This is a genomic window from Nocardioides sp. LML1-1-1.1, assembly GCF_040676175.1.
Classification (GTDB): Bacteria; Actinomycetota; Actinomycetes; order Propionibacteriales; family Nocardioidaceae; genus Nocardioides.
In genome coordinates this window covers 55,501-111,815 of sequence record NZ_JBEGHK010000007.1, presented here as the reverse complement: position 1 = coordinate 111,815, position 56,315 = coordinate 55,501, and the positions used below count along the sequence as shown (strand labels likewise).

Genomic DNA, 56,315 nt, shown 5'->3' with positions numbered 1-56,315 from the left:
CCGCACGGAGTCTTGACTCGTTCAAGAAAAGTGGCAGGATGGTCGTCATGCAGCGGCCCGACTTCTCCCAGCAGCTGCGGGAGGTCGCGCTCCGGGTCACCCGGCCACGCCTGGCCGTGCTGGCCGCCGTGCACGACCACCCGCACGCCGACACCGAGTCGGTGATCGCGGCGGCGCGCTCGCACCTGCCGGACGTGTCGCACCAGGCGGTCTACGACTCGTTGCACACCCTCACCGAGGCGGGCCTGGTGCGCAGCATCAAGCCGGCCGGCTCCGTCGCGCGCTACGAGACGCGCACGGGCGACAACCACCACCACGTCGTGTGCCGCTCCTGCGGCTCGATCGCCGACGTGGACTGCGCCGTCGGGCACGTGCCGTGCCTGACCGCCTCGAACTCCCACGGCTTCGTGATCGACGAGGCCGAGGTCATCTACTGGGGCCTGTGCCCCGGATGTTCCGTCCGCACCTGACCGACCACTTGAAAGGTTGAGCATGTCCGAGAACCAGTCTGGCTGCCCCGTCGCCCACGACGGCGTCACGCCGGAGGGCAGCGAGAGCGAGAACCCGGCGCTGTCGTCGCCGACGCCCAAGACCCACCGTCCCCGGACCAACCAGGACTGGTGGCCCAACCAGCTCGACCTCTCGGTGCTGCACGCGCACGCGCCGGCCGGCAACCCCCTGGGTGAGGCGTTCTCCTACAAGGAGGAGCTGGCGAAGCTCGACGTCGAGGCGCTCAAGCGCGACGTCACCGAGGTGCTGACCACCTCGCAGGACTGGTGGCCCGCCGACTTCGGTCACTACGGCGGCCTGATGATCCGCCTGAGCTGGCACGCCGCCGGCACCTACCGGATCTACGACGGCCGCGGCGGCGCGGGCGACGGCGCGCAGCGCTTCGCCCCGCTCAACAGCTGGCCCGACAACGGCAACCTCGACAAGGCGCGCCGTCTGCTGTGGCCGGTCAAGCAGAAGTACGGCCAGCAGATCTCCTGGGCCGACCTGCTGGTGCTCGCCGGCAACGTCGCGCTGGAGTCGATGGGCTTCAAGACCTTCGGCTTCGCCTTCGGCCGTGAGGACGTCTGGGAGCCCGAGGAGATCAACTGGGGCACCGAGGACATCTGGCTCGGCGACGAGCGCTACAGCGGCGATCGCGACCTCTCCAACCCGCTCGGCGCGGTCCAGATGGGCCTGATCTACGTCAACCCCGAGGGCCCCAACGGCAACCCCGACCCGCTGGCCTCGGCCCGCGACATCCGCGACACCTTCGCCCGGATGGCGATGAACGACGAGGAGACCGTCGCCCTCATCGCCGGCGGCCACACCTTCGGCAAGACCCACGGCGCGGGCAACCCCGAGCTCGTCGGCCCCGAGCCCGAGGGAGCGCCGCTGGAGGCGCAGGGCCTGGGCTGGCTGTCCTCGCACGGCACGGGCAAGGGCGCCGACGCGATCACCTCCGGCCTCGAGGTGACCTGGACCGACCGGCCCACCGAGTGGAGCAACCGCTTCTTCGAGATCCTCTTCGGCTACGAGTGGGAGCTCACCGAGAGCCCGGCCGGCGCCAAGCAGTGGGTCGCCAAGGACGCCGAGGCGATCATCCCCGGCCCGGCCGCGGACTCCCCGAAGCGCAAGCCCACCATGCTGACCAGCGACCTCGCGCTGCGCTTCGACCCGGAGTACGAGAAGATCTCGCGCCGGTTCCTGGAGAACCCCGACGAGTTCGCGCTGGCCTTCGCCAAGGCCTGGTACAAGCTGCTCCACCGCGACATGGGCCCCATCGAGCGCTACCTCGGTCCCTGGGTGCCCGAGGCTCAGCTGTGGCAGGACCCGGTGCCCGCCGTCGACCACCCGCTGGTCGACGACGCCGACGTGGCCGACCTCAAGGCGAAGGTGCTGGACTCCGGTCTCACCGTGGCCGAGCTGGTCTCCACCGCGTGGGCCTCCGCGGCGTCGTTCCGCTCGACGGACAAGCGCGGCGGCGCCAACGGCGCGCGCATCCGCCTGGCCCCGCAGAAGGACTGGGAGGTCAACCAGCCCGAGCAGCTCGCCAAGGTCCTCGGCAAGCTCGAGGAGGTCAAGGCGGCCTTCGACGCGCAGGGCGAGAAGAAGATCTCGCTGGCCGACCTGATCGTGCTCGCCGGATCGGCGGGCGTCGAGAAGGCCGCGAAGGACGGCGGCTACGACATCACGGTGCCGTTCACGCCGGGCCGCACCGACGCCACCGAGGAGCAGACCGACGCCGCGTCGTTCGCCGTCCTCGAGCCCCGTGCCGACGGCTTCCGCAACTACGCCCGTCCGGGCGAGAAGCTGCCGCTGGAGACGCTGCTGCTCGACCGTGCGTACATGCTCGACCTGACGGCTCCCGAGCTGACGGTCCTGCTGGGCGGCCTGCGCACCCTCGGCACCAACGCCGGCGGCTCGACCGCCGGTGTGCTCACCGACCGGCCGGGTGTGCTGTCCACCGACTTCTTCACGAACCTCCTCGCCCCCGGCGCGGTCGTGAAGGCGTCGGAGACCGAGGAGCACGGCTACGAGATCCGCGACGCCGCCACCGGTGAGGTCCGCTGGACCGCCACCGCGGCCGACCTGATCTTCGGCTCGAACTCGCAGCTGCGGGCGCTCGCCGAGGTCTACGCCAGCGACGACGCGAAGGACAAGTTCGCCCGGGACTTCGTCGCCGCCTGGGTCAAGGTCATGGAGCTCGACCGCTTCGACCTGCGCTGATCCCGCACCACCACGAAGGCCGCCCGGCAACGGGCGGCCTTCGTGCCTTTTCCGGATGCGGCAGGATGTCGCCATGACCGAGGCAGGCATCACCTACGTGCACGCGCCGGAGCAGCACCGCTACGAGATCCGCGACGGCGAGACCCTCGCGGGCTTCACGCAGTACCGGCTCCCCGACGACGTCCACGTCGACTTCGTGCACACCGAGGTCGACGACGCGTACGGCGGCCACGGGCTCGCCGGGCACGTGGTGGAGCTCGCCCTCGCCGACGTACGGGCCCGGGGCAAGCGGATCATCCCGCACTGCCCCTACGTCGCGAAGTGGATCCAGAAGCACCCCGAGTACGACGACATCACCGACTGGCCGGCATGAGCCAGGGCCAGGCCGGGCGACGGCACGTCTTCCTCGACAAGGCCCAGCCGGCGGCGTACAAGGCAGCGGCGGCGCTCTCGGACCAGGTGGGCGCCGCAGCCGAGGCCGCGGGCCTGGACCGCCGCTTCGTCGAGCTGCTCAACCTGCGGGTCTCGCAGCTCAACGGCTGCGCCTACTGCCTCGACCTGCACCACCGCCGTGCGATCGAGGCGGGGGAGTCCGAGCGCCGGGTCGCGGTGCTGGACGCCTGGCAGGAGACGGCGCTCTTCGACGAGCGCGAGCGCGCGGCGCTGCAGCTGGTGGAGTCGATCACCCGCCTGCCCGACCCGCTCGACCGGGTCTACGCGGAGGACGAGGCCCGTGCCGTGCTCGGCGACGACGCCTACAGCGCCGTCGCCTGGGTCGCGATCACCATGAACGCCTTCAACCGGATCTCGATCACCAGCCATCACCCCGTGAGGTAGCGCGCCACGCCCACCAGGGCGCCCGCGGCGATCAGCCACGCGCTGTTGAGCCTGGTACGCCACAGCGCCAGCAGGGTGAGCCCGAACAGCGCCACGGTCAGGGGATCGACCAGGCCCGTCCGGCCGAGCTGGAGCGAGACGCCGGCCATCAGCGCCAGCGCGGTGGCGTTGACGCCGTCGAGCAGCGCGCTGGTCCAGGCGCGTGAGCGCAACCAGTCGGTGAGCCGGGTGAGGAGCCCGACGAAGACGAACGACGGCAGGAAGATCGCCACCGTCGCGAGGAAGGCGCCAGGCAGCCCGGCCACGACGTAGCCGAGGAAGGTCGCGGTCGTGAAGACCGGCCCCGGCGTCACCTGGCCGACGGAGACCGCGTCCAGCACCTGCTGGTGGCTCACCCAGCCGAGCCGGTCGACGAAGTCGCCCTCGAGGAAGGCCAGCAGCACGTAGCCGCTGCCGTAGAGGACGGCGCCGATCTTGAGCATGGTCAAGAAGAGCTCGGTCAGCCGGCCGTCCTGCTGGGTGCCCGCGACGAGCAGCGGCAGCGCGAGCGCCGCCGGGCCACGGCGGGCCAGGTCGCGCACCCCGCGCACCGCGGCGACCACCGCCGCGCCACCGAAGAGCACGACGAGCTCGTTCACCCCCAGCAGGTACGCCGCCAGGGCGGCCCCCGCGAGCAGCGCGAGCCACCACGACGACAGCACCGTGCGCCCCAGGCCCGCGAGCGCCCAGACGATGATCGCGAGGACGACCGGCACCACGCCGTACAGGACCCCCTCGACGGCGGGGGTCTCGCCCTGCTCGACGTACACCCAGGCGAGGAGGGTCACCAGGACGGCCGCCGGCACGATGAAGGCCACGCCGGCGACGAGCAGCCCGCGCCAGCCGGCCCGCTCGTGGCCGAGGTGGATCGCCAGCTCGGTGGAGTTGGGCCCCGGGATCAGGTTGGTGGCGCCCATCAGGTCGGCGAAGCGCTGGTCGCTCACCCAGCGCCGGCGCCGGACCAGCTCCTCGCGCATCAGCGCGGTGTGCGCGGCCGGGCCGCCGAAGGCGATCAGCCCGAGCCGCAGGAACACGCCTGCGACCTCGCTGACCACCGGATCAGGTGATGGTCATGCCGCCGTCGACCGCGAGGGTCTGCCCGGTGACGTACCCGGCGGCGTCGGAGGCCAGGAACACCAGCGTCGCCGCGAGCTCGCGCGGGTCGCCCTTGCGGCCGGCGGGGATCCGCGCCTGCTGCGACTCGAGGTAGCCCGGGGGGTAGGAGTCGGTCATCTCGGAGGCGAAGAAGCCCGGCGCGATCGCGTTGACCCGGATGCCCTTGCGGCCGGTCCACTGCTGGGCCAGGTCGCGGGTCAGGCCGATGACACCGGCCTTGGAGGCGGCGTACGCGGCCTGGGGGAGACCGGCGGTGGTGATGCCGAGGACCGAGGAGATGTTGATGATGCTCGACCCCGGCTGCATCACCCGGCCGCACGCCTGGGCCATCCAGTAGCTGCCGTTGAGGTTGATGTCGATGACCTGGCTGAACTGCTCCGGCGTCTCCCGGGTGGCGGGGACGGCGGTGCCGACGCCCGCGTTGTTGACCAGGACGTCGACCCGGCCGAGCTCGGCCATCGCCGCGTCGACGAGGGCCTGGCAGGACGCCGGGTCGGCCACGTCGGTCTGCACGGAGACCGCGCGGCGGCCCGCGGCCTCGACGAGCGCGGCGGTGTCGGCGAGGCGCTCGGCCCGGCGGGCGCCCAGCACGACGTCGGCGCCGGCCTCGGCGAGGGCCTTGGCGAAGTCGACGCCCAGCCCGGAGCTGGCGCCGGTGACGACGGCGACCTTGCCGTCGAGTCGGAACAGGTCGGTGACGGTCATGGGCCGAACGGTAGCGGCCCCGGGCGTCGGCACGGTGACACGGCCTTCTAAGGTATACCTAACTTTCGTCCCCGAGGAAGGACCGCCGTGGACCCGGTGATCGAACGACCGCTCGGCGCGCTGTGGGGGCGCTACCGCCGCTACCGCGGCCGCTTCGTGCTCGCGATCGTGATGTCGACCGTCAACAAGGTGGCCGACGTCGTCCCCGAGCTGCTGATCGGCGCGGCCGTCGACGTGGTCGTGCGGGGCTCGGGCTCGTTCGTCGCCGACCTGCTCGGAGTCGAGTCGCGGCACGCCCAGCTGGCCTGGCTGGCCGCCATCAACTTCGCGGTGTGGGTCGTCGAGTCCGCCTCGGAGTACGTCGCCGCGGTGCTCTGGCGCGGGCTGTCGCAGGGCATCGAGCACGACCTCCGGGTCGAGGCCTACGACCACGCCCAGCACCTGCACCTGGGCTGGCACGAGTCGCGCACCTCCGGCTCCACGCTGGCGACCCTCAACGACGACGTCAACCAGCTCGAGCGGATGCTCGACATCGGCCTGCCCGCGATCCTGCAGACCGCCCTCAACGTGTTGCTCGTCGGCATCGTGTTCGCCGTCGCCTCGTGGCAGCTGCTGCTCCTGGCGTTCCTGCCGATCCCGGTGATCATCGCCGGCTCGCTGGTCTTCCAGCGCCGCCTGGAGCCGCTCTACGCCAAGGTGCGCGAGTCCGTCGCCGACCTCTCCGGCGCGCTGAGCGCCAACCTCGCCGGCATCGCCACGATCAAGTCCTTCACCGCCGAGGACCGCGAGCGCGACCGGATCGAGCGGGTGTCGGCGGCCTACCGCGAGACCAACCTGCACGCGATCCGCTCCTCGGCCGCGTTCGTGCCGCTGGTGCGGATGGCCATCCTCGCCGGATTCACCTGCACCCTGCTGCTCGGTGGCTGGAAGACCCTCGACGGCGACCTCGAGCTCGGCCTCTACTCGGTGCTCGTCTTCATGACCCAGCGCCTGCTGTGGCCGATGACCGACGTCGCCGAGGTGCTCGACCTCTACCAGCGCGGGCGCGCATCGACCGCCCGCATCCTGGCCCTGCTCGCCGAGCCGGTCACCGTGCCCGCCGGGTCGGCCACGCTGGAGCGGCCCGTGCGCGGCCGGGTCGAGCTGCGCGGCGTCCGGGCCGGGTACGCCGACGGGCCGGACGTGCTGCACGACGTGGACCTCGTCGTACCGGCCGGGGAGACGCACGCCATCGTCGGCTCCACCGGTGCCGGCAAGTCGTCCCTGCTGCGCCTGGTGCTGCGCTTCGACGACCCGCGCGCGGGTGCGGTGCTGCTCGACGGCACCGACGTGCGCGAGCTCGACTGGGACTCGCTGCGCGGCTCGGTGGGCTACGTCGCCCAGGACATCTACCTGTTCTCCGGCTCGCTCGCCGAGAACATCGCCTACGGCCGCCCCGACGCCACCCGTGAGCAGGTCGTCGCCGCGGCGGAGGCCGCGGCGGTCGCCTCCTTCGTCGACGGCCTGCCCGACGGCTACGACACCTGGGTGGGGGAGCGCGGGGTGACCCTCTCCGGCGGGCAGCGGCAGCGGATCGCGCTGGCCCGTGCCCTGCTGCGCGAGCCCGCCCTGCTGGTGCTCGACGAGGCCACCAGCGCGGTCGACAACGAGACCGAGGCGGCCATCCAGCAGTCGCTGCGCCGGGCCGGTGAGAAGTGCACGACCCTCGTGGTCGCGCACCGCCTCTCGACCGTCCGCCACGCGCACCGGATCTGGGTCCTCGACGCCGGCCGGGTGATCGAGGCGGGCACCCACGACGAGCTGGTCGCGGCCGGTGGCGCGTACGCCGCGCTGTGGCGCGTCCAGACCGGTGAGGCCGTGGCCTGAGGCACCGCCCGGGACGGATATCCTGAGACGTGTGAGTGAAACGGTCGCGCCCTCCGAGGTCCACTACGACGTCCATGCCGTCGAGGAGAAGTGGCTGCCCGTCTGGGAGGAGCTCGACCTCTTCCGTGCCGACGACGAGGCGGTGCTCGCCGGGGAGCGGGAGAAGCGCTACGCGCTGACGATGTTCCCCTACCCGAGCGGTGACCTGCACATGGGCCACGCCGAGGTGTTCGCCCTGCACGACGTGCTGTCGCGCTACTGGCGCTTCCGGGGCTACGAGGTGCTCAACCCGATGGGCTGGGACTCCTTCGGCCTGCCCGCGGAGAACGCCGCCATCAAGAACGACGAGCACCCGGCGACGTACACCTACGCCAACATCGAGACCCAGCTGGCCTCGATGAAGCGCTACGGCACCAGCTTCGACTGGTCGCGCCGGCTGCACACCTCCGACCCGGCCTACTACAAGTGGACCCAGTGGCTGTTCCTGAAGTTCCGCGAGCAGGGCCTGGCCTACCGCAAGAACTCCCCGGTCAACTGGTGCCCCAACGACCAGACCGTGCTGGCCAACGAGCAGGTGCTGGCCGACGGCACCTGTGAGCGCTGCGGCGCCGAGGTCACCAAGCGCGAGCTGACCCAGTGGTACTTCCGCACCACGCAGTACGCCCAGGAGCTCTACGACGCCCTCGACGAGCTGCAGCCGACCTGGATCGACAAGGTCGTCAACGCCCAGCGCAACTGGATCGGCCGTTCCGAGGGCGCCCACGTCACCTTCGACATCGCCGGCCACGACCCGATCACCGTGTTCACCACGCGGCCCGACACCCTGGTCGGCGCGACGTTCATGGTGGTCGCCGCCGACGCCAAGCTGGCCCAGCAGCTGGTGGCGCCGGAGCGGGCACAGGCGCTGGAGGACTACCTCGCCGACGTGCGCAAGGCCTCCGACATCGACCGGCTCGCCACGGACCGGCCCAAGACCGGCGTCGACCTCGGCGTGACCGCGACCAACCCGCTGACCGGTGAGCAGATCCCGGTGTGGGCGGCCGACTACGTGCTGGCCGACTACGGCACCGGTGCGATCATGGCCGTGCCCGCGCACGACGACCGCGACCGGGAGTTCGCCGAGAAGTTCGGGCTCCCCATCGTGCCCGTCTACGACGACGAGCAGCCCTACGACAAGGCCGCCGAGGTCTCGAAGGCGATCGCCGCGCTGGAGGCGAACGGCCACGGCCAGGGCACCGTCAACTTCCGGCTGCGCGACTGGCTGCTCTCGCGCCAGCGCTACTGGGGCGCGCCGATCCCGATCATCCACTGCCCGGTCGACGGCGAGGTCCCGGTCCCCGAGGACCAGCTGCCCGTCGAGCTGCCTGAGCTGCGCGGCGCGGACCTCAAGCCCAAGGGCACCTCGCCGCTCGGCGCGGCCCGCGAGTGGGTCGAGGTCACCTGCCCCACCTGTGGCGGCCCGGCCGAGCGCGACACCGACACGATGGACACCTTCGTCGACTCGTCGTGGTACTTCTTCCGCTTCCTCTCGCCGAACGACGACACCCAGGCCTTCGACCCGGCCCTGGCCAAGGCGTGGGGGCCGATCGACTTCTACCTCGGCGGCGACGAGCACGCCGTCCTGCACCTGCTCTACGCGCGCTTCTTCACCAAGGTGCTGCGCGACCTGGGGCTGATCGACTGGGACGAGCCGTTCTCGTCGTACCTGTCCCAGGGCAAGGTGATCAACAACGGCGCCAAGATGAGCAAGTCGCTGGGCAACGGCGTGGCGCTCGGCCCGCAGCTGGCGGAGTTCGGCGTCGACGCGATCCGGCTGACGCTGGTCTTCGCGAGCCCGCCGGAGGACAACGTCGACTGGGCGGACGTCTCGCCGGCCGGCTCGGCGCGCTTCCTGCAGCGCGCCTGGCGGCTCTCCGGCGACGTGACCTCCGCGCCGGGAGTGTCCTTCGCCGACGGTGACCTCGCGCTGCGCAAGGTCACCCACAAGACCGTGCACGAGGCGACCCACCTGCTCGACTCCTACCGCTTCAACGTCGTCATCGCGCGCACGATGGAGCTCGTCAACGCCACCCGCAAGGCCATCGACTCCGGCTGCGGCCCCGCCGACCCGGCGGTGCGCGAGGCGGCCGAGACCGTGGCCATCCTGCTGTCCCTGGTGGCGCCGTTCACCGCCGAGGAGATGTGGGAGCGGCTCGGTCACGAGCCGTCGGTGGCGCACGCCTCCTGGCCCGCCGTGGAGCCGGAGCTGCTGGTCGAGGACGCGGTCACGGCCGTCGTGCAGATCCAGGGAAAGGTGCGCGGGCGCCTGGAGGTCTCGCCCGACATCACCGAGGCGGACCTGGAGGCGTTGGCGCTGGCCGACCCGGCCGTGCAGAAGGCGATCGACGGTCGCGCGGTCCGCAAGGTGATCGTCCGCGCTCCCAAGCTCGTCAACATCGTGGTGTGATCTCCCTCGTGGGGACCACCGCTCTCGTCACCGACTCCACGGCGCACCTCCAGCCGGGGGTCGTCGAGGCGTGCGGCGTCACCGTCGTCCCGCTGCAGGTCGTGATCGACGACGACGTCCACGACGAGGGGTCCGAGGCGGCCACGCCCGAACGGGTCGCCGCCGCGCTGCGCGAGAAGCGCGCGGTGAGCACCTCGCGGCCCGCGCCGGCGGTGTTCTCCGAGCTCTACGAGCGGCTGGCCGCCGAGGGCGCCGACTCGATCCTGTCGGTCCACCTCTCCGCCGAGGTGAGCGGCACCTTCGAGTCCGCACTGGTCGCCTCCCGCACCGCGCCGGTCCCGGTGACCTGCGTCGACACCCGGCAGGTGGGCGTCGCGACGGGGTACGCCGTCGAGTCGGCCTCGGCCGTCCTCGCGTCCGGCGGGAGCGTCGAGGAGGCGGCGGCGGCCGCCCGGGAGCGCTCGTCGTCGGCGACCTCGCTCTTCTACGTCAACACCCTGGAGTACCTGCGCCGCGGCGGCCGCGTCGGCGCCGCCGCCGCGGTCTTCGGCGGGGTGCTCGCGGTCAAGCCGCTGCTCGGCATCGTGGACGGCGTGATCGTGCCGCGGGCCAAGGTCCGCACCGCCGCCAAGGCGATCGCCCAGCTCGAGGCGATGGCCGTGGAGGCCGCGGGGGAGCAGCCCGTCGAGGTCTGCGTCGCCCACCTCGCCGCCGAGGACCGGGCGCTCGCGCTGGCCGAGCGGCTCGGGGAGCAGCTCGGCGAGCTCGTCGTGCCCGGCCGGGACGGCAGCCCGGTGCGCTGCCTCGAGCTCGGCGGTGTCCTCGGCGCCCACGTCGGTCCCGGGATGCTCGCGATCTGCGTCGCGCCCGTCCCACCCTCCCCCGCCGGCTCCTGAGCGTCCACTTCCTCTCCACAGGCGGCCCCGCCGCCGGCCCTCTCCACAGGCCCGCTCGCCCTGCACCGGGCGCGCCACCTCCCCTCCCTACGGTGCCGCCATGCACCCCCGCCGCACCCGTCCCGACCCCACCGCCGCCGCCCGTCGTCTCGCGCTGATCGCCGCTGCCTCCCCGCCCTCGTCGGCCCTCGCGGAGGAGGAGGCCGAGGACGCCTGGTGGGCCGACCACACCCGGATCGCGGCGCCGGTCCCCGCCGCCGATCCCGCTCCGCCCACCCTCCCGGTGCCGGGGCGGCACGCCGCGCGCCGGCGCCTGCTCCCGCCGGTCGCCCGGCTGCGCCCGCTCCTCCCGGCGCTGGCGCCCGCGCACGTCGCGGTGGTGGCGCTGGTGGTCGCGCTCGGGCTGGCCGTCACCGCGTGGTGGGTCGTGCGGGCGGATCCGGGGCCCTCCGTCGTACCGGTGGCGGGGGAGGCGGTCTCCCCGCCGGTGGGCGGTGCCACGCCTGCCGCTCTCACCAGCGCGCCGGTCTCGGCGCCTGCCCCACTCGCCACCGGCGCGTCCTCCGGCGCCTCGGTGACGGTCGACGTCGCCGGCAAGGTCCGCCGCCCTGGCATCGTCGTCCTCGCCCCGGGCACCCGCGTCGCCGACGCGCTGCGAGCCGCCGGTGGCGCCAAGCGCGGCGTCGACACCACGCCGCTCAACCTCGCCCGGGTGCTCGTCGACGGTGAGCAGATCCTCGTCGGCGGGCCCGCTCCGCCGCGCACCGTGGCCGGCCCCGCGGGCTCGGCCGCGCCCGGCACGGCCGGCCCGCTCGTCAACCTCAACCAGGCCGCGCAGGCCGAGCTCGAGACCCTGCCCGAGGTCGGCCCGGTGACCGCGCAGGCGATCATCGCCTGGCGCGAGCAGCAGGGCGGTTTCACCAGCGTCGACGAGCTGCTGGAGGTGGACGGCATCGGGGAGAAGACCCTCGCTCGCCTCACTCCCTACGTGACGGTCTGAGCCGTGGCCGTCCCGTCGCCCGCCCCGCGGCACCCTCCCCGCCACGACCTCCGCGCCCCGGCCCTCGGCGTCGCCGCCTGGCTCGCCGGGATCGCGGCGGCCCGACTGCCTGCCCGTGGCTCCGGGCTCCTGGCCGGTCTGCTCCTGCTGGCCGCGGTCCTGCTCGCGACCCGCCGCTCCCGGCTGCTGCTCGCCGCCGCCCTCGTCGCCGGCGCCGTCCTCGTCGGTGCGCTGCTGCGGCACGAGGCGATGACGACCAGCCCGCTCCACGAGCACGCCGCCCGGCGGACCAGCGCCCGGCTGGTCGCGACCGTCGTCTCCGACCCGCGCCGGGTCGAGGGCTCCTGGGGCGACCGGGTCGTGGTGCGGCTCCGGGCGCGGGAGCTGACCGCGCGCGGTGAGCGCCGCGAGCTGGGCGGCACCGTCGTCGTGCTCGGCGACCCGGCATGGGCCCGGGTGGCGCTGGGCGAGGTGGTCCGGGCCCAGGGGCGACTCGCGCGCGCCGATGGCGACGACGTGGCGGCCGTGCTGCTCGCCTCCCGTGCGCCGGTGCGCATCCGCGGGCCCGATCCGTGGTGGCGGGCCTCGGGAGCGCTGCGTGCCTCGATCCGTACGGCGGTCGCGGACCGGCCACCGGACCAGGCCGGGCTGGTGCCCGCGCTGGTCGACGGCGACGAGTCGGCGCTGCCGCAGGACCTGGAGGCCGACTTCCGGACCACCGGACTCACCCACCTCACCGCGGTCAGCGGCACCAACCTCACCCTCGTGGTGGGCGCGCTGCTCCTGCTGGCGCGGGCGGCGGGCGTCCGCGGCCGCTGGTTGGCGCTGGTCGGGGCGGTGGGCATCGCCGGGTTCGTGCTGCTCGCCCGGACCGAGCCGAGCGTGCTGCGTGCGGCCGCGATGGGCACGGTCGGACTGTTCGCCTTCGGACCGGACGGCCGTCGGCGCGGCCTGCGAGCGCTGGGCGTCGCGCTGGTGACCCTGGTCCTCCTCGACCCGGGGCTCGCGACCTCGGCCGGCTTCGCGCTGTCGGTGCTCGCCACCGCCGGCATCGTGCTCCTCGGTCCGCCGTTCAGCGACGCCCTCGCCCGCTGGCTGCCGCGGCTGGTGGCCGAGGCGGTCGCGGTCCCGACGGCCGCCCAGCTCGCCTGCACGCCGGTCATCGCGGTGCTGTCCGAGCAGGTGAGCCTGGTCGCGGTCCTCGCCAACCTGCTGGCCGGCCCGCTGGTCGGACCGGCCACCGTGCTCGGGTTGCTCGCCGGCCTCGTCGGGCTGGTCGCGCCGGGCCCCGCCGCCCTGGTCGGTACGACGGCCGGCTGGTGCGTCGCGTGGATCGTCACGGTCGCCCAGCACGGCGCCGCCCTGCCGGGTGCCGCCGTCGGCTGGGGGAGCGGGTGGTGCGCGGTCGTGCTGCTGGTGCTGCTCTGCGCCGGCGTCGCGCTGGCCCTCCCGCGCGTCCTGCGCCACCGTGGCCTCGCGGTCGCCCTCGGCGTGGTGCTCGTCGCGGTCCTGCTCGGGATCCCGGGCCGGCTGGTGCCCCGGGGGCATGGCGCGTGGCCGCCGCCGGGCTGGCTGCTGGTCGCCTGCGACGTGGGCCAGGGCGACGCTCTCGTCCTCGCGGCCGCGCCGGGTGCGGCGGTGGTCGTGGACGCGGGTCCCGACCCGGACGCGGTGGACGAGTGCCTGGGCCGGTTGGGCGTGGTGCAGGTGCCGCTCCTGGTGCTCACCCACTTCCACGCCGACCACGTCGACGGGCTCCCGGGTGTGCTGCGAGGGCGCCGGGTGGCGGTGATCGAGACCAGTCCGGTGCTCGACCCTCCGGGTGGGGTGGCCGACGTGCGCCGTGCCGCGCAGGAGGCGGGCGTGCCGGTGCGGACGGCGCCGTACGGCTCGGTGCGGCGGGTGGGCGCGGCCACGCTGCAGGTCGTCCATCCGGACCTGCCCGAGCAGCCGGGTGCCGGTGACGGCAGCTCCGCCAACGACGCCAGCGTCGTGCTCGCGGTCGACGCGGGCGGGGTGCGGATGCTGCTGACCGGGGACGTGGAGCCGACCGTCCAGGCCCGGCTCGCCCGGCTGCTGCCCGGCCTGGACGTCGACGTGCTCAAGGTGCCGCACCACGGGAGCCGCCACCAGGACGAGCGCTGGCTGACCTCGCTGCGCGCCGAGGTCGCGCTGGTGTCGGTGGGCGCCGACAACGACTACGGACACCCCGACGGCCCGTTGCTGGCCCGGCTGACCGCGGCGGGCGCCGAGGTGCACCGCACGGACGAGGAAGGAGACCTCGCCGTCGTACGACGGCCGGACGGTGGGCTGGCCACCGCCACCCGCCGGTGACGTCGGAGCCGTGTGGGAAGGTGTCTCCCATGCGCGGCGCGGACGTGTTGGGACGGGTCATCCTGGTCACCGGCAAGGAGGAGTTCCTGGGCGCCCGCACCGTCGACGAGGTCAAGGCCGGCGTGCGCGAGCACGACGCGGAGGCGGAGTTCTCCGACGCCTCGGCCTCCGACCTGACCTTGGCGACGCTGGGGGAGATGGCGGCGCCGTCGCTGTTCTCCGCGGTGCGCTGCGTGGTCGTGCGCAACCTGGAGAACCTGCCGGACGAGTCCGTCGAGGGCCTGCTGGCCTACGCCGCCGCACCGGTCGAGGACGTCGCCCTGGTCCTGGTCCACGGAGGTGGGCAGAAGGGCAGCGGGGTCCTCACCAAGCTGCGCAAGCTGAAGCCGGTGATCGAGCACAAGTCCGAGGAGCTCAAGCCGTCGGACTTCCCGGCCTTCGTCGCGGGGGAGGTGCGGCGTCACGGCGCGACGATCGACCGGGAGGCCGCCGACGTCCTCATCGAGGCGATCGGCCGCGACCTGCGTTCGCTCGCGGGGGCCGCCCACCAGCTCACCAACGACTTCCCGGGCGAGCGGATCAGCGAGGAGCAGGTCCGCCGCTACTTCGGTGGCCGGGCGGAGGCGAAGTCCTTCGCGGTGGCCGACGCGGCCTTCGCCGGCCGGGACCGGGCAGCGCTGGAGGAGCTGCGCTGGGCGCTCGACGCGGGCACGGCCGCGGTGCTGATCACCTCGGCGTTCGCGGGCAGCGCGCGCGGGCTGGCCCGGCTGGTGAGCGCGCCGCGCGGGATGCGCGACGTGGACCTGGCCCGCGAGGTCGGCGTCCCGCCGTGGAAGCTGCGCTCGCTGCGCGACCAGGCTCGCGGCTGGACCGAGGCCGGTCTGGCCCGCTCGATCCGGGCGGTCGCCCAGGCCGACGCGGACATCAAGGGGGCGGCGAGCGACGCGTCGTACGCCCTGGAGCGGTTGGTGCTGACGATCACCGCCCTGCGCCGCTCCTGAAATCACGAAGGGAGCCCCCGGACGGGGACTCCCTCGACGCGATGGCTCCGGACCGGAGCCAGACGGGGCGGCTCAGAGAGCGGCGGCCCGCTTGCTGATCGACGACTTGCGGTTGGCAGCCTGGTTCTTGTGGATGACGCCCTTCGAAGCAGCCTTGTCGAGCTTCTTCGTGGCGTCCTGCGCGAGCGCGACGGCGTTGTCCTTGTCGCCGGACTCGGCGGCCTCGTTGAACTTGCGGATCGCGGTCTTCAGGCCGGACTTGACGGCCTTGTTGCGCTCGTGACGCTTCTCGTTCTGCTTGTTGCGCTTGATCTGGCTCTTGATGTTGGCCACGGGTGCTGTGCCTTGTCTGTCGGAGGATGCTGGTCTGGTCCGGAGCGCGGGCCCCTGCGGTCCCGCCGCGAGGGCAGGCGCGTGCACAGGGATGACGCGACCAGCAAGGCTAACAGTGGGCGAACACCGGCCCCAAATCGCGCCCGCTCGTCCCGGGCGGCCTCAGTCCCGCCACCCGCGCCGCTCGGCCAGCCAGTCGTCGATCACGTCGCGCTGCCAGGCCTGCGCCGCCCGGAGGTACGGCGAGGTGGGCGGCACCCGCTGGGCGGCCGAGGCCGTGAAGTAGCCCAGCACCAGGGCGAGCGCGACGTCGATGTCCTCGGGCGGCACGTCACCCAGCAACGGGTGCGCCGCGAGGTGCGCCTCGACGTCCAGGCCGTCCCCGCGCGGGCCGACGAGCAGCAGCAGCGAGTCGAGCCAGGCCGGACCGCGGACCGCCCAGTTCCAGTCGCAGAGCAGGGCGCGCTCCACGCCGGAGCCGTCGTCGACGAGGAGGATGTTGTCGTCGCGGATGTCGGTGTGGACGAGGGTGTCACCGGTGAGGACGTCGGCGTACCGCGCCGCGAGGGCGCCGATCTCCGCGGCCCGTGGGTGGTCGATCACGTCCCACAGTCCCGGCCAGGCGGCGAACTCCTCGACGGCGCTCGAGGCGTCCGCGCCGGGTGGCGGGGTGAGCGCGGCGGCGGCGGCCAGCGCCATGTCCGAGGCGAGCGCGAGGTCGCCGGCGGTCCAGGGCCGGTGCGGGGCGCGTGCGGCGACGTGCTCGATGCCGAGCAGGAACCAGTCGTCGACCTCGTCGGTCCACAGCAGTCGCGGCGACGGTACGGCGGCCGGGAGCCGGCGCAGCTGCTCGGCCTCGTCGCGGTAGGAGTCGGCGAAGGCGCGTTGCGCCTTGGTGGAGGCCGCCTTCACGAAGTGGCGGCTGCCGTCGGCCAGCGTCAGCACCGAGGCGAAGCCGGGGGTGAAGCCGCCGCCCTGGGAGTCCGCCTCCACGACCGGCCCGCCCAGGCGGCTCGCGATGGCGGCCCGCACCCGCGGGGGCAGGTGGGCCCACTGCACCCGTCGAGCGGTGCGGCCATGGGGGATCCGAGCGGGAAGCACGCGCACATGATGGCGGACCTGCGGGCGGCGTGGGGCGCCACTACGCTTCCGGCCATGCTCCCGCGCCTCGTCCTCGCCTCGTTCACCCTGGCCACGCTGTCCCTCGCCGGCTGCGGCGGGTCCGACGACGACCCGTCCGGCACCCCGGAGACCGAGCTCGGTGCGTCGAGGGAGAGCGTCGGACCGGAGGGTGCCGACACCACGGAGGCCGCGCCCACCGGCGAGGTGCCGGACCCCTGCACCCTGCTCGACACCGAGCAGCTCACCGACCTGCTCGGCGCCGACCCGGGCGAGGGCTCGGTCGCCGGCCCGGTGCCGGACCAGCGCAAGATCTGCACCTTCTCCACCGGCGTGATCCTCGCGGTCGAGGTGGCCGCGGACTGGGACGAGACGCTCGTCCAGCTCGAGAAGAACGCCGGCAAGGACGCCCTGGAGCCCGCGGCCGGCGTGGGCACCGAGGCCTACTGGCAGGAGAAGGGGCAGCAGCTCATTGCGCTGGGCGAGCACTACTTCGTCGGGGTGACCGGCGCGGACCAGGCCGCCGGCAAGGCGGTCGCCGAGGGCATGCTTGCCGCCCTCTGAGACCCGGCGGCTCGCCCGAGCCCAGCGGCTCAGCGCCGCGCCGGGTCCAGCGTCCGGGTGTAGAGCGCCGCGCCCTCGACGTCGCGCAGGGTGACGGTGAGCCGTCCGCTCGCACCGTCCACCTCCACCTCGCCGAAGAACTGGAAGCCCGCGGCCGGAGAGGCGTTCGGCGCCGGCGCGGCGGCGACGAAGTCCGCGACCGGGCCGAAGGTGCCGTCCAGCGTGTTCGGGCCGAAGGCGCCTGCGTTGAGCGGCCCGGAGACGAACTCCCAGAACGGATCGAAGTCCTGGTAGGCCGCCCGGTCGGGCGAGTAGTGGTGCGCCGCGGTGTAGTGCACGTCGGCGGTCAGCCACACGTGGTTGCGGATCCCGGCCCGCGAGAGCGCGGTGAGCACCTGCGCGATGTCCGCCTCCCGGCCGAGCGGGGCGCCCGGGTCGCCCTGCGCCAGGCCCTCCTGCAAGGTCCCGTCCGGTACGACGAGCCCGAGCGGCAGGTCGTTGGCGATCACCTTCCAGGTCGCCCGCGAACGCTTCAGCGCGTCGATCAGCCAGGCCGTCTGCCGCCTGCCGAGCACGCCGCCGTCGCGGGTGGTCTCGGTGTTCGCGGTGTTCGGGTCCTTGTGCGTGCGCATGTCGAGCACGAACAGGTCCAGGTGCGGGCCGTAGGGGATCACCCGGTAGACCCGGCCGTCCGGGTCGGGCGAGATGGGCGCGACGGGGGTGTACTCGTGGAAGGCGCGGCGGGCCCGCGCGGCGAGCACATCGACCCGCTGCTCGGTGTAGCGGGCGTCGTCGAGCACCTCGCCGGGGTACCAGTTGTTGGTCACCTCGTGGTCGTCCCACTGCACGACCTGGGCGGTCTCGGCGAGGAAGGCGCGCCAGTTGTCGGCGAGGAGGTTGTAGCGGTACTGCCCGCGGTACTCCGCCAGGGTCTCGGCCACCTTGGTCTTCTCCGGGATGACCAGGTTGGTCCAGGTGGAGCCGTCCGGGAGCGCCACGGAGGCCTGGACCGGGCCGTCGGCGTAGACGTTGTCGCCGCTGCACAGGAAGAAGTCGGCCCGGCGGGCCCGCATGGCGTCGGCGATCCGGAAGCCGCCGTAGGACGGGTTGACGCCCCAGCCCTGCCCGGCGATGTCGCCGGACCACAGGAAGCGGACGTCGTCACCGCGCCCCGGTGCGGTGCGCAGCCGGCCGGCGACCGGCGCACTGACGGCGCGGTGGTCGTCGAGGGAGACCGCCCGCAGCCGGTAGTGCAGGTCGGTGCCCGAGGGCAGCCCGCGCAGGTCGAGCTGGCCGGTGAAGTCGGTGGCCGCGGTGACGACCGGGCCGCGCAGGGTCCGCGCCCGGCGGAACGACGGGTCCCGGCTGATCTCGGCGACCAGTCGCGCCGGCCGGTCGGCCTTGGTCCACAGCACCGCACCGCCCGGCCGTACGTCGCCCGACTGCACCCCCACCGGGAGCACCGGCCGGTCGCGCCGGACCAGCAGCGGAGCGGCGGCGCGGGCGCCGGGCAGGGCCGGCAGCGCGGTCAGGCCGGCGGTCAGCGCCGCGCCGCGGAGGATGCCGCGACGGTCGAGGCGGGCGGGGGCGGAGGTCGGGGGGAGGGCCGGGTCCATGCCGGCCACCCTGTCGTCGTACGGCGAACGGGCGGCCAACCGCGGGCGGCGAATTCTTGAACCCGTCCGGCCCTGGAAGAATGGCGGGACCATGTCAGTCACCGTCCCGCAGCCCGGTCACACCGACCCCGCGATCATCCGCAACTTCTGCATCATCGCGCACATCGACCACGGCAAGTCGACCCTCGCCGACCGGATGCTGCAGCTGACGGGTGTCGTCGGCGAGCGCGAGGCGAAGGCGCAGTACCTCGACCGGATGGACATCGAGCGCGAGCGCGGGATCACCATCAAGTCCCAGGCGGTGCGGATGCCGTGGACGGTGGAGGCGGGCAACGAGGCGGGTGCCGAGCCGGGCACCTACATCCTCAACATGATCGACACCCCGGGCCACGTCGACTTCACCTACGAGGTGTCCCGCTCGCTCCAGGCGTGCGAGGCGGCGATCCTGCTGGTCGACGCCGCCCAGGGCATCGAGGCGCAGACCCTGGCCAACCTCTACCTCGCCATGGGCGCCGACCTGCACATCATCCCGGTGCTCAACAAGATCGACCTGCCCAGCGCCAACGTGGAGAAGTACGCCGCGGAGCTGGCCAACCTCGTCGGCTGCGAGCCCGAGGACGTGCTGCTCACCTCGGCCAAGACCGGGGTCGGCGTCGAGGCGCTGCTCAACGAGATCGTCAGGTCCGTCCCGGCGCCCGTCGGCGACGCCGCCGCCCCGGCCCGCGCGCTGATCTTCGACTCCGTCTACGACACCTACCGCGGCGTGGTCACCTACGTCCGGGTGGTCGACGGCGAGCTCTCGCACCGCGACAAGATCAAGATGATGTCGACCGGTGCGCTGCACGAGATGCTCGAGGTCGGCGTGATCAGTCCCGAGCCGATGAAGGCCGCCAAGCTCGGCGTCGGTGAGACCGGCTACCTGATCACCGGTGTGAAGGACGTCCGCCAGTCCCGCGTGGGTGACACGGTGACCGTCAACGGACGCCAGGCCGCCGAGCCGCTGGGCGGCTACGAGCACCCGAACCCGATGGTGTTCGCCGGCCTCTACCCGATCGACGGCGACGACTACCCGACGCTGCGCGACGCCCTGGAGAAGCTGCAGCTCAACGACGCGGCGCTGACCTTCGAGCCGGAGACCTCCGGCGCGCTCGGCTTCGGCTTCCGCTGCGGCTTCCTCGGCCTGCTGCACATGGAGATCACCCGCGAGCGGCTGGAGCGCGAGTTCAACCTCGACCTCATCTCCACCGCGCCGAACGTGGTCTACGACGTGATCATGGAGGACGGCACCGAGCTCATCGTCACCAACCCGAGCGAGTATCCCGACGGCAAGATCTCCGAGGTCCGCGAGCCGGTCGTGGACGCCACGATCCTGGCCCCGGCCGACTTCATCGGCACGATCATGGAGCTGTGCCAGCACAAGCGCGGCACCCTGCAGGGCATGGACTACCTGTCCGAGGACCGGGTCGAGATGCGCTACGTGCTGCCGATGGGCGAGATCGCCTTCGACTTCTTCGACCAGCTCAAGTCCAAGACCAAGGGCTACGCCTCGCTCAACTACGAGCACTCCGGCGAGCAGGCCGCCGACCTGGTCAAGGTCGACATCCTGCTCCAGGGCGAGCCGGTGGACGCCTTCTCCGCGATCGTGCACAAGGAGGCCGCCTACTCCTACGGCGTGATGATGGCCGGCAAGCTCAAGGACCTCATCCCGCGCCAGCAGTTCGAGGTGCCGATCCAGGCCGCCATCGGCGCCCGGGTGATCGCCCGCGAGAACATCCGCGCGATCCGCAAGGACGTCCTCGCCAAGTGCTACGGCGGTGACATCACCCGCAAGCGCAAGCTGCTGGAGAAGCAGAAGGAGGGCAAGAAGCGGATGAAGATGGTCGGCCGCGTCGAGGTCCCCCAGGAGGCGTTCGTCGCCGCGCTGTCCACCACCGGCCCCGCGGGCGACAAGCCGAAGAAGTGACCTCCCGGCCGGTGCCGGTCCCGTCCGGGCTCGACGCGCAGCGCGCGCTCGGTCCGGAGTGGGCGGCCTGGCTGGACGCCCTCCCGGCGACCGCGCGCGGCGTCCTGGACGACTGGGAGCTCACCGCGGGCGAGGAGGCCTGGCACGGCTTCTGCTCGCTCGTGCTGCCCGTGACGACGGCCGACGGCACCCCCGCCGCGCTCAAGATCGGCCTGCCCGACGACGAGTCCGAGCACGAGCACCTCGCGCTCCAGCACTGGCACGGGCGCGGGGCGGTCCGCCTGCTGCGCGCCGACCCGGGCCGCCGGGCGCTGCTGCTGGAGCGCCTGGAGCGCACCGACCTGAGCGAGCGCTGGGACGTCGAGGCGTGCGAGGTGGTGGCGGGGCTCTACCCCCGGCTGCACGTGGCGCCGCTGCCGCAGCTGCGCTCCCAGGCGTCGTACGTCGACCGGTGGGCCGCCGCGCTGCGCCGCGACGCCGCGACGGTGCCGGTCCCGCGCCGCCTGGTCGAGCAGGCGCTGGGCCTGGCGGCGGAGCTGACCGCGGAGCCCGCGACGGCAGTCCTGCACGGCGACCTGCACTACGAGAACGTGCTGCGCGGCGAGCGCGACGGTGCGCCGGACTGGCTGGCGATCGACCCGAAGCCGACCAACGGCGACCCGCACTACGAGCTGGAGCCGATGCTCCGCGACCGCTACGACGAGTACGCCGGCGCCGTCCGCGACGGCATCCGGCGCCGCTTCCACACCCTGGTGGACGCCGCCGGCTTCGACGAGGACCGGGCCCGGGCCTGGGTGGTGGTGCGCTCGGTGCTCAACGCGCACTGGGCCCACGAGGACGCCGTCCGTGCGGGCCGGGCGCTGGACGCGGAGGAGCGGGCCCATGTGACGTCCTGCATCTCGGTCGCCAAAGCGGTGCAGGACTAGGCACAATCGTCCCGTGCCCACCATCCTCACCGTCAGTGTCGGCCGCCCGCGGGACAAGGAGTGGGCCAAGATCGGCCGCACGTCCATCGACAAGCGGCAGGTCGAGGGCCCGGTCGACGTCCACGTGCTCGGCATCGAGGGCGACCAGGTCTCCGACACGCTCCACCACGGCGGCCCGGACCAGGCCGTCTACGCCTACGCCCGTGAGGACGTGGAGTTCTGGGAGGCCGAGCTGGGCCGCCCGATCCGCGACGGCCAGCTCGGTGAGAACCTCACCACGGAGGGGATCGACCTCAACGCCCTCGAGCTCGGCACCCGCTTCGAGGCCGGCACCGTCCTGTTCGAGGTGGCCCACGTGCGCACGCCGTGCAACGACTTCAAGGGCTGGATGGGGGAGACCGGCTACGACACCACCGCGTGGGTGAAGAGGTTCGCCCAGGCGCTGCGCCCGGGGCCCTACCTGCGGGTGCTCCGGCCCGGCACCATCGCCGCGGGTGACGAGATCGTCGTCGTCCACCGCCCCGGCCACGGGGTCACCGTGCGCGACCTGTTCGTCGCGCTCAACCTCGACCGCAGCCGGCTGCCCGAGCTGCTCGTGGTCGACAACCTGCCCGCCAAGGTCCGCGCGAAGGTCGAGGCTTTCGTCCCGTAGTGCAGGCTTCCCTACCGGGCGTTGGGCCGGTGATCTAGGTTACTGATCAGTCAGCGCCGGTCTCGGACGAGCATGCAGGAGCGTCATGCCCATCAATCACGACACGAACTTCCTCCAGAACCTGCCGAAGAACTGCGCCGTGCAGTTCCTCGACCGGGTGGAGCAGAGCGCCAACCGGGAGGCCTTCCGGTTCCCGCGCGGCGATGCCTGGGAGTCCGTGACGTGGCGCCAGGCCGGCGACCGGGTACGCCGCCTCGCGGCCGGTCTGCTCGCGCTCGGGCTGGAGCCCGAGCAGCGCGTCGGCATCGCCTCCTCGACCCGCTACGAGTGGATCCTGGCCGACCTCGCCGTGATGTGCGCCGGCGGCGCCACCACGACGGTCTACCCCTCGACGGGCGGTGAGGACACGGCGTACATCGTCGGCGACTCCGAGTGCCGCATCGTCTTCGCCGAGGACGCCGACCAGCTGCAGAAGCTGCGCGACCACCGCGACGAGCTGCCCGCGCTGGGCACGGTCGTCTCCTTCGACCCCGCGCTGGCCGACGGCGACTGGGTGATCTCCCTCGACCAGCTCGCCGAGCGCGGCGACGCCCACCTGGCGGAGCGGCCGGACGCCGTCGACGAGGTCGCCCAGGGCATCGCGCCCGACCAGCTGGCGACCCTGATCTACACCTCCGGCACCACGGGCAAGCCCAAGGGCGTGCGCACGCTGCACAAGGCGTGGGTGTTCGAGGGCGAGGCCATCAAGGCGCAGGACATCCTGCACGAGGACGACCTGCAGTTCCTGTGGCTGCCGATGGCCCACTCCTTCGGCAAGGTGCTGCTCTCGACCCAGCTCGCGTGCGGCTTCGCCACCGCGATCGACGGCCGCGTCGACAAGATCGTCGACAACCTGGGCATCGTGAAGCCGACCTTCATGGGCGCCGCGCCGCGCATCTTCGAGAAGGCGCACGCCCGGATCGTCACCATGACCGCCGCCGAGGGTGGCGCCAAGGAGAAGATCTTCAAGAAGGCCTTCGAGGTCGGCACCAAGGTCGACGCGCTCAAGCTCGCCGGCAAGCCGGTCCCGCTGCCGCTGCGCCTGCAGCACGGGCTGTTCGACAAGCTGGTCTTCAGCAAGGTCCGCGACCGCTTCGGTGGCCGGGTGAAGTTCTTCATCTCCGGCTCGGCGGCGCTCAACGCCGACATCGCCGCGTGGTTCCACGCCGCCGGCGTGCTGATCCTCGAGGGCTACGGCATGACGGAGAACGCCGCCGGCGCCACCGTCAACCACCCCGACGCCTACAAGCTCGGCACGGTCGGCCAGCCCTTCCCGGGCACCGAGGTGCGCATCGGCGAGGGCGGCGAGGTCCAGCTCAAGGGTCCGCACGTCATGGCCGGCTACCACAACCGGGACGACGCAAGGGCCGAGGCGATCACCGCCGACGGCTGGCTGCGCACCGGCGACAAGGGGGAGCTCGACGCCGACGGCTTCCTCACCATCACCGGGCGGATCAAGGAGCTCTTCAAGACCTCCGGCGGCAAGTACATCGCCCCGCCGGCCATCGAGGCCAAGTTCAAGGCGATCTGTCCCTACGCCAGCCAGTTCATGGTGTTCGGCGCGGAGCGCAACTTCGTCTCCGCGCTGGTCACCGTCGACCCCGACGCGATCGCGGGCTGGGCCGAGGAGAACGGCAAGTCGGGCAAGACCTACACCGAGCTCGTCCACGACGAGGCGGTGCAGGCGATGATCGGCGAGTACGTCGAGCAGCTCAACGCCCAGCTCAACCGCTGGGAGACGGTCAAGAAGTGGAAGCTCCTCGACCACGACCTGAGCATCGAGTCCGGTGAGCTGACCCCCTCGCTGAAGGTCAAGCGGAACGTCGTGGAGACCAACAACAAGGATCTCATCGAGTCCTTCTACGGCTGACACAGCAGACGCACAGGACCGGCCCCGAGACTCGGGGCATGAGCCACCACGCGCACGCTGACGAGACCGAAGAGCACGACCTCGGGCTGTCCCACGACCTGCCGAAGATCATGGCGCGTCGTGGGCTGCTCGGGCTCCTGGGCGGCGTGGGCGCCGCGGCGGCGCTGACCGCGTGCGGGTCGGGCGGCACGACGTCCACCACGGCGGACTCCTCCGCCTCCACGAGCAGCGGTCCGGGCGGCAACCCCCCGCCGGCCGGTGGCGGGATGGGCGGCGACAGCAGCGTCGAGGTCGCCGAGGGCGAGATCCCCGAGGAGACCGCCGGCCCCTACCCGGGCGACGGCAGCAACGGGCCCAACGTGCTGAGCGAGTCGGGCGTCGTCCGCAGCGACATCACGTCCAGCTTCGGCGACGCGACCGGGGTCGCGGCCGGCATCCCGGCCACCGTCAAGCTCAAGGTCTACGACCTCGACGGCGACGAGGTCACCCCGTTGGCGGGTGCCGCGATCTACCTGTGGCACTGCGACCGCGAGGGCCGCTACTCGATGTACGACGAGGCGATCGCCGAGGAGAACTACCTGCGCGGCGTGCAGGAGGCCGACGCCAACGGCGAGCTGACCTTCACCACGATCTTCCCGGCCTGCTACTCGGGCCGCTGGCCGCACATGCACTTCGAGGTCTACGAGAGCCTCGCCAAGGCCACCTCCGGCGACAACAAGCTGCGCACCTCGCAGCTCGCGCTGCCCGAGGACGTCTGCAACGACGTCTACGCCACCGAGGGCTACGAGCAGAGCGTGACCAACCTCGAGCAGCTCTCGCTCGACTCCGACGGCATCTTCAGCGACGGCTACTCCCTGCAGCTGGCCAAGGTCACCGGCTCGGTCACCGACGGCTACACCGTGACGCTCAACGTGCCCGTCTGACCCCGGAGGTGACCTGAGAGGATGGCCCCGTGCCGTCCGCGTTGCCCGAGGGGGACCCCGCTCCGCCGGACGGGTCCCTCCCGGAGCCGGCGCTGGCCGAGGTGGAGCACGGCCCGTTCGGGTTCTACGTGCACGTCCCCTTCTGCACGGTCCGCTGCGGCTACTGCGACTTCAACACCTACACGGCCCAGGAGCTCGGGCCCGGCGTCTCCCAGGCGACGTACGCCGACCAGGCGGTCGCCGAGGTCCGGCTGGCCCGCCGCGTGCTGGGTGAGCGGGAGCGGCCCGTCGACACGGTGTTCCTCGGCGGCGGGACGCCGACCCTGCTGCCGGCCGCGGACCTGGGCCGGGTGCTGCGCGCGATCGACGACGAGCTCGGCCTGGCGCCGGGCGCCGAGGTGACCACGGAGGCCAACCCGGACTCCGTCGACCTCGCCTACCTGGGCGCGCTGCGCGAGGCGGGCTACACCCGGGTCTCCTTCGGGATGCAGTCCGCGGTGCCCTCCGTGCTCGCCGTGCTCGACCGCACCCACGACCCCGAGCGGGTGCCGCTCGTGGTGGAGGCGGCGCGCGCGGCCGGCTTCGAGCAGGTCAGCCTGGACCTGATCTACGGCACGCCGGGGGAGAGCGCCGAGCAGTGGGAGACCACCCTGGACGCGGCGCTGGCGTGCGCGCCGGACCACGTCTCGGCGTACTCCCTCATCGTCGAGGACGGCACCGCCCTGGCCCGCCGGGTCCGCCGCGGCGAGCTGCCGATGCCCGACGAGGACGACCTCGCCGACAAGTACGTCCAGGCCGACGAGCGGCTGCGCGCGGCGGGCCTGGGCTGGTACGAGGTCTCCAACTGGGCACGCGACGACGCCGCCCGCTGCCGCCACAACCTGGGCTACTGGACGGGTGCCGGCTGGTGGGGGATCGGCCCGGGCGCGCACTCGCACGTCGGCGGCGTGCGCTGGTGGAACGTCAAGCACCCGGCGGCGTACGCCGGCCGGCTGGCCGCGGGGCAGAGCCCGGCCCATGCCCGCGAGCTGCTCGACGCCGAGACCCGGCGCGTGGAGCGGGTGCTGCTGGAGGTCCGGTTGCGCTCCGGCCTCGACGTCCGCGTCCTCGACGACACCGCGGCGCTGCCCGGGCTGGTCGCCGACGGGCTGGTCGAGGACCGGGCCGACCGGGTGGTGCTCACCCCGCGCGGCCGGCTGCTCGCCGACGGCGTCGTCCGCACGCTGCTCGGCTGACCCCCGCGCCCCGTCCTCGGATCGGGCAAGGGTGCGAACCGGCGCGGCCCGTCGTCCGTCGTCCCGGTGACGGCGTGTGGCAGTGGTCACGCCGTCGATGCCATAGACACTTAATTGTAGTGATACAGTAGTCTTTAGCGTCGAAGGGCGGCGCTGCCTGAAGGAGGCTTCGATGGGTCCCGTGATCGGCTACGCGCCAGGTGCCTTCGACCTGTTCCACATCGGTCACCTCAACGCGCTGCGTCAGGCGCGTCAGTGGTGCGACGTGCTGGTGGCCGGCGTGGTCTCCGACGAGGTGTGCCTGGAGACGAAGGGCGTGCAGCCCACCGTCCCGCTCGCCGAGCGGCTCGAGATCGTCGAGGCCATCGGCATCGTCGACGCGGTCTACGCCGAGGAGACGTCCAGCAAGACCGACTCGTGGCGCGACGTGGGCTTCCACCGGATCTTCAAGGGCGACGACTGGGAGGGCACGAAGAAGGGCCTGCGCCTGGAGCAGGAGATGGCCCTGCTCGGCGTCGAGGTCACCTACTTCCCCTACACCCTGCAGACCTCCTCGACGGCGCTGCGCAAGGCGCTCGCGCACCGCGGGGCGTCATGACGATCGTCTCCGACGAGGGCCTGCTGCTGCCGCTGACCACGCGCCCCTTCCTCGTCGAGATCGACGGGCACTACGTCTGGTCGCTCACCCCCGAGCGCGACGGCGTGCGCCAGGGCGCCGAGGTGCTCGTGCCCTGGCCCGGCGTGCTGCGCCCCTACCTCTCCGGCCGCGGCCGGGTGCGGGTCGCCGACACCACCGGCGCCCAGGTCCTCTACGACGACGAGGCCGTCCTCGGTGACGGCGAGGGCAACCTGGCCGTCGTCGACCGCGCCGGCAACCGGCTGTGCGTCGACAAGGTCGGGCACCTGACCCGCTCCTTCGAGGCCACGGCGGAGTCGGTGCGCGAGGAGATCCTCGCCGGCACCCAGCGCGCGGTCAACGACCTGCTCGTGCACGCCGGGGTCAAGGCCTACCTCAACTACGGTGCCCTGCTCGGCGCGGTGCGCGAGGGCCGGATGCTCGCGCACGACTCCGACACCGACCTGTGCTACCTCTCCGACCACCACTCACCGGCCGACGTCATCGCCGAGTCCTACCGGATCTCGCGCGCGATGCGGGCCCGGGGCTGGAACCTGCTGCGGATGTCGGGCGGCGACATCAAGCTGCTGCTGCCGCTCTCCGACGGGCGGCTGTGCCACATCGACGTCTTCGCGGCCTTCCACGTCGGCGACACCTTCTTCCAGCTCGGCAACCGCAGCGGCGACCTGCCGCGCACCGCGATCGAGCCGTTCTCGACGATCGAGCTGCACGGCTTCTCGTTCCCGGCGCCACGCGACCCGGAGGCGATGCTCGCCTTCCTCTACGGCCCGCAGTGGCGCACCCCGGACCCGTCGTTCCGCTACGCGGACCCGGCGGCCGGCGTACGACGCCTCGACGGCTGGCTGCGCGGCTTCCGCAGCGAGATGGGCCTGTGGACCGGCTTCCTCAACGGCCCGGGCGGCCAGCAGGTCGGCACCGGCCCGTCCGCCTTCGCCCGGTGGGTCGAGCCGCAGCTCGGCGGGCTCGGGGTGGCCGACCTCGGCAGCGGCACGGGTCGCGACGCGCTGTGGTTCGCCCAGCGCGGGCACCGCACGCAGGCGCTGGACTTCTCCCGCGCGGGCGTCGGCGGGGTCCGCCGCAAGGCCACCCGCCGTCAGCTCGACCTCGACGCCAGCCAGCTGATCCTCGGCGAGCTGCGCTCCACGCTGCTGCACGGCGCCCGGCTGGCCCGGGACCCGCGGCACCTCTACGCCCGCCACCTGCTCGGCTGCCTCGACGACGCCGCCCAGGACCAGCTGTGGACCCTGGCCCGGATGGCGCTGCGCCCCGGCGGCGGCAAGCTGTTCCTGGAGTTCTCCGCGGCCTACGCCCCCGAGGCACCGGCCGGCACGCCCGGTGCGCCCGACGGCCTGGTCCGCCGGGTCGACCCCGAGCGGGTCCGGGCCGCCATCGAGGCGGCCGGCGGCGTGGTGGAGCAGCTCCTCGTCGTACCGGGTGAGGACATGCTGGACCAGTTCGACCCCGTCGTCTGCCGGATCCGGGCCTCCTGGCCCGCGCGCACCACCCACATTCCGAGGGAGAACCGATGAGCAACCACGAGATCCGGACCCGGATCCGCGCCCAGGCCCGCGAGCACCTGCCCGCGCCGGTCGTCGAGCGGATCCGCAACCGCGGCAGCCGCAGCAGCCTGCAGGAGCGGGTCCGCGCGCTGGAGGCCGAGGTGCAGGAGAACCGCCAGCTCAACCGGCGCATCGCCGAGCTCACCGACGTCGTCGCGGAGCTGCTGATCCCGCTCGAGGCGCGGGACCAGGCGAAGGTCGACGAGGTGCTGAAGCGCTACCAGCAGGGCCTCTGAGCCTCAGGGGCTCGTCACGAAGTCGATCAGCTCCTCGACCCGCCCGAGCAGGGCCGGGTCGAGGTCCTGGAAGCCGCGCACGCCGCCGAGCACGTGCTTCCACGCCCGGGCGATGTCGGCCTGGTCGCGGTGCGGCCAGCCGAGCTGCTGACAGGTGCCCTTCTTCCAGTCGATGCCCTTGGGCACCTTCGGCCAGGCCGCGAAGCCGAGCCGCTCGGGCTTGACCGCCTGCCAGATGTCGATGAACGGGTGCCCGACGATCAGCACGTCCTTGCCGACGGGCGACCTCATGATGCCCTGGGCGATCCGGCTCTCCTTGGAGCCCGCGACCAGGTGGTCGACGAGCACGCCGACCCGCCGGTTCGGGCCCGGCGCGAAGTCGCGCAGGTGGTCGGCGAGGTCGTCCACGCCGCCGAGGTACTCCACCACCACGCCCTCGATCCGCAGGTCGTCGCCCCACACCTTCTCGACCAGCTCGGCGTCGTGGCGGCCCTCGACGAAGATGCGGCTGGCCCGGGCGACCCGCGCCTTCGCGTCGTGCACGGCGATCGACCCGCTGGCGGTGCGGGTCTTCTTCTCCGGGCCCTTCCGGGTGACGGGCGGGGTGAGGACCACCGGCTTGCCCTCCAGCAGGAAGCCCGTCCCCAGCGGGAAGGTACGACGCTTGCCGCGCCGGTCCTCCAGCGTCAGCACGTGCAGGTCCCGGTCGACGGCGACGATCTCGCCGCACCAGTCGGTGGTGACCTCCTCGACCACCAGGCCGAGGTCCGCCGGCGTCTCCACGGCACGTCCCCGCTTCGGGGCCTTCCAGTCTCCTGACAGCACGTCGGTCCCGTAGCGATCCACGACGGACCAGCCTAGGACGGCTACGCGAGCGGCAGCTGGCGGCGCGCCCGGGGGAGCTGGGCGTAACCCCGCGGGACGGCGTGGTGCAGCGCGTCCTCGGGGAAGGGCCACTCCGCGGAGGCGAGCGCCTCGGCCTCGGGGACGCCGCGCCCGGCGAGCTCGCGGATCGTCTCGGCGACCGCGCGCAGGTCGTCGCACTGCTGCTCCACGAACCGGCGGTCCACCACCTTCCCGTGTCCCGGTACGACGACCGTGCCCGGTGACGTGAGACCGAGCACCAGGTCCAGGGTCTGCGGCCACTCCAGCGGCCAGGAGTCGGCACCGATCGCCGGCGGGGCGGACTCCTCGACGAGGTCGCCGACGAGCAGCACGTCCGCGTCGGGGACCCGGGCGACGAGGTCGCCCGCGGTGTGGCCCCGGCCGGGGTGGACCAGCTCGACCTGGCGGTCGCCGAGGTCGATGACCGCGGCGCTGGAGAAGGTCCGGTCGGCCGGCGGGGCATCGGGATCGGTCCGTGCGGCGGCTTCCTCGGTCGCGTGGACCGGCGGGTCGTCGTACCGCTCACGGAAGGCGGCGTTGCCGAGGACGTGGTCGAAGTGGTCGTGGGTGTTGACCACGGCGACCACCGGCCCGACGCCCAGGTCGCCGATCGCGGCGATCGCGGCACGCGCCTGCGCGGCGCTGGCCAGGGTGTCGACCACGACGAGGCCGCGCTCGCCCCCGATGACGGTCAGGTTGACGTCGTACGACGGCTCGCGGCGGACCCAGACCCGGTCCGCGACCTCGGTGAACGGCATCCGCCCACCGTAGCGAGTCCCGGCTCAGCTCAGCACAGGCCGGCGTGGAGCTCCGAGCGGAGCAGCTCGCCGAGCTCGGGCGCGCTGCGCGCCGCGTGGCCGAACCGCAGCTCGGCCTGGTGCGACCCGCTGAGGTCCACCCACTGCAGGACGACGCCGGAGGCGCTGAGGCCGGTGAGCTGGACGCCGACGACCTCACCGAGGCGGGTGCCGGTGCGGGTCGCGACGGCGCGGCGCAGCTCGTCCTGGTGGCACTGGTTGGCGTGCTCGGTCGAGCGCTGCAGGAAGCCGCGGTTGAGCTCGAGCCCGGGCGCGGTGAAGGCCGCGAGCGGGACCCGGATCCGGGCCTCGTCGGGGCCGTGGCCGGGCCGGGCGAGCAGCGCGAAGTCGAGCCGCAGGAGCACCCGCATGCGGATCTCGGTGCAGCACTCGCACTCCTCCAGGCCGGCCGCCTCGAGCCGCCCGGACAGGGTCAGCGTCGCCTCGCGGTCGGGGGTGCCGGGCCGGCCGAGCCCGCTGTGCAGGGTGAGCAGCGCGCCGCGGCCGTCGGTCGCGGCGACGGCCAGCGCGGAGTCGGCGGGGCAGGAGAAGAGCGGGCGGCCCTCGTGCTCCTGCATCTCCAGGTGGGCGTCGGCGAGGCCCTCGGTCACGTCGTCGATCCCGTCGACCACCAGCCGTACGTCGGACGGGCAGGCCAGGATGCTGCGGGCCGCGGCGGCCAGGCGCTGGACGTCGGCGCGGCCGGCGTCGATGCCGGGGTCGAGGGACATGCCGTCTCCCTTGGTCGAGTGATCGAGCGTGTTTAGGTGAGCCTAACCTACTTCGCGATCCGGGCAAAGCGGTGTCTCGCCGGTCCCGCCGATCGGGGGTGCGGTGGGTAGCATTGGCACTCCGGTCCGTGGAGTGCCAGTGACCCGCCGGGTGAAGTGCCGAGTCCAGGAGGTGGCATGCAGGAGGAGCGTCGGCTCGCCGTGCTGCGCGCCATCGTCGAGGACTACGTCGCCACCGAGGAGCCGGTCGGCTCCAAGGCGCTGGTCGAGCGGCACAGCCTCAACGTCTCGCCGGCGACCATCCGCAACGACATGGCCGCCCTGGAGGACGAGGGCTACCTCCACCAGCCGCACACGAGCGCGGGCCGGGTGCCGACCGACAAGGGCTACCGGCTCTTCGTCGACCGGCTCTCGACCGTCAAGCCGACCACGACAGCCGAGCGCCGCGCGATCGCGAGCTTCCTCGACGGCGCCGTCGACCTCGACGACGTGGTGCACCGCTCGGTGCGGCTGCTCGCCCAGCTGACCCGGCAGGTCGCGGTCGTGCAGTACCCCACGCTGTCGCGCTCCACGGTGCGCCACGTGGAGGTCGTCGCGCTCACCCCGACCCGCCTGCTGCTCGTGCTCATCCTCAGCACCGGCCGGGTCGAGCAGCGTCACGTCGAGCTCGACGCCGACCTCGCCGACGACGAGCTGGCCGCGCTCCGCTCGCGGGTCAACCTCGCGGCCACCGGCGAGCTGATCGGCGACGCGGCGAGCGCGCTCGGCGACCTCGTCCGCGTCCCCGAGGGCGAGGACGCCCCGGCGGCCACCCGGGCCGTGGTCGAGGCGCTGGTGGAGGCGATGAGCGACCACCGCTCCGACGAGCGGATCATGGTGGCCGGCACCGCCAACCTGGCCCGCTTCGGCGACAGCTTCGAGACCTCCGTGCGCCCCCTGCTCGAGGCGCTGGAGGAGCAGGTCATCCTGCTCAAGCTGCTCGGCGAGGCGACCACGGGCGGCGCGGTGACGGTCCGGATCGGTGCCGAGGGCCCCTACCAGGAGCTGTCCTCGACGAGCGTCGTGGCGACCGGCTACGGCCCCGACGACGCACTGGCGTCGCTGGGGATCGTCGGCCCCACCCGCATGGACTACCCAGGAACGATGGCGGCGGTGCGCGCGGTGGCGCGCTACGTCTCGCGCATCCTCGACGAGAGCTGAGAAGAAGAGAAGTGAGCCAAGACCTCTACGAGCTGCTCGGTGTCGCCCGCGACGCGGACGCCGACACGATCAAGAAGGCCTACCGCAAGCTGGCCCGGCAGCTCCACCCCGACGTCAATCCGGACGAGGCGAGCCAGGAGCGGTTCAAGCAGGTCACCGCGGCCTACGAGATCCTCTCCGACCCGCAGAAGCGGGCGTCGTACGACCGCGGTGGCGACCCGTTCGGCGGCGGCTTCGGTGGCGGCCAGGGCGCGGGCTTCTCCTTCACCGACATCATGGACGCCTTCTTCGGCGGCCAGGGCGGTCCCGGTGGCGGCGGCGGGCGCGGCCCCCGGCCGCGGGTACGACGCGGCCAGGACGCCCTCATCCGGCTCGAGGTCGACCTCGCCGAGGCCGCCTTCGGCGTCTCCCGCGAGCTCAAGGTCGACACCGCCGTGCGCTGCACCACCTGTGGTGGCGACGGAGCCGCCCCCGGCAGCCAGCCGGTGCCGTGCGAGACCTGCCGCGGGGCCGGCGAGGTGGCGCACGTGCAGCGTTCGTTCCTCGGCGAGATCCGCACCCTGCGCCCGTGCGCGGCCTGCCGCGGCTTCGGCTCGATCATCCCCGACCCGTGCCGCGAGTGCGCCGGTGACGGCCGGGTCCGCTCGCGCCGCTCGCTGACGGTCAAGATCCCCGCGGGCGTCGACACCGGCACCCGGGTCCAGCTCAGCGAGCAGGGCGAGGTCGGTCCCGGCGGCGGTCCCGCCGGCGACCTGTACGTCGAGATCCACGTCGCCCCGCACCCGACGTTCTCCCGCCACGGCAACGACCTGCACTGCACGGTCTCGGTGCCGATGACCGCGGGCGCGCTGGGCACCACGATCCAGATGCCGACCCTGGAGGCCGACCTCCCGGACGCCGAGGACGCCGGCCTGGAGACCGCCTTCGAGCTGCCCATCCCGGCCGGCACGCAGTCCGGCCACGAGGTGGTGCTGCGCGGCAAGGGCGTGCCCGGGCTGCGCGGCGGCCGGGGCGACCTCGTCGTCCAGGTCGCGGTGGAGACCCCGACCCGGCTCGACCCGCGCCAGGAGGAGCTGCTGCGCGAGCTGGCCGCCATCCGTGGCGAGGAGCAGCCGACCGGTGACGTGCGCCCGGCCCACAAGTCCGTATTCGGCCGGCTCCGCGACGCGTTCACCGCGCACTGAGATGACCCTCCCGCAGCACCTCGTCCCCACGCTGGCCGGAGTGGTGACGGGTGACACGGTGACGGTGGAGGGCGACGAGGCCCACCACGCCGTCGTCGTACGACGCCTGCGGGCCGGGGAGTCGCTGCTGCTCACCGACGGGCTCGGCCGGTCGGTGACCGGCGAGGTCACCGAGACGACCAAGCGGTCGTTCACCGTGGTGGCGCGGGTGGTCGAGGACCTGCCCGAGCCGCGGCCGCGGGTCACCGTCGTGCAGGCGCTGCCCAAGGGCGACCGCGGCGAGCTCGCCGTCGAGGTGCTGACCGAGGTCGGCGTCGCCCGGGTGGTGCCCTGGGCCGCTGCCCGCAGCGTGGCGGTGTGGAAGGGCGAGCGCGCCGCCAAGTCGCTGGCGAAGTGGCAGGCCACCGCCCGCGAGGCCGCCAAGCAGTCGCGCCGCGCCTGGCACCCCGAGGTCGTCCCGCTCGCGAGCACCGAGGAGGTCACCGCGCTGGTCGCGGGCGCCGACGTCGCGGTCGTGCTGCACGAGGACGCCACCGAGCCGCTCGGCGCGCTGGCGCTGCCCGACGACGGTGAGATCCTCGTCGTGGTGGGGCCCGAGGGCGGGCTCACCGACGACGAGGTGGCCCGGCTGGTGGCGGCGGGTGCGGTCGCCGTACGGCTCGGCAGCGAGGTGCTGCGCACCTCCACCGCCGGCGTGGCCGCGGTCTCCGCCCTGCTCGCCCGCACCCCGCGCTGGGGCGGCTGAGGCTCAGCGCGCGAGCAGCGCCTCGACCCGGGCGACCTCCTCGTCGAGCTCGGCCCGCTCGCGCTTCGACAGCGGGCGCAGCACCTCGCCGACCACCACGCGGCCGTCCACGACCTTCCACAGCCCTTCCAGCCAGCCGTCGGCGAAGAGCGCGTTCGACTGGGCGCCGCTGACACCCATCCAGGTGTTGCGGCGTTCGGGCTCGGTGACCCGGTCGCGGCCGGCGTGGGAGAGCCAGACGTTGTCGTAGGTGCCGAGCAGGCGGACCGGGGCGGGGGTGTCCTCCTCGGCGACCGGGGCGCCCTCGACGTCGTAGAGCGGCTTGCCGTCGGGACCCTCGTGCCGGACGAGGTCGTCCATCGCCTTGAGCACCGGCACCAACCGGGTGATGCCGGACCAGGTGGTGACGTCGGCGGCGGTGGCCGGCCCGAAGGCGCGCAGGTAGCGCCGCACCAGGTCCGGTACGTCGGGCGTGCCCAGCGGTGCGCCCAACCAGCGCTCGGCGAAGTCGTAGGCGACCGCGGTCGAGGCCTCCGGCTTCCAGCACCCGCGCGGCGGCAGCTGCACCAGCACCTGCATCACCCGGGCGACCTGGCCGAGCTGGGCGGGGGTGTAGGCCGGGAAGTGCTCGGCGAGCCCCGCGCTCAGCGTGCGCTGGGGGAGCGGGCCGTCGGCGAGGACCGTGCGCACGGCGGCCGCGAACCGCTCCTGGTCGACCTCGCGCGCCGTACCGATCGTCTGGCTCATCCGCAGCTCGCGGTCCCGCACCGGCGCCGCCCACACCGGGAGGGTCAGCGCGTCGGCCGGCAGGTGCAGGTGGACGGTGTCGCGCAGGCTGAGGATCCGGGCCATCGTGCGCTGCTCCAGCGCCGTGCTGACCACGAGCGGGTCGAAGTCGGTCAGCCGCGCCGCCAGCGACAGGTACGGCGGCATCGACTCCTGCGCCTGCAGCCCGACCAGGTGCTCGACCATCTGCGCGGGCGTGCGGTCCACGCGCGTCAGGAGGTGCTGGCGCAGCAGCAGCGTGCGGTTGAGCCGCCGTCGGGTGAACCTCACTCGACCGTGATCCGCTTGGTGTCCTCGGTGGGGCCGCCGCCCTCACCGTCGGAGGGGTCGTCGGTGGCCGCGGTCAAGGTGTAGCGGCCGGGTGCGAGACTGCTGACGTCGATCGTCGTCGTCCACGGGTAGAGCTTGTCCATCCAGCCCTCGGCGGTGGCGAAGCCCTGCTGCACGACCTTGCCGGTGCTGTCGGCGATCGTCCACGGGACGGTCGCCTCGAACGAGCTGGCCCGGCCGGTCGCGGTGATCTCGTCGCCGACCACGCTGCCCTCGGCGGGCTCGGTGACGTTGACCAGCGCGAGCGTGTCCAGCTCGGGGCCGGCCGTGAGGCCGTCCGAGGCGTCGACGCCGAGCAGCGTCGGGGCGGGCTTCCCGTCGAGGGTGACCCGCACCGGCAGCCGCTTCGCGGCGACGCCCTGCAGGGTGTGGACGAGCTGCTGCACGGCCAGCCGGGCCCGCTCGGCGTCGAGCGAGCCGCGGGTCAGCCAGGTGCGGTCCGGCAGCTCGACCACGATCGCCTCGCTGGTCCGGACCACGGAGGCGAAGCGCCCCGTCGGCCACAGCGTGCGGTAGTCCGGGTCGACCGGGTCGCCGCTGGTGACCGCCGCCGCGGCCGCCACGAGGGGGTCCACGCCGGAGGCCTGGGTGAACTCGCGGAACAGCCGGTCGCCCTGGGGCGTGTCGCCGACGTAGTAGACCGGGATCACCGCGGGCCTGCCGGGCGTGGTCGGCGTCGCCGGCCCGGAGGCGCTCGCCGAGGTGGACGGGCTCGCGCTCGGGCTGCTGTCGCCGGCCGCGGGCTCGTCGTCGTCGCCGCAGCCGGCGAGCAGCCCGGCGCCGAGCGCGGCGAGCGCCACCACGCGGGCGGTACGACGAAGGGGGGTCTGCATGGGGGGATCCTCTCGGAACGGGCGAGCCGGTCAGCGGACCGTGACGGTCCGCGTGTCGTCGGAGGCGGGCCGCCCGAGCGGGAAGACCGCGACGACGTAGCGGCCCGGCGTCTCACCGGAGACGTCGAGGTCGAGCGACCAGGCGAGGTCGGCGACGGAGGTGGTGCCGTCCTGGACGACCCGGCCGGAGGGGTCGCGCAGCTGCCAGGCGATCCGCCGCGGCGGCTGGTGTGGAGCCACCCGGCCCCGGACCGCAAGGACGTCGCCGACGGCCAGGCCCTCGACGGGGTCGCTGATGTTGACCGGCGCCACGACCCGGTTGTCGCGCAGGTGCTCGGTGCTCGTGCCGCCGGCTCCGAGGAAGACGACCGGCGCCGTCGACTGCAGCACGCCTTGCACGGTGTGCACCGCCTGCTGCGCGGCGAGGCCGCTCGGGACCGCGTCGACGCCGAGCCGGACGGCGATGCGCTCGTTCGCCACGACCACCTCGCGGAAGGCGCCGTCGGGCCAGCCGGTGGTGTAGTCGGGATCCTCGGGGCCGGCGTCGACCTCGAGCCGGCGCAGCGCGGCGAGCGCCCGGTCGGCGTCCGGGCCGGCATCGACCACCTGGAACTCGCGGTAGAGCAGCGCGTCCTTGACGAAGTAGGTGCCGACCACGGCCTCCTTCGGGGCGCCGGCGACCGGGGGCTCGTCGTCGCCGCGCAGGCCGAGGCCGCCGACCAGCGCGATGCCACCGACGACGGCCGCGGTCGCGAGTCCGGCGGACAGCGCCACGAGCGGGCGCCGGCGCCGGGCCGGGGGAGCGGTCCGCCGCCGGATCTCGCCGAGCCGGTCTCGTGGCGTCAGGTCGTCGACGGCGTCGCCGAGCAGGCGTCGCAGGTCGTCGTCGGGGTGGGACATCACAGGCCGTCCTTCTGGTGCGGGGCGAGCAGCGGGCGCAGGGCCGCGCTGCCACGGGAGGCGTGGCTCTTCACCGCGCCCCGGCTGATGCCGAGGGTCTCGGCGATCTCCGACTCCGAGAGGTCGAGGTAGTAGCGCAGCGCGAGCACCTCGCGCTGGCGGCGGGGCAGGCGCTGCAGGGCGTCGAGCACCGCGCGCCGGCGGCTGTCGGCCAGCACCGGCTCGTCCGCCGGTGCCGCGTCGTCGACCCGGTGCTGCCGGGCCAGGTGCCGCTGGACGACGCCGCGGTGGCGCAGCGCCGAGCGGGAGCGGTTGACCACCGTCTGGCGCAGGTACGCCGGCGCCCGGCCCGGGTCGTCGAGGAGGGCCCACCGCTTGTGCAGCTCCACGAACGCGTCCTGGACGACCTCCTCGGCCTGGCCCAGGTCGCGCACCAGCAGCACGGAGAGGCGCACGAGCTGGTCCCAGTGGGCGACGTACAGGCTCTCCAGGGCGGCGTCGGCATCACTCATGGCAGCACCGCCCGCCCCGGCGGCATCGCCGAGGGAGGAGGGGTGAGCGCCGAGCACCGCATGGACCGTCACGGTAGTTCCACGCCCCGGCTACCCGAACGGTTGACACGGGCTTCGGTCGATCTGGGAAGGTGGCGCCGTGAGCGCCGACCCCGACTGCCTGTTCTGCAAGATCGTCGCCGGGGACGTCCCTGCCGACGTCGTCCACACCAGCGAGCGGACCGTCGCCTTCCGCGACATCAATCCGCAGGCGCCGCTGCACGTGCTCGTCGTGCCCCGTCACCACGAGCCGAACGCCGCGGCCACCGCCAGCGCCGACCCGCTCGACCTGGCCGAGATCGCGATCACCGCCCGCGCCGTCGCCGCCGCCGAGGGCTACGACGACTACCGGCTCGTCTTCAACACCGGCGCCGGTGCGCAGCAGACCGTGTTCCACACGCACTGCCACGTGATCGCCGGCCGCGACCTGACCTGGCCGCCCGGCTGAGCGAGTCATGGAGGAGGCACCGGCCGGTTTTGGGGACGCGCTCGCCGCCGCGATGCGCCGGCGCGGGATGGCCCTCAGCGAGCTGCGGGAGCGGCTGCGGGGCCGCGGGCACCAGGTGTCGCTGACCGCGCTGTCGTACTGGCGCTCGGGACAACGCACCCCCGACCGGCTGTCCTCGCTCGAGGCGATCGGCGAGATCGAGGCGATCCTCGGGCTCAAGGAGAACGACCTGCTGCACCGCCTGCCCGGGCCCCGCCGGCGCCGGGCGGGCGATCCGGTGCCCTTCGACGAGCTGCTGCTGGGCTACGCCACCGCGGAGCCGGCCGTCACCGAGGGCGACGTCTTCCGGGTGACGGCCCACCTCACGGCCGACATCAACGAGCGCGGTGAGCTCGTCTCCGGCCGGCTGCGCCAGCTCGTCGTCGCCGACCGCGAGGGCGTGACCGGCTACACCCTCTTCCACGGCCCGGCCGCCGAGGACGAGGAGAACCGCACCGTCGTGCTGCCGGCCGCCGGGTGCGGGGTCGAGGACGTGCAGGACCTCGAGCACGGCATCCGCTCCACCTGGCTCGTCTTCGAGCGCCCGCTGCGGATGGGCGAGGCGGCGATGACCGAGGTGGAGATCCGCAATGCCGACGGTGCCCCACCCGACCTCGACCAGGAGTACGCCTTCGCCGCGGAGCAGCGCCTGGAGGAGGCCGTGGTCTGGGTGCGCTTCCACCCGGACCGGGTGCCGGCGCGGGTGTGGCTGTTCTTCTCCGAGGCCGGGCTGCGCCACGAGTGGGAGGTCCCGCTCGACGGCGCGCGGAGCGTCCACCACCGCCAGACCGACTTCGGCCCGGGCACCCTCGGCGCGCGCTGGGAGTGGTGAGCGGGAAACGAGGTGGGCCGACCGGGCTGCCTCCCGTAGCATGGAGGGGACCGTTCGTCGTACTGAAAGGCCGCCCGCACGGGCATCCATGACCGACTCCACCCCCACCCCCATCAGCTCCACCCGGCACACCGTCGTGGTGCCCAACAGCATCGACATGGTCACGCTCTTCGGCCCGGGCGACGAGCACCTCGGCATCATCGAGAAGCAGTTCGGTGTGCAGGTCCACGTGCGCGGCAACCGGGTCACGCTCAGCGGCGACCCCCACGAGCTGGAGCTCGCCGAGAAGCTCATCGAGGAGCTCGTCGCCGTGCTGCGCACCGGCCAGGGCATCACGCCCGAGGTCGTCGAGCGCGTCGAGGCGATGCTGCGCGCGCAGACCGCGACCTCCGAGCGTCCCGCCGAGGTGCTCTCGGTCAACATCCTGAGCAACCGCGGCCGCTCGATCCGGCCCAAGACGCTCAACCAGAAGCGGTACGTCGAGACGATCGACAACCACACGATCACCTTCGGCATCGGCCCCGCGGGCACCGGCAAGACCTACCTCGCGATGGCCAAGGCCGTGCAGGCGCTCCAGGCCAAGCAGGTCAACCGGATCATCCTGACCCGCCCGGCGGTCGAGGCCGGCGAGCGGCTGGGCTACCTGCCCGGCACGCTCAGCGAGAAGATCGACCCCTACCTGCGCCCGCTCTACGACGCGCTGCACGACATGCTCGACCCCGAGTCGGTGCCCAAGCTGCTCGCCGCCGGCACCATCGAGGTGGCGCCGCTGGCCTACATGCGCGGCCGCTCGCTCAACGACTCCTTCATCATCCTCGACGAGGCGCAGAACACCACGCCCGAGCAGATGAAGATGTTCCTGACCCGGCTCGGCTTCGGCTCCAAGATCGTGGTCACCGGCGACGTCACCCAGGTGGACCTGCCCTCCGGCACCACGTCCGGCCTGCGGATCGTGGAGGACATCCTCGACGGCGTCGAGGACCTCGCGTTCGTGCGGCTGACCAGCCACGACGTCGTGCGCCACAAGCTGGTCGCGCGGATCGTCGCGGCCTACGACGACTTCGACGCCCAGAAGGAAGCCAAGCGGGAGATCCGCCAGCAGCGCCGCTTCGAGGCGCCCCGGGACAGCCAGAAGGACGACGCCGAGTGAGCATCGAGATCCTCGACGAGGCCGACGCCGGCCTCGACGTGAAGCACTTCGCCCGGCTGTCCCGCTTCGTGATGGACCAGATGCGCGTGCACCCCCTCGCGGAGCTGTGCATCAAGGCCGTCGACGAGGACACCATCGCCGAGCTCAACGCGCGGTGGATGGACAAGGAGGGCCCGACGGACGTGCTGGCCTTCCCGATGGACGAGCTGCGCCCGGGCCTGGTCAACGAGGAGCCCGAGGAGGGCGTGCTCGGCGACCTGGTGCTCTGCGTCGCGGTCGCCGAGCGCCAGGGCGAGGCCGCGGGCCACGGCACCCAGGCCGAGCTGGAGCTGCTGACCACCCACGGCATCCTGCACCTGCTGGGCTACGACCACGCGGAGCCCGAGGAGCACCAGGTGATGTTCGGCCTGCAGGACCAGCTCCTCGCGCAGTGGCGCGCGCTCCCTCGATGATCGGCGACAGTCTCTGGCCGCTCGGTGCAGCGGCCGTCCTCGTCGTGCTCGCCGGGTTGTTCGCCGCCGCGGACGCCGCCCTGGCGGGCTTCTCCCGCGCCCGCGCCCTCGAGCTGCTCGCCGAGGGGCGCGGCGGCGCCAAGCGCCTGGTGGCCGTCCTGGAGGACGCCCCGCGCCACCTCAACACCGCGCTGCTGCTGCAGCTGCTCTGCGAGATCGCGGCCATCGTCGTCGTCACGCTGTACGTCGACGACCACCTCGACGCGTCGTGGTGGGCCCGCGCCGGGCTGTCCCTGGCCGTGATGCTGGTCGTCTCCTTCGTCGTGATCGGGGTCGCCCCGCGCACCGTGGGGCGCCAGCACGCCGAGAACGTCGCGGTCTGGTCGGCCTGGCCGCTCTCCGCGCTGACCACGGTGCTCGGCCCGGTGCCGCGGCTGCTGATCCTGGTCGGCAACGCGATCACCCCCGGCCGCGGCTTCCGCGAGGGCCCCTTCCAGACCGAGACCGAGCTGCGCGAGCTGGTGGACATCGCCGAGGCCAGCGAGCTGATCGAGGCCGAGGAGCGGAAGATGATCCACTCCGTCTTCGACCTCGGCGACACCACCGTGCGCGAGGTGATGGTGCCGCGCGGCGACGTGGTCTACATCGAGGCCCACAAGAACCTGCGCCAGACCAAGTCCCTCTTCCTGCGCTCCGGCTTCTCCCGGGTGCCCGTCATCGGCGAGAACCTCGACGACGTCCGCGGCTTCGCCTACCTCAAGGACGTGGTGCGCCGCGACTTCGAGGACCCCGACATCGAGGTCACCCAGAAGGTGGAGGAGGTCATGCGCCCGGTCCACTGGGTGCCCGAGTCCAAGCCGGTCGACGACCTGCTCCGCGAGATGCAGGCGCGGCGCCAGCACGTCGCGGTCGTCGTCGACGAGTACGGCGGCACGGCCGGGCTGATCACGATCGAGGACCTGCTGGAGGAGATCGTCGGCGAGATCACCGACGAGTTCGACGAGGCCGAGGTGGAGGTCGAGCAGATCGGCGGCGCGGCCGACGGCATGGTCCGGGTCTCCTCGCGCTACCCCGTCGACGACCTCGACGAGATCTTCGGCTTCGACATCGAGGAGGAGGACGTCGACTCGGTCGGCGGCCTGCTCGCCAAGCACCTCGGCCGGGTGCCCATCCCGGGGTCGGTCGTGGAGGCCCACGGCCTGCGCTTCGAGGCCGAGCAGGCGGCCGGGCGCCGCAACAAGATCGGCACGGTGCTGATCTCGCGGGTGGTCGAGGCCCCGGTCACCGAGGGCTGATCGCCCAGGGGTCCTCGCGCCGCCACACGGTGGGGAGGTGGAGACCCACGCCCTGCTCGGCAGCCAGGTCGCCGAGCACCCGCATCGTGACGTCGAGGTCGTCGCCGGCGTACGGCAGCGCGCGCAGCGGCTGGTCCAGGGGACGGAAGAAGTCGTCCCAGTGGGTCAGCACGACCTGCCGGGCGCCGACGGCCTCGACGGTCTCGGCCCAGTAGGCGCGCAGGTAGCCCTCGTCCTGCACGCCGAGCTGGCCGACGCCGAGGTAGGCCACGTCCGCCCGGCGACCGGCAAGGGCGCCCGGCCGGAAGCCGGCGCTGCCCTGGACCAGCGCGCTGCGCCCGGAGGTGTGTGCGAGGAGGATCGACCAGGCCTCGCCGCAGCGGTAGGTCCCCGTCCGCACGGGAGGGACGACGGGCGCGTCGATCGTGCCCGGGAAGCGGTCGGGTGGGCAGTGCTCGGACTCGACCCAGGTCACGGTGAAGGCGCCGAAGATCTCCGCGACGCCGGGCGTCACCACCCGGACCCGGTCCGCGGGGAGCCCGCCGCCGTGGCCGACGTTCGCGGTCGACGTACCGCCCGCGAGGACCGCGCCGGTGCGCGCGGCCACGACCGCGGAGTCCATCGCGTGGTCGTAGTGGGAGTGCACCGGCGTGACCAGGGCGAGCCGGTCGATCCCCGCGCGGCGCATCACCGCGTCGATCCGCGCACCGTCCGGCGCGATCCGGCGCAGCAGCACCCGTGCCATCGGCGGCCGGGAGAAGAAGCCGTCGGTCAGCAGGGCCGTCTCGCCGTCGTCGACCAGCAGGCTGCTGACGCCGAGGAAGGTGACGCCGAACGGGCCGGCCGCCTCGGGCACGTCGAGACGCGCGGCGTACCGGTCGAGGCCGGGGCGGCCGAGCCGGAGCCGCATCAGGCTCCCGGCACGATCCGGATGTCGCGCTCCGCGCCGTCGCCGAGGGCGTCCAGCGCCTCCCGGTAGGCGGCCGAGTCGTGGGCCGCGACCGCCGCTTCGACGCTCTCGAACTCGATCACGACGACCCGCTGCTCGATCCCGGCCTCGTAGACCTGCTCCGGCAGGCCGCGGGCGAGGAAGCGGGCGCCATGGGCCACGAGCGCGGGTCCGGCCAGCTCGGCGTACGCCGCCATCTTCGCCTCGTCGGTGACCGCGCGGTAGTTGCTGATCCAGTAGGCAGGCATGGCTCCATCCTGCCCGAGCCTCGATGGCTTCGGGTTATATGTGCGTACGCTTGATAGAGACAGACATACTCAGAATGTCGTAGTGTGTCTTCCGTGGATGGTGGGACTTCGTGATCGAGTTCCTGACGATGCGAGGGGGCCCGGTGTCCAACGATGCGTTCAACTTCTTCGAGCTCGACAGATCGACGCGAGCGCACATGATGGACGAGCTCGAGCTCGACATCGCGAGGTACGCGCACCCCTATGAGGGCGTCTCTCTCACGCCGGCCGGCGTGATCGCCTATGTGGGGTTGCTGCGCGCGGCGATCGAGCACGGCTCGGAGATGGACCTCATCGCTTCGCTAAGCGACGGGAGCCGCGTCACCGACACGCCTGTCGATGCCGCGCGGCGGCTCGGTTCCACCGAGTTCAATCGCTACTACATGCGCGCGATCTGCCTCCGCGCGCAGGCTCACGGCACCAACACGGTGGTTGGACACCGGCTTCGCGACTCGAATGTGTCTCGAAAGACTTCGGACCGGCTGGAGGGTATGCCCCTGTCGGCCCCGAAGGTCATCGAGAACCTGCGGGCTCGCCTAGGGCAGGACTCCGAGACGGGGCTCGGTCGTCCCAACTCAGGTATGTCGATTCGATGCGGCTGCGGGCCCTGCATCGCTGTCTCCTGCGGGTGTGAGCTGTGCGAGGCATCGAGCAGTGAGTGATGGGCGAGACGCTGCTGCTGGGGAGCGGCGGTTCGGAGAGCCAGCTCAGTTCTTCTACGACCTGGATCGTGCAGATGCGCAGCGGTTGCGCCCGGGACTCGGCGGAGAGTGGCACGTCGGACGGCCCGATGCGTCCGATCAGTTCGGTATCCGGGTTCTTGCCCGCTATGGCGCTGACGGTGTCGAAGAGGTCTGGATTGTCCGGATCGCCGACGACGGACAGGAGGTTGAGACGCTCATTCATGTCGCTGGGGACCAGGCGACGCAGTTTGTTGAGGTGTTCCGCAGCTCAGCCTTCGAGCCGACAGCGGAGGGACTGCGGCCCACGCTGGAACCAGAGTTGGTGCCGGGCATCAAGGAACTAACTGTGGCCTACCATCGGGAACCGGAGGCGATGCGCGCACTGATTGAGGGAGATGCCACGGCTCACGATGTCATTGCTGTTGCGCACCGCAAGGTTGTGGTGACTCAGTTTCGACGGATGCTGGACGAGCCAGCGTTCTTCGCCAACCTTGAGTCGACCCTTGACAAGACCGAAGAGGGAGTGTGGCAGCACTTCTTTGAGAGCCATCCGTGGCTGCTGGGTCTCGGGCTGTCAGAGCATCTCCTCCTTGGTTGGGATCCAACGAAGCTCGAGCAAACAGTTGCTGGCCAGAGCATCACCAGCGCGGGCAAACGGACGGATGCCCTTCTTCGCACCGCTGGTCTGGTGCGGATGCTCGCCTTCGCGGAGATCAAGCACCACGAAACTCCGCTTCTCGCTTCCAGGACGTATCGGTCGGGCTGTTGGGCGCCCGGCATGCAGATCGTCGGCGCAGTCGCGCAGTCGCAAGGCACCGTGCAGCTTGCGTGGGAGCAAATCGGCAAAGCTCTCAGGAAGGCGGCGAGCGAGCAAGGTGGCGGCGGGCCAATCAGTGATTCTCACTTTTACCGACCTCGCGCTTTCGTCGTGGCAGGCGCACTACGGCAGTTCGTCAGCGAGACTGGTCAAGTGGATGTGGACAAGGTCCGCTCTTTCGAGCTGTACCGCCGCAATGTCACCGACCCGGTCATCTTGACCTTCGACGAGGTCCTCGCTCGCGCCGAAGTTGCCGTAGCCGCTGCGGGAGGTGACGCCGTGGAGGAGAGGTTGAGTGTGCCGACAGATGAGGTTGGGACTGGGCCCCAGTCCGATTGCTGAGCGCCCCTCGCTGAGATGATCACCCCATGACCGACCTCTCCGCCGAGGACAAGAAGCTCGTCACCCTCGCCCGTGCCACCCGTGCGCGCATCCAGGCCGCGGAGGGCGCGGCGGTGCGCGACACCGACGGCCGGACCTACGCCGCCGCGACGATCGACCTGCCGTCCCTGCGGCTGACGGCGGTGCAGGCCGTGGTCGCGATGGCGATCGCGGGCGGCTCGTCCGGCGTGGACGCGTGCGTGGTGCTGGGGGAGGCCCAGGACCTGACCGAGCCGGACGAGGCGGTGCTCGGCGACGTGGCGGGCGCGGGCGGCGTCACGGTCCACCTGGGCGACGCCCGGGGCGCGATCACCATGACAGATGTCATGGCGCGGTCGTGACGGGCGAGCGAGGGTCCGCGCGCTAGGAGCCGCCACGCTGGTCGCATGACGACGACAGCGACCCCGGCCGTGCGGCTCGCGGGGGTGACCAAGGACTTCGGCGAGGTGCCGGCGGTCCGGGGGATCGACCTGGAGCTGCACCCCGGCGAGATCGTGGCGTTCCTCGGCCCGAACGGTGCCGGCAAGACCACGACGATCGACATGGTGCTGGGCCTGACCCGGCCGACCACCGGCTCCGTCGAGGTGCTCGGCATGGAGCCGCGACAGGCGATCGCCCGGGGCCTGGTGTCCGCGGTGATGCAGACCGGGGGCCTGCTCAAGGACATCACCGTGCGCGAGACGGTGGCCTACACCGCGAGCCTGTTCGCCGACACCCGTCCGGTGGAGGAGGTGCTGGAGAAGGCGGGCATCACCGGCATCGCCGGCCGCAAGGTGGGCAAGTGCTCGGGCGGTGAGCAGCAGCGGCTCCGCTTCGCGATGGCGCTGCTGTCCGACCCCGCCCTGCTGCTGCTCGACGAGCCGACGACGGGCATGGACGTCGAGGGCCGCCGCGCCTTCTGGTCCGCGATCCGCGCGGACATCGACACCGGCCGCACCGTGCTGTTCGCGACCCACTACCTGGAGGAGGCCGACCAGTACGCCGACCGGATCGTCCTCGTCAGCAAGGGCAAGGTCGTCGCCGACGGCTCCGGCCCCGAGATCCGGGCGCTGGCCAGTGGCCGCACGCTGCGGGCGCACCTGCCCGGTGCCGACCGATCGACCCTGGAGCGGCTGGGCGCCCTCGGCGGCGTCGAGAGCGTGGAGACGCGAGGCGAGGTCGTCATCGTCCAGGCCAAGGACAGCGACGCCGTCGCCCGCTACCTGCTCACCGAGACCACCGCCCGCGACCTGGAGATCACGGCCAAGGGCATCGAAGAGGCGTTCCTCAGCCTGACGGGAGACCACCGATGACCAGCCTGGACCCCACGACCCGCAAGGTGCCGCCGCTCGGCGGCTTCAACCTCACCGTGCTCGGCATCGAGCTGCGCCGGATGCTGCGCAACCGCCGCACCATCGTGTTCACGCTGATCTTCCCGGCCGCGATGCTGCTCGCCTTCGGCGGCCAGCAGGGCTGGGACGAGCGGGCCGGCAGCGGCAACGTCGCGGCGTACATCCTCGCCTCGATGGCCCTCTACGGCGCCGCCCTCACCGCCGCGGCCGGTGGCTCGATGGTCGCCCTCGAGCGCTCGCTCGGCTGGTCGCGGCAGCTGCGGCTCACCCCGCTCAACCCGGTCGTCTACATCCTCACCAAGGCCTTGGTCGCCCTCGCCATGGGTGCGCTCGCCATCGCCGCGGTCAACGTGGTCGGCGTGGTCGTCGGCAAGGCCGACATGCCGGCCCACGTGTGGGTCGAGTGCGCCGTGGTGACGCTCTTCTGCACGCTGACCTTCGCCGCGCTCGGTGTCTTCATCGGTTACGTCGTGCCCGGCGAGAACGCCATGCAGATCCTCGGCCCGGGCCTGGCCCTGCTGTCCTTCCTCGGCGGGGTGTTCATCCCGCTCGACAACTACGCCGAGGCCGTGCGCCACGTCGCCTACTGGACGCCGATGTACGGCCCCGCCGAGATCGCCCGCTGGCCGCTCACCCACGAGCTGCCCTGGTACGCCGTGGTCAACGCCGTCGTCTGGTTCGCGATCTTCGTGGCCGGCGCCGCCTGGCGGATGAGCAAGGACACGGCGCGGGTCTAACGTGACGCCCGTGGAGACACCCGGAGCACCGCCACGCCCGCTCGGGCGGCTCGGGCCGCTGTTCGCCGCCGTCTGGCTGGTGTTCCTGATCGACCCGGTGCGCGCCGCGGTCGACGACCTGCCGGCGGTGCACGCCGAGGTGGGCCTGGTCGCGACCGTGGCGTTCGCGGCGTCGTACGTCGGGCTGTGGGTGGTGCTGCGCATCGACCGCGCCCGCCTGCGCCTCGGCCCGCCCCTGCCGGTGCGCCTCGGCTGGACCGCCCTGCTGGTGGGACTGGCGGCGGTGATGGTCGCGACGCTGGGGCAGGTCGGCACGGCCAGCGTGGTCTACCTCGCGGTGACCTTCGTGATCCTCTACCCGCTCGTGGTGTTCGTGCCGGTGGTGCTGGGCCTGGCCGCGGCGGTGCTGGCCACCGGCGTCACGGTCGACGGCTGGGAGCACAGCCCGTGGCTGGCGTTCTCGGTGGTCGCGGCGTCGCTCGCGGTCTTCGGGGTGCGCTCGATGATGGCGCGCAACGTCGAGCTGCTGCGTGCCCACGAGACCAACGCCGAGCTCGCCGCCGAGCAGGAGCGGACCCGGCTGGCCCGCGACCTGCACGACATCCTCGGCCACTCGCTGACGGTCATCACGATCAAGGCCGAGCTCGCCGGCCGGATGCTCGACGTCGACCTCGACCGCACCCGGGCCGAGCTCGCGGACCTGGAGCGGTTGAGCCGCGACGCCCTGGCCGACGTACGACGAGCGGTGCAGGGCTATCGCGACCTCAGCCTGCCCGGCGAGCTCGCCCGGGCCCGGACCGCGCTGCAGGCCGCCGAGATCGAGGCGAGCCTGCCCGGCAGCACCGACGACGTGCCGAGCGACCTGCGCGAGCTGTTCGCGTGGACGGTGCGGGAGGGAGTGACCAACGTGATCCGCCACTCGGGCGCCCGCCGGTGCGAGGTGGTGCTCGCCCCGACCCGCGCGGAGGTGCGCGACGACGGCCGCGGACCGAGCGCCGAGGGCCCGCCCGGCTCCGGTCTCACCGGCCTGCAGGAGCGCGCAGAGGCACTCGGCGCACGGCTCGTCACCCGGCGTCTCGACCCGGGCTGGTCCTTGACGGTGGTGCGCGAGTGAGCGCCGCGATCCGGCTGCTGCTCGCCGACGACCAGGCCCTGGTGCGCGGCGCGCTCTCCGCGCTGCTCGGCCTGGAGCCCGACCTCGACGTGGTCGCCGAGGTCGGCACCGGCACCGACGCCGTCACCGTGGCTCGCGACCTCACGCCCGACGTCGCGCTGCTCGACGTGGAGATGCCCGGCCTCGACGGGATCGCCGCCTGCGCGGAGATCCGTGCCGCCTCGCCCGCGACCCGGGTGCTCATCGTGACCACCTTCGGCCGCCCGGGCTACCTGCGCCGCGCGCTGCAGGCCGGCGCCTCCGGCTTCGTCGTGAAGGACACCCCGGCGCCCCAGCTCGCGGACGCCGTACGACGGGTGCACCAGGGGCTGCGCGTCGTCGACCCCACCCTGGCGACCGACTCGCTCGTCAGTGGCGAGTCGCCGCTGACCGCGCGCGAGACCGACGTGCTGCGCGCCGCGCGCGACGGCTCCTCGGTCGCGACGATGGCCGCCCGGCTGTTCCTGTCCGAGGGCACCGTGCGCAACCACCTGTCCGCCGCGATCGGCAAGACCGGCGCCGGCAACCGTGCGGAGGCGGTCCTCGTCGCGGACGGGAATGGATGGCTCTGAGCCGGGGTTGCCCCGAAACCCCGTCGACATCGAGCAGGAGTAAGTTGCGGATCGTGGCAGACCGAGGCTGGCACCAGCACAACGAGGCAGTGGCGCGACTCGCGTCGTCGTACGCCGCGATCCCGGCGGGAGAGACGGTGCGGCTCGCCAAGCGCACCACGAACCTCTTCCGCGCCCGGGCCGCGACGACGACGCCGGGGCTCGACGTCTCCGGGCTCGACGGCGTGATCGAGGTGGTCCCGGACGGGCCCGACGGCCCGGTCGCCGAGGTGCAGGGGATGTGCACCTACGAGGACCTGGTCGACGCGACCCTCCCGCACGGCCTGGTGCCCGCGGTCGTCCCGCAGCTGCGCACGATCACCCTCGGCGGTGCGGTCACCGGGCTCGGCATCGAGTCCACCAGCTTCCGGCTCGGCCTCCCGCACGAGACGGTGCTGGAGATGGACGTCTTCACCGGCGCGGGCGAGGTGGTCACCACCCGCCCCGGCGACGAGCTCTTCGACGCCTTCCCCAACTCCTACGGCTCGCTCGGCTACGCGACCCGGCTGCGGATCAGCCTCCAGCGCGTGCCGTCGTACGTCGCCCTGCGGCACCTGCGCTTCGACGACGCCGAGCTGATGGTCAAGACGCTGGCCGACATCGCCGCCGCCAGCGAGTACGACGGCGAGGAGGTGCACGGGCTCGACGGCGTCTCGTTCGGCCCGGGCGAGCACGTGCTCACCCTGGCCCGGTGGACCGAGGAGCCCGGCCCGACCTCCGACTACGCCGGCCAGGACGTCTACTACCGCTCGCTGCAGCGCACCGACCGGGACCGGCTGACGGCCTACGACTACCTGTGGCGCTGGGACACCGACTGGTTCTGGTGCTCGGGTGCCTTCGGCGCGCAGAACCCGAGGATCCGCCGCTTCTGGCCGCGGTCGCTGCGTCGTTCCGACGTCTACATGCGGCTGCTCCACCTCGACCGCCGGTTCGGCATCGCCGACAAGCTCGACCGCCGCGCGGGCCGCCCGCTGCGTGAGCGCGTCGTGCAGGACATCGAGGTGCCGGTCGAGCGGCTGCCGGAGTTCCTCGCGTGGTTCGACGAGGAGATCGGCATGCGCCCGGTCTGGCTGTGCCCGCTGGTCGCCACCCGGGCCTGGCCGCTCTACCCGTTGGAGCCGGGCCGCCTCTACGTCAACGTCGGCTTCTGGGGCACCGTCCACGTCGGCGAGGACGCCCCGAACGCCCCGAGGAACCGGGCGATCGAGCAGAAGGTCACCGAGCTCGGCGGCCACAAGTCGCTCTACTCCGAGGCCTTCTACGACCGCGAGGCCTTCGACGCGCTCTACAACACCACGCACCTGGCCGCGGTGAAGCGGCAGCACGACCCCGACGACCGACTGACGACCCTCTACGACAAGGCGGTGAAGAGCCGATGACCAGCAAGGGCATCGCCCCCACGATCGCGTCCCTGTTCCCCGGCGGCCTGCCGCTGTGGCTCAAGGCCTACGACGGCAGCGAGGCCGGTGCGCTCGACCAGCCCTACGGCCTGGAGCTGGTCAACGAGCGCGGGCTGTCCTACATCATGACCGCGCCCGGCGACCTCGGCCTGGCCCGCGCGTACGTCGCTGGCGACCTGGTGCTCCACGGCGCCCACCCCGGTGACCCGTACGCCGCGTTCTCGCTGCTGAAGGACAACACCGACTTCGGCGTGCCCAAGGCCGCCGAGCTGGTCGGCATCATCCGCGCCCTCGGCGTCAGCCACCTGGTGCCGCCGCCCCCGCCGCCGCAGGAGCACCTGCCCGCCTGGCGGCACCGCCTGGAGGGGCTGCGCTCGCTGAGCATCCCGTTCGGCAAGTGGAGCCGGCACTCGCAGGAGCGCGACGCGGACGCCATCCACCACCACTACGACGTCTCGAACGCCTTCTACGAGCACGTCCTCGGTCCCTCGATGACCTACACCTGCGCCGTCTTCCCGACCGAGGACGCGACGCTGGAGGAGGCCCAGGCCTACAAGTACGACCTGATCTGCCGCAAGCTCGGGCTGAAGGAGGGCGACCGGCTGCTCGACATCGGGTGCGGCTGGGGCGGCATGGTCCGCCACGCGGCGAAGCACTACGGCGTCAAGGCGCTCGGCGTGACCCTGTCCCGGGAGCAGGCGACCTGGGCGCAGGAGGAGATCAAGCGCCAGGGCCTCGACCACCTGGCCGAGGTGCGGCACTCCGACTACCGCGACGTCGAGGAGGGTGACTTCGACGCGGTCAGCTCGATCGGGCTCACCGAGCACATCGGGATCGCCAACTACCCGGCGTACTTCTCCTTCATCAACGGCAAGCTCAAGCCGCAGGGCCGGGTGCTCAACCACTGCATCACCCGCTACGACAACGTCGACCGCTCGACCGGCGCGTTCATCGACCGCTACGTCTTCCCCGACGGCGAGCTCGCCGGCTCGGGGACGATCGTCGAGGCCGTGGAGAACGCCGGGCTCGAGGTGCACCACCACGAGAACTTCCGGATCCACTACGCGAAGACGCTCGAGGGCTGGTCGAAGAACCTCGCCGACAACTGGGACGCGTGCGTCGCGGAGACCGACGAGGGCACCGCGCGGGTGTGGGGCCTCTACATGGCCGGGTCCCGGATCGCCTTCGAGCGCAACGAGATCCAGCTGCACCACGTGCTGGCGACCAAGACGGTCGACGGCGAGAGCGGCTACCCGCTGCGTCACGAGTTCTGAGTCAAAGTTTCGGCATTCCCCCGCGCACCGGGCCCTCGCCTGTCACAGTGACGGGCGGGGGAGGAGCGTCTCGAGACGCTCTTACGTGTGGCGTGAGGGAAGTCGATGTCGAGGTCTCGGAGCAGCTGGTTCCTGCGTACGGCGAGCTGGGGCGCGGTCGCCCTGCTCGCGCTCACCACGGGGGCGGGCTCCGTCCCCCTCGCCCGGACGGCGGCGGACGGTGCCCCGTGCACCATCGTCGGCACCCGGGGCAACGACCTGCTCGTCGGCACGCCCGGTCGTGACGTCATCTGCGGCGGCCCGGGCAACGACCGGATCTACGGCCAGGGCGGCAACGACGTCCTGCGCGGTGGGCCCGGGAACGACCGGATCTACGGCCGGGGCGGCAACGACGTCATCCGCGGTGGCTCCGGCAACGACGTCATCCAGGGCGACGCGGGCGCCGACCGGATCCTCGGCGGCCCGGGCAACGACCGGATCGACGGCGGTGCGGGCAACGACCGGCTGAGCGGCCGCGGGGGCGACGACGTCCTGGTCGGCGGCGGCGGCCGGGACACCCTCGCCGGCGATGCCGGCGACGACGTGCTGCGCGGGATCGACAGCGCCGCCTGGGCCGAGCTGCTCTCGTGCGGCAGCGGCCGCGACCGGGTCTTCGCCGACCGGCGCGACGTACGTCGAGCCTGCGAGACCACGGTCCTCGCGCCGGTGCCGCCCAAGCCGCCGACCCCGCCGGTCAAGAAGCACGCCCCGGTCGCTGTCGACGACACCTTCTCCGCCTTCGAGGACACCACCCTCGGCCTGACCACCAGCGGCCCCGGCGGGCCGGCCGCCAACGACACCGACGCGGACGGCGGGACCCTGCGCGTGGTCGCGGTCTCCGGGGCGACGGGCGGGACGGCGAGCCTCTACAGCGAGAGCCTGCTCCAGTTCGTCCCGACCGCGGACCTCTGCGGTCTGGCGGCCGGTGGCTTCGACTACGTCGTGCAGGACCCCACCGGCCTGCAGGACACCGGGCACGTCACGGTCGACATCGCCTGCGCCCCCGACGCCCCGGTCGCCGTCGACGACGAGGCCACGGTGACCGAGGACGCCTCCGACGTCGCGCTCGACGTGCTCGCGAACGACAGCGACGCCGACGGCGACGCGCTGCACCCGGCCATCGCGACCCAGCCGCTGCACGGCACCGCCCAGGTCGTCGCCGACGTGGTGCGCTACACGCCGGACGCGGACTACTGCAACACCCCGCCGGGCACCAGCCCCGACACGTTCACCTACACCCTCGACCCGCTGGAGCCCGCGGCGACGGTCTCGGTCGCGGTCACCTGCGTCGACGACCCGCCGGTCGCGGCGAACGACGGCTACCTGCTCGACGAGGACGACGCGGCCACGCCGCTCGACGTCCTCGCCAACGACACCGACGTCGACGGTGGCGCGATCGCCGTCGACGAGGTCACCCAGCCCACGCACGGCCAGGTCACCGTGACCGGCGGCGGCACCGGGGTGACGTACGTGCCGGACGCCGACTACTGCAACACCCCGCCGGGCACCGACCCCGAGACCTTCACCTACACGCTCGCACCGGGCGGATCGACGGCCACGGTCAGCGTCGCGGTCACCTGCGTCGAGGACGCGGCGGTCGCCCACGACGACGCGGTGACGGTCACCGAGGACGCCGCGCCGACCACCGTGGACGTGCTCGCGAACGACGAGGCCGGCGACGCCGGCGCCCCGAGCGTCACCGGGATCACCAGCCCGGCGCACGGCACCGCGATCCTGTCCGGTGGCGTGGTGACCTACCAGCCCGACGCGAACTACTGCAACGTCGCCCCCGACGTCGACACCTTCGACTACACCCTGTCCGGCGGCTCGTCCGCGACGGTCAGCGTCGCGGTCACCTGCGTCAACGACGCGCCCACCGCCACCGACGTGACCTTCTCCGGCGCCAGTGCGGCGATCGGCAACACCACTTTCGTGGTCGACGACTCCACCGATGGCCCGCCGTCGGTGGGCCACGCGCACAAGACGGTGGGCGGCGACCTGCTGGGTGGCGCGACCGACCTGGAGACCCCCGGCAGCGTCGCGCTGGTCGCGGAGACGGTCACCACCGCGCTCGGCGGCACGGCCGTCATCGAGGACGACGGCGACATCACCTACACCCCGCCGGCGGGCTGCTCGGCCACGCCGGACAGCTTCGACTACACCGTGACCGACGGCGACGCCACCGGGCAGGCCCAGGTGACGATCGCCTCCACCGGCTGCGTCTGGTACGTCGACAGCGCGGCCGCCGGCAACAGCGGCACCTCCGCCGCGCCCTTCGACACCCTCGCCCAGGCGGTCACCGCGAGCGGCGCGAACGACGTGCTCCACGTGGGCCACGGCACCGGTGCGTCGTACGACGCCGCGGTGGTGCTGAAGGCCGGCCAGCGCCTGGTCGGCGGGGCCGCCGACCTCACCGTCGCCGGCACGTCCCTCCTCGCCGGTGCACCGGCTGAGCGTCCGACGCTCACCCGAGCGGGGGGCGACGTGGTCACCCTCGCCACGGGCAACACCGTGACCGGCGTGCAGGTCGACCCGTCCGGCGCCGGCAGCGGCATCGCGGGCGGCAGCGGCGCGGGCGGGGCCACCCTCACCGACGTCCGGATCATCGACAGCGGGACGGCCGGCACCGAGCCGGCCCTCGACCTCGACGGCACCAGCGGCACCTCCACGGTCACCGGCCTGGTCGTGGACTCCTCGGCGGCGACCGGTGCGACCAGCGGCTCGGTCGGCGTGCGGCTGAACAGCGCCGGCACCGTCGTGCTCACCCCGGCCGGCACGATCTCCGTCACCACCCAGGGCGCACGCGGCCTGGTGATCAGCGGGACGGCGCTCGGCACCAGCACGGTCGACCAGGTCACCGTCACCGGCTCCGGCAGCGGCGCGGTGGACCTCACCGGGACCACCGGATCGCTCACCCTCGGCGGGCTCGCGCTCACCACCACGAGCGGCACGAAGGCGGCCCTCGCGGTGCAGGGCTCGGGCACGGTCGTCGTACCGGCCGCCGCCACCGCGCTCGTCAGCGCGACGGGCGGCCCGGCCGCCGACATCGTCTCGACCCCCGGCGCGGACGTCACCCTCGACACCGCCTCGTCCACCAACAGCTCCACGGACGGCCTCAACCTCGACGGCGCCGGCACCTTCACCGCGAGCGGCGGCAGCATCAGCGGCGCCGCGGGCATCGCCGTCGACGTCAACGGCGGGTCCGGCGACCTGACCTACGGCGGCTCCGTCGCCGACGGCAGCGGCGCCACCGCCGAGGTCACCGGGCGCACCGGCGGCACGGTGACCCTCAGCGGGACGCTGACCGACGGCTCCGACGCGGGCGGTGGCATCAGCCTGAGCGGCAACTCCGGCGGCAGCACCGTGCTCAGCGGCACCGCCAAGTCGTTCAGCACGGGCGCCTCGACCGCGGTCGCGATGGCGTCCAGCGACGGCCACGCGCTGCGTTCCACCGGCGGCGGCCTCACCGTCGTGACCACCAGCGGCAAGGGCGTCGATGCCGTCGCCAGCGGGACGCTGGTCGTCAGCGGCAGCGGCAACGTGATCGACAGCGGCAGCGGGCGGGCGCTCGGCGTCACCGGCACCGACATCGGCGCGGCCGGCCTGGTCTTCGACAGCATCAGCAGCGACGGTGCCGCCAACGGCATCGTCCTCGACGGCACCGGTTCGGCCGGCTCGCTGCAGGTCACCGGGACCGGTGGCACCTGCACGGCCGCCGACACCTCCGGCTGCACCGGCGGCGAGATCGCGCACACCACCGGTGCCGACAGCGCCTCGGCCACCCCGGCCGGTGCGGGCATCGTGCTGCACGACACCCAGGCGCCCAGCCTGACCCGGGTGTGGGTCCACGACCACAGCAACTACGCCGTCCGCGGCAGCGGGGTGCGCGGGCTGACGATCGCGCAGAGCGTGGTCAACGGCACGAACGGCGACAACGCCGCCACGCCGTACGACGACTCGAGCATCCTGCTCACCGACCTGACCGGCAGCGCGGCGATCACCGCGACGTCCGTCAGCGGTGGCCTCGAGGACAACCTCCGGGTGACCAACGGGACCGGCTCGCTGGACCGCCTCACCCTCGACCACGTGACCCTCGCGGCCAGCGGCAACCGGCCCACCAACGACGCGGTGGCGGTGGAGTCCACCACCGGCGCGGGTGCGCTGAAGCTGACCGTGACCGACAGCACCTTCCGGAGCGCGGCGGGCGACCTGCTCCAGGTCACCCACGGCGGCGGTGGCGCGGGCGACCTCGTGCTGACCGGCAACGCGTTCAGCAACGCGCACCCGGCGATCGCCACGGGTGGCGGCGGCGTGAGCGTCGTGCAGTCCGGCTCGGCGGGCGCCACCACCATGAACGTCACCGGCAACACCTTCCGCGACGCCGTCGGGCCGGGCGTCCTGCTCGTCAAGGACGCCGGCGCGAGCACCCAGCAGGGCACGTTCAGCGGCAACACGATCGGCGTGGCCGGCGTCGCCAACTCGGGGTCGGCGGAGGGCTCGGCCCTCAAGCTGCAGCTCGTCGGTGGCGGCTCGTCGGGCTGGACGGTGGCCAACAACCAGGTCCGCGGCTACAACAACATGGGCATCGAGGTGCTCGCCGGCGGCGGTGGCAGCGCCCAGAGCGGCACCTTCGTCACCACGGTGACCGGCAACACCCTGACCGAGCCCGGTACGACGCCCGGCACGATCGGCATCGCCAAGCAGGCCATCCACTACAACATCGGCACCCAGCCCGGTGACACCTTCCTGGCCTGCGCGGCGATCACCGGCAACACCCTGGCCAGTGGCGGCGCGGACTCCAACCCGCCGACCATCGACGCCGACGTCCGCCTGCGGCAGCGGCAGAGCACGACCATCCGGTTGCC

52 protein-coding genes (1 of these 52 running past the window's edge) are annotated in these 56,315 nt (G+C 72.9%); 38 read left to right on the top strand and 14 right to left on the bottom strand.

The window, feature by feature from the left end; all coding sequences use genetic code 11:
* The first annotated feature begins 47 nt into the window (after nucleotides 1-47).
* The 4 genes from MRBLML1_RS21570 to MRBLML1_RS21555 all read left to right on the top strand — a co-directional run bounded on the left by MRBLML1_RS21570 (nucleotide 48) and on the right by MRBLML1_RS21555 (nucleotide 3,555).
* On the top strand, nucleotides 48-470 hold the full coding sequence (locus MRBLML1_RS21570; RefSeq protein WP_364519963.1) for a Fur family transcriptional regulator: 423 nt from the start codon (nucleotides 48-50) through the stop codon (nucleotides 468-470).
* A 22-nt stretch (nucleotides 471-492) separates the two neighbouring features.
* Nucleotides 493-2,718 carry a catalase/peroxidase HPI gene (gene katG / locus MRBLML1_RS21565; protein ID WP_364519961.1) on the top strand — a complete coding sequence of 742 codons (2,226 nt, stop codon included), beginning with the start codon at nucleotides 493-495 and terminating at the stop codon, nucleotides 2,716-2,718.
* A 73-nt stretch (nucleotides 2,719-2,791) separates the two neighbouring features.
* On the top strand, nucleotides 2,792-3,091 hold the full coding sequence (locus MRBLML1_RS21560) for a GNAT family N-acetyltransferase (protein WP_364519959.1): 300 nt from the start codon (nucleotides 2,792-2,794) through the stop codon (nucleotides 3,089-3,091).
* The gene (locus MRBLML1_RS21555; RefSeq protein WP_364519957.1) at nucleotides 3,088-3,555 is read left to right on the top strand and encodes a carboxymuconolactone decarboxylase family protein; all 468 of its coding nucleotides are present in this window, start codon (nucleotides 3,088-3,090) and stop codon (nucleotides 3,553-3,555) included. The genes MRBLML1_RS21560 and MRBLML1_RS21555 overlap by 4 nt, the downstream gene beginning before the upstream one ends.
* Here MRBLML1_RS21555 and chrA read toward each other — a convergent pair.
* Both chrA and MRBLML1_RS21545 read right to left on the bottom strand, forming a co-directional pair.
* On the bottom strand, nucleotides 3,540-4,628 hold the full coding sequence (chrA, locus tag MRBLML1_RS21550; RefSeq protein WP_364519955.1) for a chromate efflux transporter: 1,089 nt from the start codon (nucleotides 4,626-4,628) through the stop codon (nucleotides 3,540-3,542). The genes MRBLML1_RS21555 and chrA overlap by 16 nt on opposite strands.
* Before the next feature lie 25 nt (nucleotides 4,629-4,653).
* Entirely contained in the window at nucleotides 4,654-5,415 is a 762-nt protein-coding gene (locus MRBLML1_RS21545) for an SDR family NAD(P)-dependent oxidoreductase (RefSeq protein ID WP_364519953.1), read from the bottom strand.
* 87 nt (nucleotides 5,416-5,502) lie between these two features.
* Here MRBLML1_RS21545 and MRBLML1_RS21540 point away from each other — a divergent pair, with 87 nt between their 5' ends.
* The 6 genes from MRBLML1_RS21540 (at nucleotide 5,503) to holA (ending at nucleotide 14,958) form a co-directional block, all read left to right on the top strand.
* Entirely contained in the window at nucleotides 5,503-7,281 is a 1,779-nt protein-coding gene (locus MRBLML1_RS21540; protein WP_364519951.1) for an ABC transporter ATP-binding protein, read from the top strand.
* A 31-nt stretch (nucleotides 7,282-7,312) separates the two neighbouring features.
* On the top strand, nucleotides 7,313-9,727 hold the full coding sequence (gene leuS / locus MRBLML1_RS21535; protein WP_364519949.1) for a leucine--tRNA ligase: 2,415 nt from the start codon (nucleotides 7,313-7,315) through the stop codon (nucleotides 9,725-9,727).
* A complete protein-coding gene (locus MRBLML1_RS21530; RefSeq protein ID WP_364519947.1) occupies nucleotides 9,724-10,623 on the top strand; it encodes a DegV family protein in 900 nt (299 codons plus the stop codon). The genes leuS and MRBLML1_RS21530 overlap by 4 nt, the downstream gene beginning before the upstream one ends.
* 100 nt (nucleotides 10,624-10,723) lie before the next feature.
* The gene (locus tag MRBLML1_RS21525; protein ID WP_364519945.1) at nucleotides 10,724-11,623 is read left to right on the top strand and encodes a helix-hairpin-helix domain-containing protein; all 900 of its coding nucleotides are present in this window, start codon (nucleotides 10,724-10,726) and stop codon (nucleotides 11,621-11,623) included.
* A 3-nt stretch (nucleotides 11,624-11,626) separates the two neighbouring features.
* Complete coding sequence (locus MRBLML1_RS21520) at nucleotides 11,627-13,957, top strand: ComEC/Rec2 family competence protein (RefSeq protein WP_364519943.1); 2,331 nt, start codon at nucleotides 11,627-11,629, stop codon at nucleotides 13,955-13,957.
* Between the two features lie 29 nt (nucleotides 13,958-13,986).
* Entirely contained in the window at nucleotides 13,987-14,958 is a 972-nt protein-coding gene (gene holA, locus MRBLML1_RS21515) for a DNA polymerase III subunit delta (protein WP_364519941.1), read from the top strand.
* A 72-nt stretch (nucleotides 14,959-15,030) separates the two neighbouring features.
* On the opposite strand, the gene rpsT is transcribed toward holA, so the two are convergent.
* Nucleotides 15,031-15,291, bottom strand: coding sequence for a 30S ribosomal protein S20 (rpsT, locus tag MRBLML1_RS21510; protein ID WP_364519939.1), 261 nt, complete (start codon nucleotides 15,289-15,291; stop codon nucleotides 15,031-15,033).
* Nucleotides 15,292-15,453: 162 nt separating this feature from the next.
* A complete protein-coding gene (locus tag MRBLML1_RS21505; protein ID WP_364519937.1) occupies nucleotides 15,454-16,392 on the bottom strand; it encodes a hypothetical protein in 939 nt (312 codons plus the stop codon).
* Nucleotides 16,393-16,446: 54 nt separating this feature from the next.
* Between MRBLML1_RS21505 and MRBLML1_RS21500 the strand changes: the two genes are divergently transcribed.
* On the top strand, nucleotides 16,447-16,974 hold the full coding sequence (locus MRBLML1_RS21500; protein WP_364519935.1) for a hypothetical protein: 528 nt from the start codon (nucleotides 16,447-16,449) through the stop codon (nucleotides 16,972-16,974).
* Between the two features lie 29 nt (nucleotides 16,975-17,003).
* Here MRBLML1_RS21500 and MRBLML1_RS21495 read toward each other — a convergent pair whose 3' ends face one another.
* Nucleotides 17,004-18,590: an alkaline phosphatase D family protein gene (locus tag MRBLML1_RS21495; RefSeq protein ID WP_364519933.1), complete on the bottom strand. Its 1,587-nt coding sequence runs from the start codon at nucleotides 18,588-18,590 to the stop codon at nucleotides 17,004-17,006.
* A gap of 91 nt (nucleotides 18,591-18,681) precedes the next feature.
* Between MRBLML1_RS21495 and lepA the strand changes: the two genes are divergently transcribed.
* The 9 genes from lepA to MRBLML1_RS21450 all read left to right on the top strand — a co-directional run bounded on the left by lepA (nucleotide 18,682) and on the right by MRBLML1_RS21450 (nucleotide 28,630).
* Nucleotides 18,682-20,553: a translation elongation factor 4 gene (lepA, locus tag MRBLML1_RS21490; protein WP_364519931.1), complete on the top strand. Its 1,872-nt coding sequence runs from the start codon at nucleotides 18,682-18,684 to the stop codon at nucleotides 20,551-20,553.
* Complete coding sequence (locus MRBLML1_RS21485; RefSeq protein ID WP_364519929.1) at nucleotides 20,550-21,479, top strand: aminoglycoside phosphotransferase family protein; 930 nt, start codon at nucleotides 20,550-20,552, stop codon at nucleotides 21,477-21,479. The genes lepA and MRBLML1_RS21485 overlap by 4 nt, the downstream gene beginning before the upstream one ends.
* 13 nt (nucleotides 21,480-21,492) lie before the next feature.
* On the top strand, nucleotides 21,493-22,131 hold the full coding sequence (locus MRBLML1_RS21480) for an MOSC domain-containing protein (RefSeq protein WP_364519927.1): 639 nt from the start codon (nucleotides 21,493-21,495) through the stop codon (nucleotides 22,129-22,131).
* A gap of 85 nt (nucleotides 22,132-22,216) precedes the next feature.
* Nucleotides 22,217-24,040: an AMP-dependent synthetase/ligase gene (locus MRBLML1_RS21475; protein WP_364519925.1), complete on the top strand. Its 1,824-nt coding sequence runs from the start codon at nucleotides 22,217-22,219 to the stop codon at nucleotides 24,038-24,040.
* Nucleotides 24,041-24,078: 38 nt separating this feature from the next.
* Complete coding sequence (locus MRBLML1_RS21470) at nucleotides 24,079-24,963, top strand: intradiol ring-cleavage dioxygenase (protein WP_364519923.1); 885 nt, start codon at nucleotides 24,079-24,081, stop codon at nucleotides 24,961-24,963.
* Between the two features lie 29 nt (nucleotides 24,964-24,992).
* Nucleotides 24,993-26,198: a radical SAM family heme chaperone HemW gene (gene hemW / locus MRBLML1_RS21465; RefSeq protein WP_364519921.1), complete on the top strand. Its 1,206-nt coding sequence runs from the start codon at nucleotides 24,993-24,995 to the stop codon at nucleotides 26,196-26,198.
* 172 nt (nucleotides 26,199-26,370) lie between these two features.
* Nucleotides 26,371-26,796, top strand: a complete 426-nt coding sequence (locus tag MRBLML1_RS21460) for an adenylyltransferase/cytidyltransferase family protein (RefSeq protein ID WP_364519919.1) — start codon at nucleotides 26,371-26,373, stop codon at nucleotides 26,794-26,796.
* On the top strand, nucleotides 26,793-28,364 hold the full coding sequence (locus tag MRBLML1_RS21455) for a class I SAM-dependent methyltransferase (RefSeq protein ID WP_364519917.1): 1,572 nt from the start codon (nucleotides 26,793-26,795) through the stop codon (nucleotides 28,362-28,364). The genes MRBLML1_RS21460 and MRBLML1_RS21455 overlap by 4 nt, the downstream gene beginning before the upstream one ends.
* On the top strand, nucleotides 28,361-28,630 hold the full coding sequence (locus MRBLML1_RS21450; RefSeq protein ID WP_364519915.1) for a DUF6752 domain-containing protein: 270 nt from the start codon (nucleotides 28,361-28,363) through the stop codon (nucleotides 28,628-28,630). The genes MRBLML1_RS21455 and MRBLML1_RS21450 overlap by 4 nt, the downstream gene beginning before the upstream one ends.
* Before the next feature lie 3 nt (nucleotides 28,631-28,633).
* Here MRBLML1_RS21450 and MRBLML1_RS21445 read toward each other — a convergent pair whose 3' ends face one another.
* From MRBLML1_RS21445 to MRBLML1_RS21435, 3 genes are read right to left on the bottom strand one after another with little or no spacing between them, the layout of a single operon-like run.
* Nucleotides 28,634-29,476: a DUF3097 domain-containing protein gene (locus MRBLML1_RS21445; RefSeq protein ID WP_364519913.1), complete on the bottom strand. Its 843-nt coding sequence runs from the start codon at nucleotides 29,474-29,476 to the stop codon at nucleotides 28,634-28,636.
* A gap of 20 nt (nucleotides 29,477-29,496) precedes the next feature.
* Entirely contained in the window at nucleotides 29,497-30,273 is a 777-nt protein-coding gene (locus MRBLML1_RS21440) for an MBL fold metallo-hydrolase (protein ID WP_364519911.1), read from the bottom strand.
* A 29-nt stretch (nucleotides 30,274-30,302) separates the two neighbouring features.
* Nucleotides 30,303-31,043, bottom strand: coding sequence for a hypothetical protein (locus MRBLML1_RS21435; protein WP_364519909.1), 741 nt, complete (start codon nucleotides 31,041-31,043; stop codon nucleotides 30,303-30,305).
* A 177-nt stretch (nucleotides 31,044-31,220) separates the two neighbouring features.
* Between MRBLML1_RS21435 and hrcA the strand changes: the two genes are divergently transcribed.
* Genes hrcA through MRBLML1_RS21420 form a run of 3 tightly spaced genes read left to right on the top strand, consistent with a single transcriptional unit; the run spans nucleotide 31,221 to nucleotide 34,172 of the window.
* Nucleotides 31,221-32,243: a heat-inducible transcriptional repressor HrcA gene (hrcA, locus tag MRBLML1_RS21430; protein WP_364519907.1), complete on the top strand. Its 1,023-nt coding sequence runs from the start codon at nucleotides 31,221-31,223 to the stop codon at nucleotides 32,241-32,243.
* A gap of 11 nt (nucleotides 32,244-32,254) precedes the next feature.
* Entirely contained in the window at nucleotides 32,255-33,427 is a 1,173-nt protein-coding gene (gene dnaJ / locus MRBLML1_RS21425; protein ID WP_364519905.1) for a molecular chaperone DnaJ, read from the top strand.
* 1 nt (nucleotide 33,428) lies between these two features.
* A complete protein-coding gene (locus tag MRBLML1_RS21420; protein ID WP_364519903.1) occupies nucleotides 33,429-34,172 on the top strand; it encodes a 16S rRNA (uracil(1498)-N(3))-methyltransferase in 744 nt (247 codons plus the stop codon).
* Nucleotides 34,173-34,175: 3 nt separating this feature from the next.
* On the opposite strand, the gene MRBLML1_RS21415 is transcribed toward MRBLML1_RS21420, so the two are convergent.
* The 4 genes from MRBLML1_RS21415 to MRBLML1_RS21400 are packed head-to-tail and all read right to left on the bottom strand — an operon-like array spanning nucleotide 34,176 to nucleotide 37,533.
* The gene (locus tag MRBLML1_RS21415; RefSeq protein WP_364519901.1) at nucleotides 34,176-35,228 is read right to left on the bottom strand and encodes a winged helix DNA-binding domain-containing protein; all 1,053 of its coding nucleotides are present in this window, start codon (nucleotides 35,226-35,228) and stop codon (nucleotides 34,176-34,178) included.
* Nucleotides 35,225-36,121, bottom strand: coding sequence for a Gmad2 immunoglobulin-like domain-containing protein (locus MRBLML1_RS21410; protein ID WP_364519899.1), 897 nt, complete (start codon nucleotides 36,119-36,121; stop codon nucleotides 35,225-35,227). The genes MRBLML1_RS21415 and MRBLML1_RS21410 overlap by 4 nt, the downstream gene beginning before the upstream one ends.
* A gap of 30 nt (nucleotides 36,122-36,151) precedes the next feature.
* Complete coding sequence (locus MRBLML1_RS21405) at nucleotides 36,152-37,021, bottom strand: hypothetical protein (protein ID WP_364519897.1); 870 nt, start codon at nucleotides 37,019-37,021, stop codon at nucleotides 36,152-36,154.
* The gene (locus MRBLML1_RS21400) at nucleotides 37,021-37,533 is read right to left on the bottom strand and encodes a SigE family RNA polymerase sigma factor (RefSeq protein ID WP_364519895.1); all 513 of its coding nucleotides are present in this window, start codon (nucleotides 37,531-37,533) and stop codon (nucleotides 37,021-37,023) included. Before MRBLML1_RS21400 ends, MRBLML1_RS21405 begins: the two co-directional genes overlap by 1 nt.
* A 139-nt stretch (nucleotides 37,534-37,672) precedes the next feature.
* Here MRBLML1_RS21400 and MRBLML1_RS21395 point away from each other — a divergent pair, with 139 nt between their 5' ends.
* The 5 genes from MRBLML1_RS21395 to MRBLML1_RS21375 all read left to right on the top strand — a co-directional run bounded on the left by MRBLML1_RS21395 (nucleotide 37,673) and on the right by MRBLML1_RS21375 (nucleotide 41,788).
* Nucleotides 37,673-38,020, top strand: a complete 348-nt coding sequence (locus MRBLML1_RS21395; RefSeq protein ID WP_364519893.1) for an HIT domain-containing protein — start codon at nucleotides 37,673-37,675, stop codon at nucleotides 38,018-38,020.
* Between the two features lie 7 nt (nucleotides 38,021-38,027).
* Nucleotides 38,028-38,891 carry a hypothetical protein gene (locus MRBLML1_RS21390; RefSeq protein ID WP_364519891.1) on the top strand — a complete coding sequence of 288 codons (864 nt, stop codon included), beginning with the start codon at nucleotides 38,028-38,030 and terminating at the stop codon, nucleotides 38,889-38,891.
* 88 nt (nucleotides 38,892-38,979) lie between these two features.
* Nucleotides 38,980-40,041 carry a PhoH family protein gene (locus MRBLML1_RS21385; RefSeq protein ID WP_364519889.1) on the top strand — a complete coding sequence of 354 codons (1,062 nt, stop codon included), beginning with the start codon at nucleotides 38,980-38,982 and terminating at the stop codon, nucleotides 40,039-40,041.
* Nucleotides 40,038-40,493: an rRNA maturation RNase YbeY gene (gene ybeY, locus MRBLML1_RS21380; protein WP_364519887.1), complete on the top strand. Its 456-nt coding sequence runs from the start codon at nucleotides 40,038-40,040 to the stop codon at nucleotides 40,491-40,493. Before MRBLML1_RS21385 ends, ybeY begins: the two co-directional genes overlap by 4 nt.
* Nucleotides 40,490-41,788: a hemolysin family protein gene (locus tag MRBLML1_RS21375; protein WP_364519885.1), complete on the top strand. Its 1,299-nt coding sequence runs from the start codon at nucleotides 40,490-40,492 to the stop codon at nucleotides 41,786-41,788. The genes ybeY and MRBLML1_RS21375 overlap by 4 nt, the downstream gene beginning before the upstream one ends.
* Here MRBLML1_RS21375 and MRBLML1_RS21370 read toward each other — a convergent pair.
* Together MRBLML1_RS21370 and MRBLML1_RS21365 are read right to left on the bottom strand one after the other, a co-directional pair.
* Nucleotides 41,775-42,698, bottom strand: a complete 924-nt coding sequence (locus MRBLML1_RS21370) for an MBL fold metallo-hydrolase (RefSeq protein WP_364519883.1) — start codon at nucleotides 42,696-42,698, stop codon at nucleotides 41,775-41,777. The genes MRBLML1_RS21375 and MRBLML1_RS21370 overlap by 14 nt on opposite strands.
* A complete protein-coding gene (locus MRBLML1_RS21365; RefSeq protein WP_364519881.1) occupies nucleotides 42,698-42,985 on the bottom strand; it encodes a DUF1330 domain-containing protein in 288 nt (95 codons plus the stop codon). The genes MRBLML1_RS21370 and MRBLML1_RS21365 overlap by 1 nt, the downstream gene beginning before the upstream one ends.
* A gap of 110 nt (nucleotides 42,986-43,095) precedes the next feature.
* Here MRBLML1_RS21365 and MRBLML1_RS21360 point away from each other — a divergent pair, with 110 nt between their 5' ends.
* The 10 genes from MRBLML1_RS21360 to MRBLML1_RS21315 all read left to right on the top strand — a co-directional run.
* The gene (locus MRBLML1_RS21360; RefSeq protein WP_364519879.1) at nucleotides 43,096-43,686 is read left to right on the top strand and encodes a hypothetical protein; all 591 of its coding nucleotides are present in this window, start codon (nucleotides 43,096-43,098) and stop codon (nucleotides 43,684-43,686) included.
* Entirely contained in the window at nucleotides 43,679-44,866 is a 1,188-nt protein-coding gene (locus MRBLML1_RS21355) for a Shedu immune nuclease family protein (protein WP_364519877.1), read from the top strand. Before MRBLML1_RS21360 ends, MRBLML1_RS21355 begins: the two co-directional genes overlap by 8 nt.
* Before the next feature lie 26 nt (nucleotides 44,867-44,892).
* Nucleotides 44,893-45,246, top strand: coding sequence for a cytidine deaminase (locus tag MRBLML1_RS21350; RefSeq protein WP_364519875.1), 354 nt, complete (start codon nucleotides 44,893-44,895; stop codon nucleotides 45,244-45,246).
* Nucleotides 45,247-45,291: 45 nt separating this feature from the next.
* Nucleotides 45,292-46,197 (top strand): ABC transporter ATP-binding protein, encoded by a 906-nt coding sequence (locus MRBLML1_RS21345; RefSeq protein WP_364519873.1) that lies wholly within the window; start codon nucleotides 45,292-45,294, stop codon nucleotides 46,195-46,197.
* Complete coding sequence (locus MRBLML1_RS21340) at nucleotides 46,194-46,973, top strand: ABC transporter permease (protein WP_364519871.1); 780 nt, start codon at nucleotides 46,194-46,196, stop codon at nucleotides 46,971-46,973. The genes MRBLML1_RS21345 and MRBLML1_RS21340 overlap by 4 nt, the downstream gene beginning before the upstream one ends.
* A 10-nt stretch (nucleotides 46,974-46,983) precedes the next feature.
* Complete coding sequence (locus tag MRBLML1_RS21335; RefSeq protein ID WP_364519869.1) at nucleotides 46,984-48,087, top strand: sensor histidine kinase; 1,104 nt, start codon at nucleotides 46,984-46,986, stop codon at nucleotides 48,085-48,087.
* Entirely contained in the window at nucleotides 48,084-48,698 is a 615-nt protein-coding gene (locus MRBLML1_RS21330) for a response regulator transcription factor (protein ID WP_364519867.1), read from the top strand. The genes MRBLML1_RS21335 and MRBLML1_RS21330 overlap by 4 nt, the downstream gene beginning before the upstream one ends.
* A 53-nt stretch (nucleotides 48,699-48,751) precedes the next feature.
* Complete coding sequence (locus MRBLML1_RS21325) at nucleotides 48,752-50,116, top strand: FAD-binding oxidoreductase (RefSeq protein ID WP_364519865.1); 1,365 nt, start codon at nucleotides 48,752-48,754, stop codon at nucleotides 50,114-50,116.
* Nucleotides 50,113-51,411, top strand: coding sequence for a class I SAM-dependent methyltransferase (locus tag MRBLML1_RS21320; protein ID WP_364519862.1), 1,299 nt, complete (start codon nucleotides 50,113-50,115; stop codon nucleotides 51,409-51,411). The genes MRBLML1_RS21325 and MRBLML1_RS21320 overlap by 4 nt, the downstream gene beginning before the upstream one ends.
* 105 nt (nucleotides 51,412-51,516) lie before the next feature.
* On the top strand, nucleotides 51,517-56,315 hold the 5' portion of the coding sequence (locus MRBLML1_RS21315; protein WP_364519860.1) for an Ig-like domain-containing protein. Its footprint extends 151 nt past the window's final position; 4,799 of the gene's 4,950 nt are visible here — the first part of the coding sequence; it begins with the start codon at nucleotides 51,517-51,519; its stop codon lies beyond the right edge, outside the window.

Excerpts from the sequence above, each read along its gene's own strand:
- katG (WP_364519961.1), top strand. The coding sequence starts at position 493 with ATGTCCGAGAACCAGTCTGGCTGCCCCGTCGCCCACGACGGCGTCACG.
- MRBLML1_RS21495 (WP_364519933.1), bottom strand. The coding sequence starts at position 18,590 with ATGGACCCGGCCCTCCCCCCGACCTCCGCCCCCGCCCGCCTCGACCGT.
- MRBLML1_RS21455 (WP_364519917.1), top strand. The coding sequence starts at position 26,793 with ATGACGATCGTCTCCGACGAGGGCCTGCTGCTGCCGCTGACCACGCGC.
- MRBLML1_RS21385 (WP_364519889.1), top strand. The coding sequence starts at position 38,980 with ATGACCGACTCCACCCCCACCCCCATCAGCTCCACCCGGCACACCGTC.
- MRBLML1_RS21410 (WP_364519899.1), bottom strand. The coding sequence starts at position 36,121 with ATGCAGACCCCCCTTCGTCGTACCGCCCGCGTGGTGGCGCTCGCCGCG.
- MRBLML1_RS21375 (WP_364519885.1), top strand. The coding sequence starts at position 40,490 with ATGATCGGCGACAGTCTCTGGCCGCTCGGTGCAGCGGCCGTCCTCGTC.
- MRBLML1_RS21500 (WP_364519935.1), top strand. The coding sequence starts at position 16,447 with ATGCTCCCGCGCCTCGTCCTCGCCTCGTTCACCCTGGCCACGCTGTCC.
- MRBLML1_RS21435 (WP_364519909.1), bottom strand. The coding sequence starts at position 31,043 with ATGTCCCTCGACCCCGGCATCGACGCCGGCCGCGCCGACGTCCAGCGC.
- MRBLML1_RS21475 (WP_364519925.1), top strand. The coding sequence starts at position 22,217 with ATGCCCATCAATCACGACACGAACTTCCTCCAGAACCTGCCGAAGAAC.
- MRBLML1_RS21460 (WP_364519919.1), top strand. The coding sequence starts at position 26,371 with ATGGGTCCCGTGATCGGCTACGCGCCAGGTGCCTTCGACCTGTTCCAC.
- MRBLML1_RS21440 (WP_364519911.1), bottom strand. The coding sequence starts at position 30,273 with ATGCCGTTCACCGAGGTCGCGGACCGGGTCTGGGTCCGCCGCGAGCCG.
- MRBLML1_RS21570 (WP_364519963.1), top strand. The coding sequence starts at position 48 with ATGCAGCGGCCCGACTTCTCCCAGCAGCTGCGGGAGGTCGCGCTCCGG.
- MRBLML1_RS21555 (WP_364519957.1), top strand. The coding sequence starts at position 3,088 with ATGAGCCAGGGCCAGGCCGGGCGACGGCACGTCTTCCTCGACAAGGCC.
- MRBLML1_RS21390 (WP_364519891.1), top strand. The coding sequence starts at position 38,028 with ATGGAGGAGGCACCGGCCGGTTTTGGGGACGCGCTCGCCGCCGCGATG.
- MRBLML1_RS21320 (WP_364519862.1), top strand. The coding sequence starts at position 50,113 with ATGACCAGCAAGGGCATCGCCCCCACGATCGCGTCCCTGTTCCCCGGC.
- MRBLML1_RS21400 (WP_364519895.1), bottom strand. The coding sequence starts at position 37,533 with ATGAGTGATGCCGACGCCGCCCTGGAGAGCCTGTACGTCGCCCACTGG.
- MRBLML1_RS21370 (WP_364519883.1), bottom strand. The coding sequence starts at position 42,698 with ATGCGGCTCCGGCTCGGCCGCCCCGGCCTCGACCGGTACGCCGCGCGT.
- MRBLML1_RS21545 (WP_364519953.1), bottom strand. The coding sequence starts at position 5,415 with ATGACCGTCACCGACCTGTTCCGACTCGACGGCAAGGTCGCCGTCGTC.
- MRBLML1_RS21405 (WP_364519897.1), bottom strand. The coding sequence starts at position 37,021 with ATGTCCCACCCCGACGACGACCTGCGACGCCTGCTCGGCGACGCCGTC.
- MRBLML1_RS21350 (WP_364519875.1), top strand. The coding sequence starts at position 44,893 with ATGACCGACCTCTCCGCCGAGGACAAGAAGCTCGTCACCCTCGCCCGT.
- MRBLML1_RS21345 (WP_364519873.1), top strand. The coding sequence starts at position 45,292 with ATGACGACGACAGCGACCCCGGCCGTGCGGCTCGCGGGGGTGACCAAG.
- MRBLML1_RS21470 (WP_364519923.1), top strand. The coding sequence starts at position 24,079 with ATGAGCCACCACGCGCACGCTGACGAGACCGAAGAGCACGACCTCGGG.
- MRBLML1_RS21560 (WP_364519959.1), top strand. The coding sequence starts at position 2,792 with ATGACCGAGGCAGGCATCACCTACGTGCACGCGCCGGAGCAGCACCGC.
- MRBLML1_RS21450 (WP_364519915.1), top strand. The coding sequence starts at position 28,361 with ATGAGCAACCACGAGATCCGGACCCGGATCCGCGCCCAGGCCCGCGAG.
- lepA (WP_364519931.1), top strand. The coding sequence starts at position 18,682 with ATGTCAGTCACCGTCCCGCAGCCCGGTCACACCGACCCCGCGATCATC.
- hrcA (WP_364519907.1), top strand. The coding sequence starts at position 31,221 with ATGCAGGAGGAGCGTCGGCTCGCCGTGCTGCGCGCCATCGTCGAGGAC.
- MRBLML1_RS21420 (WP_364519903.1), top strand. The coding sequence starts at position 33,429 with ATGACCCTCCCGCAGCACCTCGTCCCCACGCTGGCCGGAGTGGTGACG.
- MRBLML1_RS21340 (WP_364519871.1), top strand. The coding sequence starts at position 46,194 with ATGACCAGCCTGGACCCCACGACCCGCAAGGTGCCGCCGCTCGGCGGC.
- holA (WP_364519941.1), top strand. The coding sequence starts at position 13,987 with ATGCGCGGCGCGGACGTGTTGGGACGGGTCATCCTGGTCACCGGCAAG.
- MRBLML1_RS21525 (WP_364519945.1), top strand. The coding sequence starts at position 10,724 with ATGCACCCCCGCCGCACCCGTCCCGACCCCACCGCCGCCGCCCGTCGT.
- MRBLML1_RS21365 (WP_364519881.1), bottom strand. The coding sequence starts at position 42,985 with ATGCCTGCCTACTGGATCAGCAACTACCGCGCGGTCACCGACGAGGCG.